The sequence below is a fragment of the Bradyrhizobium sp. CCBAU 51627 genome (assembly GCF_028128765.1).
In the GTDB taxonomy this organism is placed as follows: domain Bacteria; phylum Pseudomonadota; class Alphaproteobacteria; order Rhizobiales; family Xanthobacteraceae; genus Bradyrhizobium.
The window spans coordinates 1-57,671 of record NZ_LBJG01000011.1; the positions used below are offsets into that span (position 1 = coordinate 1).

The 57,671-nt window shown below is 59.9% G+C and carries 41 protein-coding genes and 6 pseudogenes (1 of these 47 running past the window's edge); 19 read left to right on the forward strand and 28 right to left on the reverse strand.

All coding sequences use genetic code 11. From position 1 onward, the window contains the following. Positions 1-2,016: non-ribosomal peptide synthetase (locus XH88_RS06260; protein ID WP_271614550.1), on the reverse strand; the 2,016-nt coding region annotated here is incomplete at its 3' end. A gap of 1,188 nt (positions 2,017-3,204) precedes the next feature. Next, a pseudogene (locus tag XH88_RS39170) lies at positions 3,205-3,630 on the reverse strand (formyltransferase family protein); the annotation flags it as partial. Between the two features lie 804 nt (positions 3,631-4,434). On the opposite strand from XH88_RS39170, the gene XH88_RS06270 reads away from it, so the two are divergent. Both XH88_RS06270 and XH88_RS06275 read left to right on the forward strand, forming a co-directional pair. Then, positions 4,435-5,301: a hypothetical protein gene (locus tag XH88_RS06270; protein ID WP_271614552.1), complete on the forward strand. Its 867-nt coding sequence runs from the start codon at positions 4,435-4,437 to the stop codon at positions 5,299-5,301. Positions 5,302-5,452: 151 nt separating this feature from the next. Next, a pseudogene (locus XH88_RS06275) lies at positions 5,453-6,198 on the forward strand (IS3 family transposase); the annotation flags it as partial. A gap of 3 nt (positions 6,199-6,201) precedes the next feature. Here XH88_RS06275 and XH88_RS06280 read toward each other — a convergent pair. Further along, entirely contained in the window at positions 6,202-7,284 is a 1,083-nt protein-coding gene (locus tag XH88_RS06280; protein WP_271614629.1) for an ISAs1 family transposase, read from the reverse strand. A gap of 90 nt (positions 7,285-7,374) precedes the next feature. Between XH88_RS06280 and XH88_RS06285 the strand changes: the two are divergent. The 4 genes and pseudogenes from XH88_RS06285 to XH88_RS06300 form a co-directional block, all read left to right on the forward strand. Next, positions 7,375-7,827, forward strand: a pseudogene (locus tag XH88_RS06285) (integrase core domain-containing protein); the annotation flags it as partial. Between the two features lie 317 nt (positions 7,828-8,144). Then, the gene (locus XH88_RS06290; protein ID WP_018273965.1) at positions 8,145-8,315 is read left to right on the forward strand and encodes a hypothetical protein; all 171 of its coding nucleotides are present in this window, start codon (positions 8,145-8,147) and stop codon (positions 8,313-8,315) included. After that, the gene (locus XH88_RS06295; protein WP_271614553.1) at positions 8,305-9,009 is read left to right on the forward strand and encodes a recombinase family protein; all 705 of its coding nucleotides are present in this window, start codon (positions 8,305-8,307) and stop codon (positions 9,007-9,009) included. Before XH88_RS06290 ends, XH88_RS06295 begins: the two co-directional genes overlap by 11 nt. A gap of 18 nt (positions 9,010-9,027) precedes the next feature. Beyond that, positions 9,028-10,374, forward strand: a complete 1,347-nt coding sequence (locus XH88_RS06300; protein ID WP_271614630.1) for a recombinase family protein — start codon at positions 9,028-9,030, stop codon at positions 10,372-10,374. On the opposite strand, the pseudogene XH88_RS06305 reads toward XH88_RS06300, so the two are convergent. From XH88_RS06305 to XH88_RS06325, 5 genes and pseudogenes are all read right to left on the reverse strand, one after another. Then, positions 10,344-11,346, reverse strand: a pseudogene (locus tag XH88_RS06305) (IS3 family transposase); the annotation flags it as partial. The gene XH88_RS06300 and the pseudogene XH88_RS06305 sit on opposite strands and share 31 nt — an antisense overlap. An 860-nt stretch (positions 11,347-12,206) precedes the next feature. Beyond that, a complete protein-coding gene (locus XH88_RS06310) occupies positions 12,207-13,376 on the reverse strand; it encodes a Wadjet anti-phage system protein JetD domain-containing protein (protein ID WP_271614554.1) in 1,170 nt (389 codons plus the stop codon). Between the two features lie 2 nt (positions 13,377-13,378). Next, on the reverse strand, positions 13,379-16,813 hold the full coding sequence (locus tag XH88_RS06315) for an SbcC/MukB-like Walker B domain-containing protein (RefSeq protein ID WP_271614555.1): 3,435 nt from the start codon (positions 16,811-16,813) through the stop codon (positions 13,379-13,381). Then, positions 16,810-17,448, reverse strand: a complete 639-nt coding sequence (locus XH88_RS06320) for a DUF4194 domain-containing protein (RefSeq protein ID WP_271614556.1) — start codon at positions 17,446-17,448, stop codon at positions 16,810-16,812. The genes XH88_RS06315 and XH88_RS06320 overlap by 4 nt, the downstream gene beginning before the upstream one ends. Next, a complete protein-coding gene (locus XH88_RS06325; protein WP_271614557.1) occupies positions 17,438-18,967 on the reverse strand; it encodes a Wadjet anti-phage system protein JetA family protein in 1,530 nt (509 codons plus the stop codon). Before XH88_RS06325 ends, XH88_RS06320 begins: the two co-directional genes overlap by 11 nt. Positions 18,968-19,302: 335 nt before the next feature. Between XH88_RS06325 and XH88_RS06330 the strand changes: the two genes are divergently transcribed. From XH88_RS06330 to XH88_RS06345, 4 genes are all read left to right on the forward strand, one after another. Further along, complete coding sequence (locus tag XH88_RS06330) at positions 19,303-20,469, forward strand: nucleotidyltransferase family protein (protein WP_271614558.1); 1,167 nt, start codon at positions 19,303-19,305, stop codon at positions 20,467-20,469. Positions 20,470-20,611: 142 nt separating this feature from the next. Then, positions 20,612-20,761 (forward strand): hypothetical protein, encoded by a 150-nt coding sequence (locus XH88_RS06335; protein ID WP_271614559.1) that lies wholly within the window; start codon positions 20,612-20,614, stop codon positions 20,759-20,761. A 420-nt stretch (positions 20,762-21,181) separates the two neighbouring features. After that, positions 21,182-21,433 carry a helix-turn-helix domain-containing protein gene (locus XH88_RS06340; RefSeq protein WP_080139081.1) on the forward strand — a complete coding sequence of 84 codons (252 nt, stop codon included), beginning with the start codon at positions 21,182-21,184 and terminating at the stop codon, positions 21,431-21,433. Further along, on the forward strand, positions 21,433-22,752 hold the full coding sequence (locus tag XH88_RS06345) for a type II toxin-antitoxin system HipA family toxin (RefSeq protein WP_271614560.1): 1,320 nt from the start codon (positions 21,433-21,435) through the stop codon (positions 22,750-22,752). Before XH88_RS06340 ends, XH88_RS06345 begins: the two co-directional genes overlap by 1 nt. A 478-nt stretch (positions 22,753-23,230) precedes the next feature. On the opposite strand, the gene XH88_RS06350 is transcribed toward XH88_RS06345, so the two are convergent. The 4 genes from XH88_RS06350 to XH88_RS06365 form a co-directional block, all read right to left on the reverse strand. Then, positions 23,231-24,901 carry an ATP-binding protein gene (locus XH88_RS06350; protein ID WP_271614561.1) on the reverse strand — a complete coding sequence of 557 codons (1,671 nt, stop codon included), beginning with the start codon at positions 24,899-24,901 and terminating at the stop codon, positions 23,231-23,233. A 62-nt stretch (positions 24,902-24,963) separates the two neighbouring features. Then, positions 24,964-26,013, reverse strand: a complete 1,050-nt coding sequence (locus XH88_RS06355; RefSeq protein ID WP_271614562.1) for an SIR2 family protein — start codon at positions 26,011-26,013, stop codon at positions 24,964-24,966. Positions 26,014-26,308: 295 nt separating this feature from the next. After that, the gene (locus XH88_RS06360) at positions 26,309-29,851 is read right to left on the reverse strand and encodes a YhaN family protein (RefSeq protein ID WP_271614563.1); all 3,543 of its coding nucleotides are present in this window, start codon (positions 29,849-29,851) and stop codon (positions 26,309-26,311) included. 3 nt (positions 29,852-29,854) lie between these two features. Beyond that, positions 29,855-31,126, reverse strand: a complete 1,272-nt coding sequence (locus XH88_RS06365) for a metallophosphoesterase family protein (protein WP_271614564.1) — start codon at positions 31,124-31,126, stop codon at positions 29,855-29,857. Between the two features lie 738 nt (positions 31,127-31,864). Here XH88_RS06365 and XH88_RS06370 point away from each other — a divergent pair. After that, positions 31,865-32,160, forward strand: a pseudogene (locus tag XH88_RS06370) (transposase); the annotation flags it as partial. Positions 32,161-32,520: 360 nt separating this feature from the next. On the opposite strand, the gene XH88_RS06375 reads toward XH88_RS06370, so the two are convergent. The 5 genes and pseudogenes from XH88_RS06375 to XH88_RS06395 all read right to left on the reverse strand — a co-directional run bounded on the left by XH88_RS06375 (position 32,521) and on the right by XH88_RS06395 (position 38,550). Beyond that, positions 32,521-34,899, reverse strand: coding sequence for an NEL-type E3 ubiquitin ligase domain-containing protein (locus XH88_RS06375; protein WP_271614565.1), 2,379 nt, complete (start codon positions 34,897-34,899; stop codon positions 32,521-32,523). A 412-nt stretch (positions 34,900-35,311) separates the two neighbouring features. Further along, positions 35,312-35,674, reverse strand: a complete 363-nt coding sequence (locus XH88_RS06380) for a hypothetical protein (RefSeq protein ID WP_271614566.1) — start codon at positions 35,672-35,674, stop codon at positions 35,312-35,314. A gap of 414 nt (positions 35,675-36,088) precedes the next feature. Then, positions 36,089-36,833, reverse strand: a pseudogene (locus tag XH88_RS06385) (PLP-dependent transferase); the annotation flags it as partial. 190 nt (positions 36,834-37,023) lie between these two features. Next, complete coding sequence (locus tag XH88_RS06390) at positions 37,024-38,025, reverse strand: catalase family peroxidase (RefSeq protein WP_271614567.1); 1,002 nt, start codon at positions 38,023-38,025, stop codon at positions 37,024-37,026. Between the two features lie 132 nt (positions 38,026-38,157). Continuing rightward, positions 38,158-38,550, reverse strand: coding sequence for a tautomerase family protein (locus XH88_RS06395; RefSeq protein WP_271614568.1), 393 nt, complete (start codon positions 38,548-38,550; stop codon positions 38,158-38,160). A 447-nt stretch (positions 38,551-38,997) separates the two neighbouring features. Between XH88_RS06395 and XH88_RS06400 the strand changes: the two genes are divergently transcribed. The 5 genes from XH88_RS06400 (at position 38,998) to XH88_RS06420 (ending at position 42,484) form a co-directional block, all read left to right on the forward strand. Then, positions 38,998-39,606, forward strand: a complete 609-nt coding sequence (locus XH88_RS06400) for a glutathione S-transferase family protein (RefSeq protein ID WP_271614569.1) — start codon at positions 38,998-39,000, stop codon at positions 39,604-39,606. Positions 39,607-39,628: 22 nt separating this feature from the next. After that, a complete protein-coding gene (locus tag XH88_RS06405; RefSeq protein WP_271614570.1) occupies positions 39,629-40,603 on the forward strand; it encodes a pyridoxamine 5'-phosphate oxidase family protein in 975 nt (324 codons plus the stop codon). Positions 40,604-40,658: 55 nt separating this feature from the next. Further along, complete coding sequence (locus tag XH88_RS06410) at positions 40,659-41,309, forward strand: FMN-binding negative transcriptional regulator (protein WP_271614571.1); 651 nt, start codon at positions 40,659-40,661, stop codon at positions 41,307-41,309. 18 nt (positions 41,310-41,327) lie between these two features. Next, positions 41,328-41,954, forward strand: coding sequence for a LysE family translocator (locus XH88_RS06415; protein WP_128948044.1), 627 nt, complete (start codon positions 41,328-41,330; stop codon positions 41,952-41,954). Between the two features lie 149 nt (positions 41,955-42,103). Next, on the forward strand, positions 42,104-42,484 hold the full coding sequence (locus tag XH88_RS06420) for a RidA family protein (RefSeq protein ID WP_271614572.1): 381 nt from the start codon (positions 42,104-42,106) through the stop codon (positions 42,482-42,484). Positions 42,485-42,544: 60 nt separating this feature from the next. On the opposite strand, the gene XH88_RS06425 is transcribed toward XH88_RS06420, so the two are convergent. Then, complete coding sequence (locus XH88_RS06425; protein ID WP_333909235.1) at positions 42,545-43,774, reverse strand: YbfB/YjiJ family MFS transporter; 1,230 nt, start codon at positions 43,772-43,774, stop codon at positions 42,545-42,547. Between the two features lie 132 nt (positions 43,775-43,906). Between XH88_RS06425 and XH88_RS06430 the strand changes: the two genes are divergently transcribed. After that, positions 43,907-44,791, forward strand: coding sequence for a LysR family transcriptional regulator (locus XH88_RS06430; protein WP_271614574.1), 885 nt, complete (start codon positions 43,907-43,909; stop codon positions 44,789-44,791). A gap of 177 nt (positions 44,792-44,968) precedes the next feature. Here the strand turns inward: XH88_RS06430 and XH88_RS06435 are convergent, their stop codons facing one another. Together XH88_RS06435 and XH88_RS06440 are read right to left on the reverse strand one after the other, a co-directional pair. After that, on the reverse strand, positions 44,969-46,324 hold the full coding sequence (locus tag XH88_RS06435; protein ID WP_271614575.1) for an MFS transporter: 1,356 nt from the start codon (positions 46,322-46,324) through the stop codon (positions 44,969-44,971). 105 nt (positions 46,325-46,429) lie between these two features. Then, positions 46,430-47,419 carry an NAD(P)H-dependent flavin oxidoreductase gene (locus XH88_RS06440; protein WP_271614576.1) on the reverse strand — a complete coding sequence of 330 codons (990 nt, stop codon included), beginning with the start codon at positions 47,417-47,419 and terminating at the stop codon, positions 46,430-46,432. A 111-nt stretch (positions 47,420-47,530) separates the two neighbouring features. On the opposite strand from XH88_RS06440, the gene XH88_RS06445 reads away from it, so the two are divergent. Further along, positions 47,531-48,496: a LysR family transcriptional regulator gene (locus tag XH88_RS06445; protein WP_271614577.1), complete on the forward strand. Its 966-nt coding sequence runs from the start codon at positions 47,531-47,533 to the stop codon at positions 48,494-48,496. On the opposite strand, the gene XH88_RS06450 is transcribed toward XH88_RS06445, so the two are convergent. After that, positions 48,447-49,334, reverse strand: a complete 888-nt coding sequence (locus XH88_RS06450) for a LysR family transcriptional regulator (RefSeq protein WP_271614578.1) — start codon at positions 49,332-49,334, stop codon at positions 48,447-48,449. The two genes, XH88_RS06445 and XH88_RS06450, sit on opposite strands and share 50 nt — an antisense overlap. A gap of 106 nt (positions 49,335-49,440) precedes the next feature. On the opposite strand from XH88_RS06450, the gene XH88_RS06455 reads away from it, so the two are divergent. Continuing rightward, positions 49,441-50,940: a CoA-acylating methylmalonate-semialdehyde dehydrogenase gene (locus XH88_RS06455; protein WP_271614579.1), complete on the forward strand. Its 1,500-nt coding sequence runs from the start codon at positions 49,441-49,443 to the stop codon at positions 50,938-50,940. A gap of 113 nt (positions 50,941-51,053) precedes the next feature. On the opposite strand, the gene XH88_RS06460 is transcribed toward XH88_RS06455, so the two are convergent. The 7 genes from XH88_RS06460 to XH88_RS06490 all read right to left on the reverse strand — a co-directional run. Beyond that, positions 51,054-52,133, reverse strand: a complete 1,080-nt coding sequence (locus tag XH88_RS06460; RefSeq protein WP_271614580.1) for a carbon-nitrogen hydrolase family protein — start codon at positions 52,131-52,133, stop codon at positions 51,054-51,056. 90 nt (positions 52,134-52,223) lie between these two features. Next, positions 52,224-53,207 carry a molybdopterin-dependent oxidoreductase gene (locus XH88_RS06465; RefSeq protein ID WP_271614581.1) on the reverse strand — a complete coding sequence of 328 codons (984 nt, stop codon included), beginning with the start codon at positions 53,205-53,207 and terminating at the stop codon, positions 52,224-52,226. A gap of 86 nt (positions 53,208-53,293) precedes the next feature. Next, a complete protein-coding gene (locus XH88_RS06470) occupies positions 53,294-54,187 on the reverse strand; it encodes a LysR family transcriptional regulator (protein WP_271614582.1) in 894 nt (297 codons plus the stop codon). 167 nt (positions 54,188-54,354) lie between these two features. Then, positions 54,355-55,941 (reverse strand): sodium:solute symporter family transporter, encoded by a 1,587-nt coding sequence (locus XH88_RS06475; RefSeq protein WP_271614583.1) that lies wholly within the window; start codon positions 55,939-55,941, stop codon positions 54,355-54,357. Further along, a complete protein-coding gene (locus XH88_RS06480) occupies positions 55,941-56,231 on the reverse strand; it encodes a DUF485 domain-containing protein (protein WP_271614584.1) in 291 nt (96 codons plus the stop codon). The genes XH88_RS06475 and XH88_RS06480 overlap by 1 nt, the downstream gene beginning before the upstream one ends. A 153-nt stretch (positions 56,232-56,384) precedes the next feature. Next, a complete protein-coding gene (locus XH88_RS06485; protein WP_271614585.1) occupies positions 56,385-57,179 on the reverse strand; it encodes an ABC transporter ATP-binding protein in 795 nt (264 codons plus the stop codon). Positions 57,180-57,183: 4 nt separating this feature from the next. After that, positions 57,184-57,671 carry the 3' portion of an ABC transporter permease gene (locus XH88_RS06490; protein WP_271614586.1) on the reverse strand. The gene runs 355 nt beyond the window's last position, so 488 of the gene's 843 nt are visible here — the last part of the coding sequence; the start codon falls outside the window, past its right edge — the gene reads right to left on this strand; its stop codon occupies positions 57,184-57,186.

A 57,671-nucleotide genomic window follows, 5' to 3' on the forward strand; every position in this document is an offset into this window, starting at 1 on the left:
GATCTCGTCCTGCGTCAGCTCAATGAGCGGCAGCATCTCTGGCGTGATCGCCGTACTCTGTTCGGTGATCCGATTGGCCGGGACCGCCATCTCGTGATGGCTACTGAGGCTTGCGGCCAGATCGGCCAGCACCGGCCTGGCGAACAGCGTCTGCACCTCAACCCCCAGCGACCGCCGCCGCAGCCGCTCGATCAGCTGCACCGCCACCAGCGAGTGCCCGCCGAGCGCAAAGAAGTGGTCGTGGCGTCCGACCCGCTCAACACCCAGAAGCTCGGCCCAGATCTGTGCCAGCGTGGTCTCGATCTCGCCTTGCGGCGCCTCATAGGCGCGATGCGCATACGCCTCGTCGTCCGGCGCAGCCAGCGCCTTGCGGTCGAGCTTGCCGTTCGCCGTCAGCGGCAGCGCCGCCAGCCGGACGAACGCCGATGGCACCATGTAGTCCGGCAGGTGCGCACTTATGTGCGCGCGCAAGGCGCCGGCAAGCTCGCTTCCCTCCAGGCCGTTCGAAGCTGCTTCCGGCGCACACACCACATAGGCGACAAGACGCTGCTCGCCGCCGGGGCCCTCGTGCGCCACCACCACCGCCTCGCGCACGAACGGATGCTCGCAAAGCCGCGCCGCGATCTCGCCGGGCTCGATCCGGAAGCCGCGGATCTTCACCTGGTCGTCGTTGCGGCCCAAAAACTCAAGATTGCCGTCCGGCAGATAGCGCGCCAGATCGCCGGTGCGGTACAGCCGGTCGCCGTCCACAAAGGGACTGGCGATGAACCGCTCCGCGGTCAGCTCGGGCCGGTTCAGGTAGCCCCGCGCCACCCCCGCCCCGCCGACGTAGAGCTCCCCCACCGCGCCAAACGGAACCGGCGCACCATGACCGTCCAGCAGATAGACCACCGAATTCCGGATTGGTCGTCCCAGTGGTACCCGTTGCTGGCCATCGAAGCCAGCAGGCACCGGGTAGCAGAGACTGAAGGTGGTGTTCTCGGTCGGGCCGTAGCCATTTGAGATTCGCAGCGTCGGATGTCGCTTCTGACATGCTCTGATGGAACTGGCTGCGACCTCTTCGCCCCCGACCAGCAGTTGCTGCAGCCCACTCGTGCTCCGCCCCTCCCCGACATAGACGTCGAACAACCGCGCAGTCATCCAAGCGATAGTGATGCCTTGGTCTTGGATGATCCGGGCCAGCGTTGCCGTCGAGAGATAGCGTTCAGGATAGAGCACAATACTGGCGCCGTTCGCCAAGGCTCCCCAGACTTCGAACGTGGTCGCATCGAATGTCGGCGAGGAAGCGTTGAGAAAAACGTCCTGCGGCGAGATCTCGACGAAATCGTTCTCCGCCACCAGACGCACCACTCCGCGATGCTCGACCATGACCCCCTTGGGGGTGCCTGTTGAGCCGGAGGTGTAGATCACATAGGCGAGATGGCGTGAGGTGAGGCCAAGCGCACGCGGGTCCGGATCCGACGCCGGCAGGTTTGCCCACGCCGGCATGGCCGTCTCCAGATCGACCACGCTCACATCGGCCAGCGCATCGGCGCCCAGCGCGGATCGGCCGGCCGCATCGGCCAGCAGGAGCCGCGGCGCCGCATCGTCGAGCACCTGCCGCAGCCGCGCCGGCGGATAGGCCGGGTCCAGCGGCAGGTACGCCGCGCCCGCCTTGAGGATCCCTAAAAGCCCGACCACCATCGCCACGTTGCGCGCAACGCAGATCGCCACCGGCTGGTCCGGCCTGACCCCGAGCCCGATCAGATGATGCGCCAGGCGGTTGGCCCGCGCATTCAGCTCGCCATAGCTTAGCCGCTCCTCCTCATGGACCACCGCCACCGCGTCCGGCGCGCGGCGAACCTGTGCCTCGAACAGCCCGTGGATGCACACGTCCGACGGATAGGCCGATGCCGTCCGGTTCAGTTCCTCCAGCAGATAGGCGCGCTCGGCGGATGACAAGAGTTCAATCTGGCCCACCGGCCGCCGCGGATCTGCCTTCACAGCACATAGCAAATTCTGCAAATGCTGGGTCATAAGGTCGATATGCTTGGGCTCCAAGCGACTTGCATCAAAGTGCCATCGAAAGCTCCCATCTAGAGCGCAAACCTCAAATGTTAACGCCTCACCGGGCAGGGCTGGCTCAGAAGTCGGGCTCGAAGCCAGGTCACCAGTGGCAGACTCGCCACTTACAGTAAGCATAACGCCAACCGGCCAGGGGCGGCGCAATCGTAACCCCTCCATACCGAGCAACGTTGGGCAGCGCGCGATAAGATCTCGCGCGAAGCTATCCTGCTCCTTCAGCTGAGCGAATTCGGCCGCCACTACCGTGCGCGCCTCTGCAAAATCATTGTCGAGATCGATGGTAATTGCCATCGGCACAACAGAAGCGACAAGCACCTCGAGCGCTTTCAACCCCGCTCGCGATCCACTCGGCGCGGGAGTCCATCCCAATTGAAGCTCTAATTCTCCCGTGATGCGGGCTAGGTAGATCAGCCAAGCCGTTAGCAAGAATTCCGTGCGATTACTGGGAGACAGCTCAGCCAAAGCACCTGGAATTCGCCATGAACTCAACTGCCATTGAGGTGCAGCCAAAGCTACTGAAGACGACAAAAAGGAAAGCCGGGATGTTTTGAACTGTTCAAGGCGCCGTCGCCAAAAACTCTCACGAGGCGCCAACATTTCATGCGCAACCGTTATGCTCCGCGCCTCGTCATCGCTCAGAATCGGGAGGCGGTCGCCTACATGGGAATCAGAACGCCTCGCGAGTGCCCGCGCATCCAGAGCCTTACCATCCAAGCTGCTAAGCCAAACATCAACATCCTCTGTCCCTGTCGCCACACGCCAGTGGCTGGGGTGGATCTCAACTAAAGACCCCGCAGCAAAGCCCGAGCGCCGAGCCGTCACCTCCAAGCGCCTGACGACGACAACGTCATCGCCTACGAGAGCCTTGGACAACCCCAATGGATTGGTATGATACGGGCCAAAGTCTAAGGCGCGCGTCATCGCTTCCAGATCTTGTGCGGATCGATCCCATCGCAGACAGCCCGCAGCATCTGGGCGTCGACCTTTCGGGAAAAAGCTTCGGTCCGCTAGCGCTTGCGGACGAGCACTAAGCTCTCCATTTGTTAAGCCAGTTAGAAGATCGCGGAAGCCATCGATAGCAGCCTCATAACATTTGAGATTCAGCGTCAGCGCAGTATCGCTCGTCGCAATCAACACTCGGCGTTGGACGACCAGCTCACCCGTATCAACACCGTGATCGATACGATGCCACGTGATGCCATGTTCGGGCTCTCGGGCAAGAAGCGCCCAAGACGTCGCATGAGTTCCGGCATATCGCGGCAACGGACCGTCGTGGTAATTGAAAGCACCTTTACGCGCTTTCCCAAACACATCTGCTGGCAATATGAACGGATTGGCAACCGAAAATATCCACTCGACTGGCTCGGCGTTGAGCAGCGCAGATAGCTCTTCAAGGCTCGTCACACACAAGATATCGGCGAGAGCGGCCCAATCGCGGAATATGGCGTCGGCACACAGCGCCGCCCGGATCACGTGGCCCATCTCCATCACTAGCTGAGCACATCTAATAGCTAGCGTACCACCACCAACAAAGATGCAAGAGCCAACCGGCGTAGCAAGTTTCATCTGAACTCCGGCTACGATGAAGGCCGTAACGGATCACCCCGCATTTCAAGCAATCGACATACCAATGACGTACTGCGAGCGTTTCCTGAAGAAACAACGCGCCTCGCTCGGAATGCCGCCGTCGGACTTGAAACATCGACGTCCTGAACCAGACACAGCTCAGCACAACAATACGGACGTCATTGGCGACGATCACCGCATGGGCGTCCGCAAAGTCGTCGGAAGCTCTGCAACAGCCGCAGTCATCACCGCGCGTACAGCAGAATCTCCTTGGCGCTCACGTTAAGTAACGGACGCGCCAATGACCTTCTGCGAGCTCATTCTGAAGAAAACAATTCGCTTCTCGCCGGGCTGCCAGAATTTTGCCGTCATGCCGTCGAGCTTGGAACATTAACGCCTTGAACCGAACAGAGCTCAACACAACAGCACGCGCCGTCAACAGCGACGACCACTCAAGATGGTGCGTCCGCACCTTGCCCGAATTGCCTTTGCGAGCCAAAATGCTCGCCGCTGCTTTCTCTAGGGGGTCTGCTCGTCGAGTGAGAGAGGGTCCTGCGACAGGGATTCCGCTCGATGTTGCAAAGTTCGCCACGCATCGCGTTTTCGCAGACTGGCCGGGGCTCGGCACTAAGTAGCGTTTTCGCTTAATGCCCGCTGACGTCTGTGGCACGGCCCTTGCTCGTGACGCGACGAAAGCGACGAAGAACGGGTCCACGGCGAATGTCGCAACCACAACTGACTCCTGATCTCTCACATCGGCGCATGCTGTTGACCCTTGGGTGCAGCGGCTTGGATGTGTCTTGCGTGATCGAGGCACTCAGTCGAGACTGTGTCATTTTGATTCGTAATGTCTCACCGAGCGAGGCGGACGGCCTCGTACATCAAATTGCCGGTGAACTGGGATTGCAAAAAAAGCTAGAGCTGGAGGCCGGCTTTTCCGATTTTCTTGGTCACCGACGGCGGATCAGCAAATACTTCATGAGCGTTAATTCTCGGGATGATTATCAGTTTGTCACCCCGCATTCCGAAGGAGATAGAATATGTAATATGCAGTTGTCGTGCTTTTATTGTTTCGAGAATAGTAAAGACGGAGGAGAAACAATCCTATTGAACATCGACGACACAAGTGAGGCATGGGGACTTTTACGAGAAAAAACGACAAAAATATTACCTGGATCAAAACCATTGTCTCGGGGCATGATCACTCGTGCAAAAGCACTTTATCGTCTGAGCTCGTCGGATGACTATTTGGTACCAGATGACCAAATAGTAGCCGAGGTGAAATCCGAGATCCCGGGCCTTTTGCTGGCGATTGTTATGGCAAGGCCGAAAAGAAGCTTTTCCCGTCTCCTAGGGCGCGATGTGAATGTCCTTTGGGATAACATTGGTAGTGTTGACCAAAGCTGTCTTCACTTTTTCGTTCGGATGTTGCAGGAGCGCGAACTTCTCAAGTGCCCACCGGACGGTTTTGAGTTGCACCAACTGGACCCCCTTAATGCAGGACGGAGCTGGTGTTCAGGCGCCGATTACGAGAAACTTTTTTGTGACGAGATTATTCTCAAGCTAAAACCAGGGGACCTTGTTATTCTGAACAACCTAACTTGGGCGCATGCGGTGAACAATTGGACATCGGCACCGGGCACTCGAAGGATAGCCGTGGCATTGGCCTAACGTAGTCCCCACTTCCTGAAAGTTGAGTTGTGCTTCAAGGGTGCATGAGCAGCATCCCTGAGCGACAGCGATTAGTCTGACGAAGGAGTGACCTGCCACTGCGTATTTCCTCCAGAAGGAGTTAGAGTCCGGCCCGAAGAAGGACGGACAGATGAAGCGAGCAAGGTTCACGGAAGAGCAGATTATCGCGGTATTGAAGGAGCATGAGGCTGGGGCGAAGACAGCCGACCTGGCTCGCAAGCACGGTGTTTCCGAGGCGACGATCTACAATTGGAAGGCCAAATTCGGCGGCATGGACGTTTCCGAAGCGAAGCGGCTGAGGGCCTTGGAAGAGGAGAACGGGAAGCTGAAGAAGCTTCTGGCCGAGCAGATGCTCGATGCGGCCGCACTTCGCGAGCTCCTTTCAAAAAAATGGTAGGGCCCGCCGCCAAGCGCGCTGCGATCGCGCATCTGCAGGCCGTCATGAGCCTGTCGGAACGGCGGGCCTGCTCGATTGTGGGGGCGGATCGGAAGATGATCCGCTATCGCTCCAGCCGCCCGCCGGACGCAGTTCTGCGTGGCCGATTGCGCGACCTCGCCAACGAGCGGCGGCGTTTCGGCTATCGCCGGTTGTTCGTCTTGCTGCGGCGGGAGGGCGAGCCATCGGGGATCAACCGGATCTACCGGCTTTACCGCGAGGAAGGGCTCACCGTCCGCAAACGGCGGGCTCGCCGCAAGGCCGTGGGGACCCGTGCCCCGATCCTGGTCGAGGCGAGGCCGAACGCGCGCTGGTCGCTGGACTTCGTCCACGACCAGTTCGCCAATGGCCGACGCTTCCGCATCCTCAACATCGTCGACGACGTCACCAAGGAATGCCTGGGCGCCATTCCGGAGACGTCGATCTCGGGGCGGCGCGTAGGGCTATCGCATATGGGCGAGGGCGGAGAGAAGGAAGTCATTATTCCATCTGGCTTGGAGCATTTTATGGCTGATGCGCGCAGGACCGGGCGTTGCCTGCAGGGTATTGATGGCCAGCTTGCGAATGAGGGCGAGGTTTTCCGCGGCGTGATCCTTGCGGCTGCGGCAGGCATCTTCGTCGAACAGAACGTCGAGAACCCAGTGCAGGTTGTTCTCGATGCTCCAATGGGCTCGCGCGACCTCGAGCAGCTTTTTGGCCGACAGCAGGCGCGAGGCGAGGAAATATCGGACCGTATGCTTGGCGGTCTTGCCAGAGTTTGCGCGCCAACTGTCGATGCGACCAACGGCAGCGATAGCGGGGAAGTCGTGTTGCTGCGCCAACAGTGGCGCCGGCGCGACGATGGCCTGCCGGCGCTCGGCGCGACCGTGGGCAGTGGTCCTTCGTTGACTGGCTCGCGCGGGCTTTCGGGCTGTATCGACCAACGTCTTGGCGGCCTTGAAGAGCCGGCCACGGTTACTCTTGATGGCCAATACGTAGTGCCCCTTCCGATCACGGATGGCCTGCGCGGTGTCGGGCCGGCAATGCAAGGCGTCGGCGGTGACAAGAGCACCGTCCAGATCGAGCAGCGCGAGAACTTCGAGAGCCCCGGCAACCTCGTTGCGGTTGGGGGCCTTCCGCTGAGCCAGCGCCATGCGAGTGCCGGCCGCCCAGACATTGACCATATGCAGCGGCGTGGCCCGCCGGCCACGCGTGAAGGCTCCGCGCAGGGCCTTGCCGTCGATGCTGACCACGCCCTTGATGCCGAAGCTCTTGCTGAACTTGCGCAAAACCGCTTCCAGACCCTTCGGGTCCAGCGCACGCAAGACGTTGCTGAACGTATCGTGGCTCGGGATGCCGTGCCTGAGCTCCAGGAACCGTCGCAACAGCTCCTCGCGGCCTTGCCCAAAGAACTCGAACTCGGTGCAGGTCTTGGCGCCAGCCAGCGTGGCCGCCAATGCAATGACGAGGATCTCCACCAGATCGTGTCGAGTGTTGCTGGCGCGCGGATCCTTGAGCGGTCGAAACAGGCGCTTGAGCTTGCGCATTCAGGTCTCCCTCGGGAATCGAGAGACACCCAAAGAATCCAGTTCCAATCCCTTTGCAACACCCCTCCAGCACCATATGCGATTCCCCTAGGGCGGCGCGTGGCCCGCGAACTGACGGCAATCGTCCAGCGACGCGGCAAGCCAGGAATGATCGTGTCCGACCATGGCACCGAATTCACCTGCAACGCCATGCTCGCTTGGTGCAAGGACGCAGCCATCGATTGGCACTTCATTGCGCCGGGAAAGCCGATGCAGAACGGCTTCGTCGAGAGTTTCAATGGCCGGATGCGCGATGAGCTACTCAATGAGACCCTGTTCTTCGATCTCGATGACGCCCGCGCCAAGATCGCCAACTGGGTCGCCGACTACAATCTCCAGCGTCCCCACTCGTCGCTGAAATACCTGACCCCCGCGGCCTACGCCGCCCACCTCACCGCAACGGACGATCGGCTGCGCAACCCCGACCAGCTCCGCCGATCGTCCGTTGCTCCATCCGCGCCGCTTGGCGTACAAAACCCCGAGACTCTAACTGCCGCTGGATGAAAATGCAGGGGCAGGTCACTCTCTTGATGGATCGCAAATAGATCGTTGCTTGGAAGTTCCAGCGTGGATGTTCGACCGGACGGCATGCCTTGACGCTGAGCCTTTGACAGCTCAGCCGTTTGTCAGCATTGACGCACTTGCGGCGCTCTCTACGCTTCTCGATCTGGCGTTGAAGGATCGAACGCCATCAGCTGCCCTGCTTTCTGGCGCATCCAGAGCCTCTCACGACCAGAATCGGGGAGAGACTCATGTCACGGCAGACGGCAGTGCCAGCGAGCGGATACCGACACAATCGACAACCGCGGCCGCAGCAGCAGATGGATCTGTTCGGGAGTGGCCTGTCGAACGGCGCCATCGGCGCGCCCACATGGCTGGATCTGCCCGCAGAAGCGCGGGCAGCGCTCACGAGCCTGATGACGCAGTTGATCCTCGATCATGCAGCGATGACAGCGACGCCGCCCGCGAAGGAGGTCGATCATGATCTCTGACAAGGTCAGGCCTCATCATCTGGAGCGCAAGGCGATTCTTTACGTGCGTCAGTCTTCGGCCCATCAGGTGTTGCACAATCGCGAGAGCAGCGCGCTCCAATACGCCATGCGAGACCGGCTGACGGCACTCGGGTGGTCAGAGATTGAAGTGATCGATGATGATCTCGGTCGTTCAGCCGCCGGCGGCATACAACGCGCCGGATTCGAGCGAATGGTGGCGGAGGTCTGCCTCGGCAAGGTTGGTGCGGTTTGCGCCCGCGAGGTCTCGCGCTTCGCCCGCAACAGCCGGGATTGGCAGCAACTCATCGAGATGTGCCGCGTGGTCGATACCGTTCTGGTCGATCAAGAGACCATCTATGCGCCAAGGCACGGCAACGACCGCCTGCTGCTCGGGCTCAAGGGCAGCCTCAACGAGTACGAGCTGGATCTGTTGCGCCAGCGCTCGCTCTCGGCCCGCTACGAGAAGGCGCGCCGGGGCGAGTTGGTTGTGACAGCGCCGGTCGGCTTCGTGAAGGCCGGCGACCGTTATGAGAAGGACCCGGATCGGCGCGTCCAGGAAGCGATCAAGCTGGTGTTCGACAAGGTCGAGGAACTGGGCAGCGCGCGACAGGCGCTCTGCTGGCTCCACGAGTACAACCTCGATCTGCCGGTGAAGCAGACCAACGGCGACACGGCCTGGCGGCGACCAAACTAGTCTGCCATCCACCGGATCATTGAGAACCCGGTCTACGGCGGCGCCTATGCCTATGGTAAGACAGCTGTGGCGGCGGGATACAGCACCGCGGGCGTGAGCGTGAAGATCCGCCGCAAGGCGCGGAACGAATGGCTGACGCTGAAGCCCAACACTCACGAAGGGTATGTGAGCTGGGAGAAGTTCGAGGCGATTCGCACCATGATCAGCAGCAATGTTCCCACCAGTCGGCATCACGGCGCGCCCAAGCATGGTGACGCACTGCTGGCCGGTCTGATCCGCTGCAAGCGCTGCGGTCGCAAGCTCACACTCCGGTACTCCGGCATGGAAAACCATATCCCGCGCTACAGCTGCAGCCGCGCCTGGATGGACAATGGCGGGGCCCACTGCATCGCCTTCGGCGGACTGCGCGTCGATGACGCCATCGAGGAAGCACTGCTTGGAGTCGTCGGTCCGGGCGCTGTCGCTGCCGCAACCGCTGCCGCCAAGGGAGCCAGGGAACGGCGCGATCAGGTACGCGATGCCCTCAGTCGCGACCTCGAAGCGGCGCGCTATGCCGCCGACAGGGCTTTCCGGCAATACGATGCCGCTGATCCCGCGAACCGGCTGGTGGCCAGTGAGCTGGAAGCCCGCTGGAACAGAGCGCTCGCTCACGCGGCGGAGGTTGAGGCCAAGATCGCCATGCATGATGCGGCGATGCCCGCACCCCTTGCTGATCCAGCCTCGCTCGGCGTTCTGGCCTCGAACCTCAAAACGGTCTGGGATGCGCCGACGACGGATGCTCGCCTCAAGAAGCGCATTGTGCGCACCCTCATCCATGAGGTCGTGGCCGATATCGACGACCCGGCCTCGGAGATCGTTCTCGTGGTCCATTGGGTGGGGGGCGCCCACAGCGAGTTGCGCTTGCCGAAGCGCCGGCGCGGACAGCGCAACAGCACCTCTGCCGATATCGTCCAGGCCGTGCGTCAACTGGTGCTGATCGCCAGCGACGATCTGATTGCCGGCCTCCTCAATCGCAACGGCCTCAAGACCGGTAACGGCAATCGCTGGACCCGCGAGCGCGTCACATCAATGCGCTCGAACTACCACATCCCGGTGTTCAAGCCCGCCGAGGACGGGATCGAGCCATGGCTCAACCTTGGCAACGCCGCAAAGCTCCTGAAGATCGCGCCCAAGACGCTCCGACTGGCCGCTGAAGCCGGCGAGATCGAATCCATCCATCCTCTGCCGGATGGTCCTTGGATCCTCGCCCGCACCTGGCTGATAACAACTGCTGCTCAATCTATCGCCGAACGAGCGCGACAGAACCCAAAATACCCCGCGGGATCGCATCCCGCTCAACAAAATCTCTTCTCTTCAATCACATAGCCAGATGGGTGTTCTGATGCGCAGTTGTAGTATCTGCGCCAAGTCTCCACTTTTTGCTGGGCGTCCGCAAGAGACAGGAACCAGTGGGCGTTGAGGCATTCGGCCCTGAAGCGGCCGTTGAAGGCCTCAATGAACGCGTTGTCGGTTGGCTTACCGGGCCGCGAGAAGTCCAGGGTGACACCGCGCTGGTAGGCCCAGAGGTCAAGATCGCGGGACACGAACTCGCTGCCTTGATCGACGCGGATCGTTGCCGGGAATCCCACTTCCTTGCAAGCCCTTTCCAACACCTCCACGACATCGGTGCCGCGGAAGGTGAACCGTGGCGCCAGCGCCGGCGAGAAGCGGGAGAAGGTATCGATGATCGTAAGGACGCGCAGCTTGTGTCCGCTCGCCAACTGGTCATGGACGAAGTCCATCGCCCAGGTCTCGTTCGATCGCGTCGCCGGCCTGCGATCATCGCGCAGCTTGGCCTTGACCCGGCGCTTCGGCGTTTTGTTGCGTAATTGCAGGCCCAATTCGCGATAGATCCGCCGCGTCTTGTTCTGGCCATGGCGCCACCTTCACGACGCAGCAGCACGTGAACACGACGATAACCGTAGCGGATACGAACATGGCAGATCTCCTTGATCTTCTGTTCGAGGGCAGCCTGGCCGGAGCGACGGGACTTGTAGTGGTAGGTCGAGCGGTCAAATTCGAGAGCGTCACAGGCCTTGCGGATCGAGACCTGCCACTCGCTGCGAACCGCGTCGACCAGCTTGCGCTTCCAGCCAGGCTTGATAGCTTTCGGCGGATCACGTCCTGCAGCATCTCCATGTCGAGGCTGAGATCGGCGACCAGCTTCTTCAGCTTGCCGTTCTCCTCCTCGAGCTGCTTCAGCCGGCGGATCTCGGTCGGCAGCAGACCGTCATACTTCTTCTTCCAGTTGAAATAGGTCGCCTGGCTGATCCCGGCCTTGCCGCAGATCTTCGCCAGGTCCGTGACCAAACCTTGTCGCCGTCAACCTGCGCGGCGGCAGCTTTCAACGGTCCCATGATCGAGGCGGAAACGCCACGGCTGCATCCGGGTTAACAGGATTATCGACGGTTCGGGATTTGGGCGGTCGTGCGTTGCGTATTGAATTGTTTGGCGCAGAGCTGCGCTGGCGTTCATCGATCGACGATGAGACCGCTCGACACTCAAGCCTCCGCTCCAGATCCGCCAATCCTGCCTTACATTCGGCGACAACCGATTGGGCGCGAAGCAGCTTGACCTTGAGCTCGTCCTGTTGCCTGAGTATTTTCTCAAGATCATCGTTCTGCATTGACGCATTGACCATCTACAGGCACCGATGCATGCGGCTCTCAAGCTTCAAGCACGCAGGCTTCGCATGTCGCAGATGCCCACCCTGAGTCATGGGCCTAAGCGATGCCAGCGATCGTCCTGAGGACGCCTTTACGCTGGCGTTCTTTTTGAGAACCACCATTCGTTGCAAGCCCCCTTAAAAAACAATCGGCTTCTGCCCGGCAAGCCGGAGCGCGATCCGAAGATGGCAGAGTTCGCGAGGCAGGAGCACGTTGGGAAAGCGCATCGGGAGACCTCTGCCATCGCTCAAGCGGACAACTTTCATCTGAGTACTTCAACCGGATGCTGAACGAGCATCATAGTCACAGCTGGTTTCGTCACATCTTCAAGCAACCAGCATGCCAATGCCGGTTGAGCGTTTTTATGAAGAAACGATGTCGGCTTTCCCGCAGCACGCAGTTGCACGCGGTGCTGTTGTCGCGCTCGAAACAAACGACGTCTTGAGCGAGACAGCCAACCCCGCAACCACGAGCGTCCGCGCGCATTTTAGCCTAATGAAACTCTGGCAGGACTGGATCGAGTTCTTCCTGCTCGAGCGTCTTGGCTCCATCTTTCGCCAGGTAGGCTGCCAGAGCTGCGATACCGGAGTGCGGTGGACATCGAGCGGGCGCCGATTTTTTGAACGGCACTTGTCCCAAACGCTCGGCAACTTCGACGCTCATGAGGTGGGGACGGATTGGTCGATCGACGGCGCGCTCGATGGTGTGGAAGATCCAGGTGCCGTCCGGATCGATGTCCGACCAATGAAAGATCGGCGTCTGTTCGGATACCAATCCTGCGATTGTCCGCAGCGCCTGCTGGGTGGCAAGCGAGGGGTACCCGCCGACATACATGGTCGTTCCTAATCGGCCGGGGTCCGCCTCGGCAATGTGCCGGTTGAAGCTTGCGAAGTTTTCGATCGTTAGAACGTAGGCCGGCGGCTCCCGGAACCGGACGCGATCTGCTTCCTTGGGAGTGATTCCGAGATAATGCGGAGATATCCTGGAAAGATCGGCTCCGCCGAGGTCGATCTTGCCCGCGATCAGCAGGGGCGGCGCGAAGCGCTCCAGCCCGATCGCTCGCAGTGCCTCGCGGGGGCGGGCGCCAGGCGGAAAGTCCATCATGCCGCTCAAAAGTCGGACCACGGCACCCTCGATGCGCTCCAGTATCTTGCTGTGCCCCACCGTACGTCGCGAGAAAGTTTTGTAGTCGACGTCCAGATGCTTGTTATCGAGGATCGCCTGGGCGAGAACGAATGCGTGGCGCAGCGTGTCGACGTCGGACGAACCGAATCCATGCCACGTCTTACCCCGCGCCCACACCTCTGCGATTTGAGAGCCGCTGTTCTTCAGGGACTCGTGCAGCGCCACCCCGGCTACAAGCCGCACGGCGGCATGCTCCGCGATGCGTGAGGCCGGGGTGCGGCCGAGATATCGGTATAAGATCTCCGCCGAGACCAACCGCACGTGCGCCACTTGGTCTCGGTTGGCGCCGCGCCCCCAGCGAATGGAGACCGCGCCGGCACTTTCGGCTTCCCTGATCTGTTTCAGGAAGGCGTCCGCCGCGACTACTGATGGGAAGGCGGGGTAGTCCGGGTGGGCGATCGGGCTTGCGGCCCCGGCCTCGAAGCGGTTGAGCAGGTCGTTCAGCAGGCCGATCGCATCCGTGAAACGCCGAGCCATGACTACTCGGCGGCCAGACGGGTGGCGAGCTCATCTTCGGACATCAGGTCCGGATCGATGGCCATCAGCTCGCGCTTGGCCTTCTCTTTCAGTTCCACGACGGTAGCCCTGGACTGCTCGCCGATCCGGTCCACCTCCACGATGGTGTCCATGTGCTCGAGCACGGCGACCCTCTTCTCGAATGGCGCAGCAATCACGAACTGCAGGCCGAGGTTTTTGTAAAAGCTCATCATCTGCCGCTGGTTCTTGCCGTCCATCTTGGAGAAAGCCTCATCGAACATGGCGAGCGCGAAACCGGCGGGCTTGCCGGCGCGACGCTCCGCGCTGCCGTAGACGGCGGCCAGCGAAGCGCCGATGGCAACGTAGATAGGCACCTGCTGTTCGGCGCCAGACCCGGTGCCGCGCCGCTGCTCCCAGCGGGTCGAGCGGCCGGTGGCAACATCCTCCATGTGGATCTCGAAGGTGTAGAAGTTGCGGTAGTCCTCGAACTGGGTGAAATCCTTGTCGGGGTCCTCGAGCAGCGCCTCGAGTGCGACGATCGTATCCTTGTGCGGGAAATCATCGGGCACGTCGCCCCGGAACAGCATATCGAGCGCCTCCGGAGAGGTTTTGGCGATCTCGATGATCTTCAGGATGGGCTGGAATTCGACCATCTGGGTGCGATGGAATGAATATCGCTCGTTATGGAACGGATGTGCGTAGAGGCTCCGGTTCAACGATTGCAGCTCCCGCTCCATCTTTCCGATCCGGGCCGTGAGCGCGTTGATGAACTCGCCGCGCAGCAGGGTGGACGCCTTCTCCGCCGCTTCTCGCGCCTGCCGTTCGTACTGGCGCAGCTCATTGGATTCGATATCCGAGATGAGCTGTTCCATCCATGGCTTCACCTCCCGCAGCGGCTCGCTCTCCGCGCCGACTTGCGAGCTCATCCCGAACTGGTCGAAGTAATCGTAAAGGAGTTCGCGGACCCGTCGCTCGATCCGGAGGCGTTCGGCGTCCGAAGCGTCCGCATCTTTGAGCGCTCTGTCGGCGATAGCGCGGTGTTTCTCCGCGAAGCCCTTCTGGGCTGCGGCATCGAGGCGCTCGCGGTACACGATCCTGCCCTTCGCGGCGGAGTAGAGTGGGAAGGTCTTGCGATAGATCGAGCGGGCGACCCGCAGGTTGAGTTCGGAGCCGGGCACGTTTTCGCCCTCTCCGAGCCTCCTCTCCGCCGACCTGACCTCACCGTCATGCTCGCCGAACGCCTTCTGCTGGATCTTTCGTTCGTCGAGCCTCTTGACCTTTAGCGTCTGCTGCGCTCGTTTCTTGTCGCGAAGCCCGCCGTCGCCCGCGCCGTCGAGCGCTTCGAGCCTCGCCTGGGCTTCGGCGATCTCGGTCTGCGCGGCTGCGAAGGCAGCGGCGCAAGCCTTCAGATCGTCACGTCCCTCGCAGATATTCTTCAGAGCGGCAAAGGCCTGCTCTGCCGCCTGGGCCTGCTTGCTCTTTTCCGTTTGGAGCCGATCGAGTTCCTCGGCCTGATCCTGCAGGGAGCGCAGGGCATTCGCCTGAGCCGCCTTTCCAATCTTGTGCTGCGAGGCTTCGATCCAGCGATGGGTCCTTACGAGTCCATCATCGTAGAGGCCATCCTTCATGATAGCCCGGCCGGGCCTGTTGAACTGGTCGAGCGTGTCCGCGAGGCGGACCGTGCCGTAGCGGCGCATGATGAAGGCCATCGCGTCCGGATCCTGGCTCCGGAAGATCGAGGGGAAAGTGCCGCGCTCCGGCTTGGCCCTGAACTGCTCGAGCTTGTTTAGGCTCACGAGCGATGCGTGGCGAAACTCGCGGCGACCTTCCTTGAAGATTGACGTGGCGGCGCTGATATCCGCTCTGTCCACGAACACAGCTTCCCGGTCGCGGCCGAGGAGCGCCTCGGCGGCTCCCACCCACTCGGGTTCGGCGACTTCGATGATGTCGCAGAGCACGCGCGGGACCATTCCCCTCTGCCGCAGCCTGCGGCAGAGAAGTTCAGTGTCCTCGCCAAGATAGGCGCGCGCCCCTCCGGCCGCGTGCTGTCGAATGCGTTCGAGCACCTCAGCGCGCCGGCCTCGGAGCCCGGAAAGCTCCGCGATGATCGCTTGACGTGCTTCGTCGATCTTCGGCAGCCATTTGGCGCCGCTTGCCGCGAAGGACTTCTCGGCCGCGGTGACCTCGTCGGAGACGCCCCCGATGTCGGCCCCGGCGGTGGCGGTCACAAGACGCTCAAGCGCAGGAACGAAGTCCTCGAAACCGTCCGCGCACATCGCGCGTAGCGGCTCCAGGCGACGGATGTTCTCCATGCGAGCCTTGAAGTCCGCCGAGGCGCGGTGCGCCGCCTGCCCGGCCACATCGGCGGTCTGCTGCAGGGACTTTCTGCCGGTCTTGGCATCGTGCTCGGCGATCGCGGCCGTGAGACGTTCGATCTCGTTATCGATGGCCTTGACGTCGTCGTCGATGAATTCGAGTTCTTTTGCTGCCGCATCCCGGCGCGCCATCTCGGTACGCCGCTTGGTCTTGAAGTCCAGGTTTGTCGCGCGCGCCGCGAGCCAAGTCGCGCGTTTTGCGATCCACTCCTCCCTGAACTTGGTCTCGAGCGCCTCTTCAAGCTTGCCGAGGACGACCCGAAGCGCCCTCAGGGCTTCGAGCCTGAGGCGCATCTTTCGGATGGTTTCGCTGATGTTGCGGTATGTCTGGATCGACTCGCGCAGCTCCTTGATGCCGATCGGACTGTCCTCGAGGATGTAGTTCCGCACGAACTGCGTCGCCGTCTGGTTGTGGTCGAGCGTCATCGCGTTGACGATTGATTTCTGCAGGGCGCTGGCGTTCTGCTCGCCATAGGGCGAATGCGGCAGAAGATGGCGCATGTACTCACGGACGTAGTCGCTCGCCCGGTCGCGATGATTGACGAAGTTGCCTTCGCCGACCGCCGCGACGATCCGGGCGCGCACGTCCTCCCACGGCGCCGGGAATTGCGACTTTCCTCGCTGCTCGATGAAGTCCTTGGAGCTCAGAACGGTCCCGACGGCGACGAACAGTGCCAGCACGGTCTCCCTGCTGTCGGACTTGCGCGCCTCAAGCGCCATGCCGATCGTGACCGGCGGGCGGGCGCCTTCCGTGTCTTCGAAACCGAGCGCGATGTAGGTGCGCGCCTCGTCGCGCCGACGCTGATCTTCGCCGAGCGTCCCGAGGCAGTAGTCGACGACGCTGCGCTTCGAGCCGCTGCGCGATTTTCCGCTGTCGCCGGCGACTGCGTTCAGGCGCAAGAACCGCCGGCTCGCGCCGGTGAGAACGACCTGTGCCATGTCGAGGATTGTGGATTTGCCGGACCGGTTCTCGCCCAGGACCCCGACGTGTCCTGTCACGTCGATGTCGGCGACGTCGAACAGGTGCCAGTTCACCATCGTCAGGTGGCGTAGCTCCATCATGCCTCGTCTCCTGCGGGCTGCGGAAACCGCGCCTCCTCGCTACGGACGTAGCGCTCAAGCCGTTGGAGGGCATCGCCGCCACTGATCAGCTTAATCATCGGACGGATCCTGATCTCGCAGTCCTGCTGCTCGTCGTCAAAATCACCGATCTCGACCAAACTGCGTTGGGCGGCCTCGCGCAGAATGTCCCGGAAGCGGGCGGCCGAGATCGCACCTCCGCCGCCGTGTTGCGCCATCTCGCGGTAGCGGTCGAACAGGTCGTTCAAGGTGGCGACAACGACGGCCCGGTCCTCGACCGCTCCGACGTTCACCTCCTGCTGCCAATACGCCGCCAGCACCAGCATGACGATTGTTTCATCGAGCTTCATCCGGGGCAGCGGCACGTCCTCGTCCATCGCGACGATGCCGGCCCACTGCGCCTCCGGATCGCGATGGACGCGGTATCCGCAACTATCGAAGAATCCGTCGACCACGTCGCGGAAGCGGCCATCCATGATCGTGTTGTAGACTGTCCCGGTCCGGGGATCTCCCGCGAACACGAACTGCCGCCGGAGCAGGAAGTGCAGCGCTTTGCGGAGGTCGGCTGCCTTTTCCGCGCCGAGGGAGCGCTCGACGTTTTCGAACTCACTGAGCACGGGCTGCCTCTGCCTTCCGGAGGGGGCCGGATCGCCTGACAACGAAGTTCGCACACCGAAGCCATTCGCTGTCGTGGGGCGGCGTGTCTGGGCGAGGCTCCAGATCGAACCCGGCCGCGACCTGCACCGGAATCTCGCCCGTCAGCGCATATCGGCGGGCGCAATCGAAGGCGAGAAAGTCGTCCACGGTATCGATTTCCATGAAGCGGGCTTCCCTGGTCGCGAAGGGCGGCACCTGGCCCTCGAGGAATCGTCTGACATCTTCCGGGCGGGGCGCAATGCGCGCGATGTACTCGAGGCGGAGCTTCTTGCGCAGTTCGTACAGCGGGTCCGACGGCGGCTCGGCGAGCTCCCTTGCTTCGACGGGACGGCGCGGCTGCCTGGCCGGCGCCTGATGGTGCTCCGACCAGGGCGACCGCAGCGGCTCGATGCTCCACTCGGTTGTCGCGTTGTGGTGTCTGCCGTCCCGCAGTAGGGCATCCAGGCGCCGAACCAGGTCGCTGGCCCGGCCGACGAGTCCCTGGCCGCCCCGCTCGGCGTACTTAATGGTGTTGCGGACTCTGGCTTCGAGCTGCCTGCGGAAGGCCTCGATCCTATCAAACATCTCCCCGATCTGATCGAAGATGCTTTCGATGGCCAGCAGGTCGTCGGCCGCGGCCATTCGACCGTCCTCGATGTCGGCTGCCATGCTGGAAGCTGTGTACTCCTCGGCAAGGACCTGCATGGTCTCCGGGGTGTAGGAGATCCTCCGCGCGAGATCGACGATGGCGTCGCGGAAGCGGTACGGATGGTTGACGGTGAGGATGGACTCGAAATCCTTCAGCAGAAGCTGTTCGACGAACTCCTCGAAAAAGGCTTCCAGCCGGGTAGCGACTGTTTTCGTCTCCATGACGGTCCGTCGGACGCGCTTCAGGTCGGCCAGAATGGCCCGCAGGCTCTTAGTGAACTGGTCGGCCTGATTGCGCGCCTCGCGGACGGCGAGCGCGGCTTCGCGCTGTTTGCGGTCGGTGATCTCGGGCCTCAGTTTTTCGACGGCCTCCAAGTTGAGGCGGATTTGCACGATCAAACCGCCGAATCGCTGCGAGAGATCCTTGTTGAGGCTCGCGAGCCGCTGGATCACGAGCAGCGGACCCATAGCCATGTCCACGGTAACGCGAAGCCCGTATTCCTCCTCTTCAAGCCATCCCCAGGCGAGCAGCCGGGCGTACAGTTGTCGCGCAAGACCGAGCGCCTTGTCGCCCTTCTCGGAAGCGAGCGCGGCGTCGGCCTTCCGGATCCGGCGGCGTCCCGCGGAGATCATTTCCGGCAGGCTGCCTAAATCATCGCCCTCGTTCCAGAGGACGGGGTTGGCGCGCATGACGTCGTAGATGGCGTGGACCACCTGCTGCGGCGTCGGAAACGACGGCGCGCCTGAAAAGAAGCGTTCATGGAGGTCGAGCAGACAGGCCGCGTACAGGTGCTTGTGATCGCGCGAAAAGGCTAAAAAGGCGTCGTCATGCAATTGGCGAAACAAGGTCAATGACGCGGCTCCTGGGCCCGACTTTATCCTGAGTTGGCGACACTAAACGCATGATGTGCCGGACAACATTGTTATTGAGAGTGGGTCTTGAAAATACAACCGGAAGGTCTGTTCCTAGTATGTTCTAATATAGCTTGGCAGCTCGATCCCTGTCGAGGCTCCAAAGTTGGATCGGGAGGTAGATTTCGGACCCTGGAAGCGGAACAATCGGCTCAAGCCCTTGAATTCATTATTGTTACCATTATGGCGAAAGGGATACAAAGGCTTTGCTACCATTTTGGCAGGATGGATACAAAGTCATTGTTACCACTTCGCCAAAATGGTAACAAACACCTATGAAGCAGTTTTCCAACATCGACCAAGTCATGTTCTCCGACCTGGTTCAAAAGGCGACCGACGCGGATTTCGACGAGAACTTCCCGGAAAACGGGACCTTTCTCAAACAGAAGCGAGCCAACCGCGAATACTATTACTACAAGGCCTACGAGCCCTCCGGTGGCGACGGACCGACGAAGACGACCCTCAAATATGTCGGTCCGGCCGATGATCCCGAGATTGCCAAACGCGCGGAAGCTTTCCAGCGCACCAAGATTGGCTATCGCGCGCGACGCGAGCTGGCAGCGAAGTTGAGGCGGGCCGGCTACCCTGCCCCTCCCCACATGGAAGGTCTCGTCGTCAACGAACTCGCGCGCGCGGGACTTTTCCGGCTTCGCGCCACGCTCGTCGGTTCGATGGCCTATCAGACATACAGCGGCGTACTCGGCGTCAAGCTGCCCGACGAGCTCGTGACGACCGAGGATTTGGACATCGCGAAATTCTACGGCATCTCGATCTCGATCGATGAAAGCATGCCCGACATCGAAGAGATCCTGAAAAAGGTGGATCCGACATTTGCGCCCTCATTCTCTCCTGATGAAACCAAGCTGTTCAGCGGTTTTGCCAATGCCACCGGCTTCAAGGTCGAATTCCTTACACCAAACCGTGGCGACGAGGACTACTCCTCCAGACTGACGCAGATGCCTTCATTGGGGCCGTCTGTAGGGGCGCAGGTTTTGCGGTTCCTAGACTACCTGATCCATGAGCCGATCCGCTCTGTGGTCTTGCACGACGCCGGCGTGCCGGTCCTTGTACCGGCCCCGGAGCGCTACGCCGTCCACAAACTGATCATCGCGACCAAACGGAATGTGTTCTTTGCGGATAAGGCCAAAAAGGACATCAACCAGGCTGGCGCGCTCATTCAAGCATTCAATGCCGTCAAACGTAGTAGCGACCTAGGCTTTGCGTGGATGGAAGCGTGGGAACGCGGAGCCAGATGGCGACGACGGCTTGGTGTTGGCGCCCTGCGTGTTTCGGACGACACTTTCGACATGCTCGCGAAGGGCGTAGCCGAAGCGGCCAAACTCGACGGCAAGCCGGCAGAGGAGTACGGGCTTACGGGAGGCAAGGAAGGTCTTCTGGCGCGCGTTTCAATTGCGAAGCCGACGGCGTCGCCAACGCCGTGATGCCAATTCGACATGTCGATGAGGCTCTCTCGCCCATCATCGGCGATGGGCGCGCCGGTGCTGCTGCTGATCATCGGCGGCGTCGGCACGCCGACTCACGTGATTGGCTCGCTGATCATCTCTTCTGCCGATGCAGCTGACCATGCCGGTGATGGTGCCGATCATGCCGTTCGATCAGCTCGGTCTTGCCGCCGACGCGCTCGATGCTCAGCACGAAGTCGAGCTGGATCGGAACATGCTGCGCAATCGCCGCCTGTTTGATGGCCGGTCTGCTTCTCGTCCTCGACCGTGACCGGTTTTTCGACGACGAACCCGGACGGGCTTGTCGGGGCCGCTGCCATGACCTCCGCCCTGACCCGGATTGCCCCGGGGCAGCGGAAAGTCGCTTCGGCGCGGCCAGCCCCTTGACCCAGATCTCGTCCATTCTGCGCGAATATCCCAATCTCAACGAGCAAGCCGCTGCGGCGTTGGACCAGCTGATCGAGGCGACGTACGCCCGACTGGATCTCAGAAATGAGATGACCGGCAGACTCGAGCCACCAGCTCTACATCGATCATCAGCTTTTAGTAATTTAAGTAAGAAAGGCAGTGGGATCCCAGGGTTTCATACGCAATTGCGTATTAAGCACAAATATGCGCGAATACGTATAATAAAGAGATATTCGCGTTCGCGTATATTGACAAAAATATACGCAATCGCGTATGGTAGCACATGGACACGATTGCCCGCACCCCCCAACAAGTTGGCGCCGGGATCAGGCGCTACCGGCGGCAGAAGAAGCTTACCCAGGCTGGCCTCGGTGAGAAGATGCATGCGCGTCAAGCGACGGTCTCGAAGCTGGAAGCCGGTGTACCTGCAACGCAGCTGCGCATCTTGATGGATGCGCTGGCCGCGCTCGACCTCGAGTTGGTCATCCGGCCGCGCACCAAATTGACGGCTGAAGCGATTGAGGATCTGTTCTGATGGCGCGTCGTCCTGCCCGCGCGCCCCTCAACGTCTATCTCAACGCACGGCTGGTCGGGCGGCTGCGGCGCGAGAGCAGCGGCGCAATCGATTTCCAGTATGACAAGCAGTGGCTCGCGTGGGAAAATGCCATCCCCGTTTCGGTGTCGCTGCCATTGCGGGAGGATCGTTATATCGGCAATCCCGTCGTCGCTGTTTTTGACAATCTTCTGCCCGATAATGACGACATTCGCCGACGCGTCGCCGAACGCGCGCATGCTGATGGCGCCGACGCTTACAGCCTGCTCTCCGCAATCGGCCGCGATTGCATCGGCGCGCTGCAATTCCTTCCCGACGGTGCCGCGCCCGGAGCCGCCGGCGCCCTTGATGGCCGCGCCGCTAGCGATCAAGAGGTCGCCGCCATTCTCGGCAATCTTGCCAGCAATCCGCTCGGCATCGGCGCCGACCAGGACTTCCGCATTTCTCTCGCGGGCGCGCAGGAAAAGACAGCGCTGCTTTACTGGAAAGACAAGTGGTACGTTCCTCATGGCACGACCGCAACTACGCACATCATCAAGCCGCAGATCAGGAAGTTGCCGAACGGAATCGACCTGACCAGCAGCGTTGAAAACGAGCATCTGTGCCTCGAGCTGGTTGCCGCACTCGGCTTGCCGGTCGCCAAATCAAGCATCATCGATTTCGCCGGGCGCCGCGTGCTCGCAGTTGAGCGGTTCGATCGCACCTGGACGCGCGACGGCCGCCTGTTGCGGCTGCCGCAGGAAGACTGCTGCCAGGCACTATCGGTTCCGCCCACGCGAAAGTATGAATCCGACGGCGGACCTGGCATCCGCAAAATCTCGGATTTCCTCAAGGGCAGCGATACGCCTGAGGACGACCGGGCCATTTTCTTCAAGGCGCAGATCGTGTTCTGGCTGCTTGCCGCCACCGATGGCCATGCGAAGAATTTTAGCATTCATTTGGCGCCGGGCGGACGTTTTCATCTTGCCCCGCTTTACGACATCATTTCGACCCAGCCGAGCCTGGACGCTGGACAGATCAGCCAAAACCAAATGAAGCTGGCCATGGCGATCGGTAGCAACCGGCATTACGTTGTCCACACGGTTCTCGGCCGACATTTCGTGCAGACTGCGAAAAGCTGCGGTCTATCCGACAAAACAGTCAAGGCTGTCATCCAGCAGCTCGGCGATACAGCCGCAAAAGCCATAGATCAGGTGCTGAATGCGCTTCCAAAAGGATTTCCGGAGGAGATGGCCATATCGATTGCTGATGGCGCGAAGCGCCGTATGAATTCGCTGGCTGTGCTCAAGAGCAGTAAATGATCCGCGGCCAGTCGGCGCGGCGCGTAGGTCGGCTTACGAGCCGGCGTTGCGGCTAAGATCTCAGGATCATAAATCGCCTTGATAAAAGAAGTTGCTCTCCGCGTCCCATCTTCCAAGGCGGCCTTCATCGAAGGAGCCCAATCAGCCACCGCCGCACTCAATTCGTACCCGGCGCCTTCACCGCATGAAGCGCCGCTCCAACGCCTCTAGAACGGCGTTGAAAGCAAAGTCCGATCATCGTGATGCTGATGATGGCCTACATCGGAGGAATCAGGAAGCTGTACTGACTGTTGATGATGAGACAGCCAAGACCTGCCTTCGCGCCAACCATCTCGGAGGCCATCAGCACCAGCATCGCGGACGCACTGGCAAGACGAATGCATAAAGATGGTGGGAAGCAGGCAGGATCACCTTCCGGATCAGTTGCTGCAGCGTCGCGCCCAGCATCGTGATGTGCGAGAGGCTTGCCGGAAGGCAACTATTTGACAAGCGTCTGACGGCGCCAGCTCTCGACAGCCTTGTCGAGTGTCGCCGCAGCCGCTGGGTCTGCCCAACGATCCCAGAACTGGATCGTGCCGCTAAGCGGTTCGTTTATCGGTTTGGCAATGCGGATACGCGTGGGCAGTAGAATCGCATCGCCAACGACGAGTGCTTCGCCCGTGTCGAGGACCGGAAGCAGGTCGCCGAAGCCGCCGAGGCTGTCGGGCAGCAGCCGTCGCACGACAGCTTGGTCGTCACCGTTGGTTAGCCGCATCGCGATGAGATTGTTGCACTGGCTGGCCACCGTACGGTTCACTTCGGCGGGGCGCTGGCTGATCACCACCAGCCCGACGCCATATTTCCGCCCCTCCTTGGCGATGCGCTCGAAGGTAGCGATCGCATTCTCCGCGGCGCCCGAAGTCGGATCCTGTGGAATATAAAGATGCGCCTCGTCACAGAACAGGGCCACCGGATGGCGAAGCCCCTGCGTGCTCCACTGCTGCACGTGGAAGGCCATGCGCGCGACCATGCCGACGATCAGCGGCAAAATGTCGGATGGAACTTCAGAGAAGTCGATGATCTTGACGCCACCGTGGCCGCCTTTGGCCGCCCTGCCACCGAGCAGCAGCTCAACTGCGCGATCGAGCCAATCATAGCTGTCCGCCACGCCGGACGCAGGAAATAGGAAGCCGAGGCGTCGATCGGTGCGTTTGCCCTCGAGGCGCTGGATTAGACGGCTGAGCTTGCCGTGGAAATCGCCCTGCTTCTCCGTCCTGGCTCCCGGTACCATCTCGGCGTTGAGGCGGTTGAGCTCGCCTAACACGGCTTCCATCCTGAAAGGCACCGGACTGTCGATCGTGAAGTTGGCGAGCACCTCGACATGACCGCCAGCTTTCAGGAAGCCCGTCTTGGCGTCCACGACGGTACGCGACATGATCATAGCCTGGTTTGGGGCGTTCTGATCGGAGCGGTCAACAAACATCGAGACAAGCGCCTCGTAGCTCATGAGCCAATAGGGCAAATGCAGCACACCATCGTTCAGCCCGTTCCCCGCTTCGATGTCGCTTGGGCCCGCGACGCGAAGATGGACGAAACCGTCGCCAGCCATCGACGCATATTCTCCGTGCATGTCGAACACGATGGCATTGGCGCTGTCGAGCTCAGCGATTTGCTCGAGCAGGCGGGCGGTCGTCCACGACTTGCCCGAGCCGGTGCTGCCCACGATGAGCGCATGACGCTGGAACAACCGATTGCCATTGACGAACGCCTGAGCGTTGGGATCGAGCGTATAGGCGCCAAGCGACAGGCGCTGCGCGCCGCCGGTCACCTCCGAAATCACGCCCATGAATCGCGTAAGGCGCTCGCCTTCGAGAGCGAAGCAGCAGGCATCGATCTCCGGGACGGTCTCAAGCGTCCGGCGGAAGACATTGGCGCGCGGTCCGTCCCGATCGAGCAGCGTGCCGATCAACATAATCCGAACCAGATTGACTTCGGGATGCGAGGCCTCGCCTAGCTCGACATCGGCGATCTTCGCTTCACTGAGCGCGGTACGGATGATCTTTTGGATCACGCCAATCAACTTGTGGCCGGCAAGGCTGCTCTGGAGCGCAACCAGCCGGTTTACCTGCAGCGCCCGCAGCGCCTCGACATCATCGACGTGGACGATCACCGTGGTCGTGTCGACCGATTGGACGCGGCCCAGCGCTTCTCCGTCCGCAAAATCCAGAATGCTCACGCGGAAACTCCTGTCATCTCATTGAGGAAGCGGTCGAGCCGCCAGATCGGTTGATCTACGTCGAACCCTTTCGGTACGTCGTGCATATAAGCGCGCGCGCCCATCGTCCCCTCCTCGATCGCGAGATAGCGCCGGCAGCGTCCGCCGCCGAGGAAGGTCCGGGCGGACGTGGTCAGCTCTTTGGTGATCACGACAAGCGGGACGGAATCGCGATCGCAACGCTCGATCAGCTTGGTCTGAAGATGCTCGTCGTTGAAGCCATAACCAACGCAGAAATAGGCGCGGGCGTTCTCCAGCGCGGCGTCGCTGCAGCCCAAGATCGTTCGGAACGGCTCGCCATGTGTCAGCCGGTATTTATCGATGCCCGGCGTGATCATCAGCGGCGAGTATCCGGCCGGCACTTCGGGCATTCCGCGAACGCCGATGATCTGGCCAGCGGAATCCTGGAACCAGTCGAGAGAGCCATGCACTTTCCAGACGGCAACGGTACGGGTCACCTGCCGATTAACGAAAACGCGCGTGTTCGAATCGCGCGCGCGCGATTGCAAATAACCGTAGTTGAAGCCGGTGAACGTGCTTACATCGACGGCATCGGCCGCATATTCGGCAAGCCGGTCATAGTTAGGCGTGACGACATGGACGGTCTTGTGCGTGCTGTCGAAGAGATGGCGGTACAGCCGCGAAAGGGGTAGCGCGCGCCGATCCGCCACAAGCGTCTGGAGGACGCGAAGATCGTGCGGCAGCAGGACAGCGCGGGTCTCGGTGGCGATGAACTGGGTCTGGCGTTCCGTCGGGCGCACGGCCTGGAGGGCGCTTTCGAGATCATTGCCGGCCGCAAGCTGCGCGACGAACTTATCCCATTCGCTCCTCTCATCTGCTGTCCAGCTCGTGGGAGGCTTGATAGCGGAAAGCTGCAACGCCAGGCCGCCCATGCCGGGCACACCGTGTGCAGCCGAGGCGCCGCTGCCCAGAATGATCACCGGTGTGGCGCTAAGCGCCGCCTGCGCGAATTCCTGCGCCATCTCCGGCGCGCTCTTGGCCGCCATACAGTCCCTTCCCGGCCAACGCGGGCTGTATCCACTACAGCCGTCGTCATCCCCATGAGATTTAGTGAATGGAACAATTTCGGCGAGGATTGCGTCCTCGCTAAATCTGAAATTAGCCCTTAGCCGATCAGGTTACGCTTGGTGTCGCGGCGACGAAGGGCCTGCAGGACCGTGAACTTTCCGGGATTGATCTTCCCCAAAGGAAGTCCGAGAAGCATGCCGACGCAAACTCCGCATCGCGGACTGCGTTTGAACATAGCGATAATGATGTCGAGACATGCATTCTGTAATCCATCTAAGCAACATTCTTCATTTGATGTGGGCGAGGCTCAAGCGTTGCCGTCGAAACACTCCTGCCAAACGCAGTAGACGCCACATCAAGCAGGTGCTGGTGATGGGTGAAGAAAAGCACCTGCGTTTTCTCCGCAAGAAGTTGCAACACCCTGAAACCGGCCGAGGCGCGCGCATCGTCATAATTGATGAAAAGATCATCGGCGATAAATGGCACCGGCGCAGCATGCATCAGATACTCTTCAACGGCAGCAATGCGCAGCGCGAAAAAGAGCTGATCGGCGGCGCCTTCGCTGAGACCTGATACGGGCACCGCTCCACCGTCCCCGCGCACGCCCGCCAGATGTGGCACGTCTTTTTCGTCGTATTCGAGCGTAAGGCGTTGGAACGAGCCGCCGGTCAGAATAGAGAACAGCTCCCCTGCCCGTTTGAGCAATGGTGCCTGCTTTTCGCGCCTAAACCGCTCGATCGCCCACCTCAGGATGATGGTTGCGGAGCGAACGCGGGCATACTGCGCCGCCACCTCCTTCATCTCGGCCAAAGCCAGCTGACGATCACCGGCAGCTTTGGCCGCAGCGGCGTCACCGCCGACGGCTTCGAACAAACGCTCAGTATCATTGCGACTCTGAATGGCGATCAGCTGGCGTTCCCTGACATCTTTGAGTATCGCCTTTAGCGTTTGCTCCCGAGCCGTTGTTTGATCGGGATCGGCGCTGCGACATTCCTCAGCGAGTTGTTCGACACCAAGCCCATCGCCATCAGCCTCAAGCGTGGTCCGCAAGCGCGATCGCTCATCCCTAAGCGCGCGTTGTAGATCGGACTGAAGAATAGCCGCTCGCAATCTGTCGATCGAATCGACGGCTGCGGCCCTTTTGAGGCCATCTATTACGGCCTCGGCGTCCGTCCTAGACTTGTCGCATTCTTCCAATTTCTTCTGCAGGCCCCGCATCACCTCAGCTTTTTCGTCGCGGGACACGACAGTCTGCCTCGCCGCATTCAATTGCGCATGGAGTTGAAGGATTGCTTCATCTGCATTCTGTCCGGAAAACCGTGGCGCGATCGCATTTACGAGCTTTTCGACATCCTCCGTAAACGCCGTGATGTCCCGCTCGATCTTTCCAATGCGCTCGTGCTTCAAATCCGCGATCTTGGCAGACGTCTCCCGCATCTGATCGATTGCTTCAATTTGCTCTTGAACGGTCTCAAGCGGGGCTTCGGGTAACAGATTGAGACCCCTCAGGGCATCCTTCCATTGCGCGTTCCAGACATCACGCTCTTTCACAGCGTTTTCAACAGCCACGCGCCTGCGTTCGACTTCTGTTGCGACCTTCCGTTCCTCAAGCGCGAGTTCATCCCTCTTTTGTGTGTTGCCCTCCTCCGTGCGGAGGCGCGCTTCGGCAGCCCCAAGAATTCCGTTCAGCGGCAGAATATCTGCCGAGGTTGCGATTGCCGTGTCCGCCATCAAACTGGCGAGCTGTTGCTTGGCTTTTGCAATTTGCTGCTGGAGCGAGGACTGTGCATGAAGCGCGGCGTCACGCTTGGCGATTTGATCGAGCACGCCAGCCCTCGCCTTGAGCCAATCCAGCATCTCGTCTGGAGAACGCGGGTTATCGGTGACCTGTTTCCACAGGATCGCCCAAGCCTCGGCCAACGCTTTCTGCTCTTCAGCTAACGAAAAAAGCTCCTGCTTGGCGGATTCAAGGACGTCTTGCTCTTCAGCGATTTGCCGAGCCAGCACCATGGCGGCAGCCGTCGACTGCGCATTCTGAAAGCGACGGTCCGCCGCGGTGTCGGCGTCTTCGATGGCCTTCACATAGGCATTGAGCAGCGGCTCGCCGCTTGCAAAAGCGAGCTCCTCCGATTCTGGCACCGTGATCTTGTCGACATGTCTGCGCCTGATGATAGACCATCCGGCATCTCGCCGCTCGCGCAGTTTCTTCAACTCCTCAGCGCCGACAATTCTTTCATCTGACACAAGACGAGCATAAGACTTTCGATTGTTTTCGACTGTACGCGTCAGCTCACGCGTCACAGCTTGCTGGCGCTGAATACGCGCCTGAAGCTCGCGGGCAGCATCGCGATGCGCCCTTACCGCCTCTTCCGCTGGGCTTTTCAAGGCCTGCAAACTCGTTTCACTCACGATAGGCGGATTCATATCAGCCATTTGCCGCTGACATGATCTATCGGCATCCTGATGCTCTTGATGGATACTCAGGAGACGCGCATCGAGATCGCCAAAAGCACGAATGGACTCAACGACCCCAGCCAGCACCGAAAGGTCTTTCTGCGCTCCGAGCGCTTCAATCCGTGCCTGGATATCGGCGAGTTTTTCGTTGGCATCCTCTAGCGCCGCTTCAGCGCTAGCAACGGCGGCAAATCGGCTGCCACGCGATGTCAACAGTCCGCGGACTGCCGCAACCTTGGCCCGCGGCGGAATTCTCTCGACCAGGTCGGCGATGGACCCTGTCCACCCCAGTTCAATCGCCGCGCGCTTCAGGACTTCTTCCGCTGCGGCGAGTTCGGCCCGCCGCTTCGGTAAGTCCGCCCGGCCCGAGGACAGCTGTATGCTGCGCTTCGAAAGTCGTTCAATCTCCGTTTGGTGGAGCAGAACGCTATCGTCAACCACAAGTCCGGAAATTTCCGTGCCGATTGTTGCGATCTGTTCGCGGAATGCGCTTATACGCACTTCTGCAGCAGCGTTATCGCCCGAGGCCTCCTCAAATTGCCTAGCCGCGTCCGGAGGTAATTCGACCACCGCGCCGAGGTCCGCTATCTCGGTTTCAATCTCTTGAAGCCGACGCACACCGCGATATACGCGCCGGACTCGAGAAATCTTCGCAAGTTCGGAAACTTGCTCTTCTATTTCCTTCTCGATCTGATTGCAAAGGCCGCGCGCCTCTTCAAATGCGGATTTCAATTCCTGCCATTTGCTTGCGCTCACCGTGTGTTGACGCAACGCCGCATCAGCTTCTTTAAGGCGGTCTTCCGCTTGGTAGTATTTTCGGTGTCCCGCCTTGCGGCTGGCCCAGAGCCCATCCGCCTCTGCCTGCATCGCACCCAGCCGATCGCGGAGACCTGACACGCCGGCCCCGGCGGCGAACAATGCCGCGCCGATATCATCCTTGGCCTGGGTGATATCCCGCCCGCCAGCCCGCAGGCGCTCATGGTCAAGACAGAACATCCGGCAGAAAAACGCGCGGTCCATCCCGCCGAGCCAAGGAGCAAGCAGGCCATCGCCAGCCGCAAGCGGCAGATCGTCCGGACCGAGAAGCGTGTCCTTGTTGCCCTTGCGACGCCGGACCGAAAGCAGCGCGCCGTCACGTTCTAGGGCGGCGCCGATGCGCAGGGCCGCATTCTCATGCAGGAAATTACGGGATGATTGCCCGGGAATACCGAAGAGCAGATCTTCAATCGCCGACATCGTCGTCGACTTTCCAGCCTCATTCTCGCCGTACACGACATGAAAGTCTGGTTCGCCTGACGGAAAATGAAGCGTCGTGCCGGTGAAATGTCCGTAACGGACCAGGTCAAGAGAACGAATACGCACGGATCAACGCCTTTCCGCAGTCAGACGTGCGCTCAGATATTCGCCAGCCTGCTCAATCACAGCCGAGTATTGTTTCGCGATCACCGCTTCGAGAAGAAAATCGTCAATATCAAGTGCCGCGTCGTGAGGAAGCCTGCGGACAAGGTCGCCCAGATCGTTTGCGATTTCTGCCTGGAGATCAGAATCCCCCGCAGCCTGAGCTAGTAGGACTTTGAGATCGTTGATCGCGCTGCCCTCTGATTGGATAGAAACGGCCGTCGTAGGCACGGTCGCATTGATCACGCTTTCGATCCATGCAACCTCTTCACCAAGAGCCAGTGCTGCGGCCCTCGCTTCAGCCAACAATTGCGGCGCAGACGCCATCAGTTCGGCGTGAAGAGCCGTCGGGCCAGTTAGTTTGATGCGACAAGCCAGCAATCGGCCTTCTACGTTCTTGGCCGCCTCGTCGATCGAGCGTTTGATTTGATCTACAACATCCCCGAACCGCGCGCTACCACTGACCGGTACATCGACATGCATCCACCGCACGACATCCGTTTGGAGCATCTCAGCGCCTTCGATCGCTCCGTCTTGGACCGTAACGAGCTGCGCCGATTTAGGGCCGGCTTCGCGGATGTGGCGCCCCTGTAGATTGCCGCAGAACACCACGTGCGGATTTTGATGCAGTACGCCGCCCTGATGCACGTGCGCGAGCGCCCAATAGTCGTACCCCTTGTTGATCAACTCTTCGAGCGTGCAAGGGGCGTAGTTCTCGTGAGAACCACCCATTCCGCCGAGTGCAGTATGCAGCACGCCGATGTTGAAATAGCCTTTGATCGGCGCGGGATAGGCTGCTGCCAGATTTTCCGTCGTCGCCTGCAGGCGGAAGCTTTGACCGTGAAGGGCGACGCGGCAATCATCGAGCTTGAAAGTTTGAGGCTTTCGATAGCTAAACACCTCAACATTGTCGGGAAGCGTCAGCCGCTTCGTGATTTGGCTTTCGGCGTCATGATTGCCGTGCAACACGAAGGCGGGGATTTTCGCCCCCCGCAAACGACCCATCTGCCGAACGAAAAACAGGCCGGTGTGAAAATCGCGCCAATCGCCGTCGTAGAGGTCTCCGGCGATGACCACGAAAGCCGCCTGTCTATCGATTGCCTGAGTAATGAGGTCCTCAAAGGCAGTTCGGGTCGCCGTTCGAATACGCTCGGCCGCTGGCCCCTCCTGTCCGCTCAGGCCTCTCAGGGGGCTGTCCAGATGTATGTCGCCGGTATGGATAAATTGGAAAGTGCTCACAACGGGACTCGCTAATTCCAATCAGAACAAACTAGTAAATTCCTTTTATCGCAATCTTGAGCGGAGTGTTGTCACCAAGTATCCGCAGACGCGGAAAGGGATTGTCGATGAGGGCTCGAAGGGGCCGCCGAATTTGAGGGCGACGCGAAGATTCGGCGGCACGTTTAACATTCGCGTTATCCATGTTGCGGAGAGCGTGTCTTTGGTACGGTTCGGACAAGGTCGTACCTGAGCTAGCTCCTCAGTCCTGCGAGCCGCTTTCCTGAGCGACCTTGCCTCGAAATTCTGGCAAATGCGGCGATCGGCTGGGAAGACACACACCGTGCCGCGCTGACGCTTTGGAGACGACCAACACGGAACCCGATCGGAGCGAGCCGAAATGCCCGATCACTTCCAGTTGTCGCGCCTGGGAGAGACTTAAAGCCTTTGCGACGATCCCACACGTTCATCTTCTGCAACTCCGGAGTCAGAAACTCTGGTGTGCAGGATCCGGAGCATCCTCGCTGCTCGGCATCGATAGAAAGCTGCTGCCGCGTGAGCTCATTCGGCTTGAGCCTTCATCCGGACCCGGGCCCTTCGAACACCGTCCGCAACGGAAAACTTACCTCGTCATGAAGAGGAAAATTCGCCAATTTCTGCCGGGCACCGCAGATATCAAGCGAATTTTCTCATTTCGCGCTGGAGTTCATCGAAGAAATCAACCGCATTGATGTACCCATGCGGTACTATACGCCAATCTATGTCGAGAAGGTTCTCATCCCCGACCTTCCGCCAGACGCTATCGTCGTCATGGACAACCTCTCCAGCCACAAGGGACCAAGGGTCCGCCAGATGATCGAGGCTGCGGGTGCACGCCTACTCTACCTGCCTCCCTACAGCCCCGACTTCAATCCGATCGAGAACGCCTCGCCAAGCTCAAGGCGCTCTTGCGTCAGGCCGCAGAACGAAGGGCCTCTGGAGCGCGATTTGCGATTGATCGCTTGACAGCAACCAAATGCCGCAACTACTTCATCGCCGCAGGATACGCTGCATGATCGGCGGATGCTCTAGAGTTGGAATCGTACCGAGCGGCGCGTTGTCATCGTTCCGGTTGCGAGGCATCGGACTCCTAGTATAGGCGATCTGCCAGTCAATCAGTCCGCGTCACCCCGGATGGATGCCCTGATGCCAAGCAGCAATTGCGCAACAAGCAATAGTGTCGGTCAGCTGCGAAGCTGATGAATTGCATCTGGGCCGCTGCCGCGCGCCCCCGCGGTCATCTTTCGGGGAGATCGAGCGCCGCCATGCGCGTAGATCTGCCGGCCGAACGTTTTCAACAAACGACCCATTCAGGGTGCCGGCATCCGAAAACAACATGACGTAAAATTGACGCTCCTCGCAATTGGATGGCCGTTTCACAGCTCAAGCCCGCGGTCCCCAAGCATCTGGCGCATCAGAGCGCCCTTGATCTCGCGGGCGATCTCGTCGCTGATCTGGGCTCCGAATTGCACCGCGGCATCGCTATCTCCGGTTAGCTGATGGTCGGCGAGCCGTTGCTCAAGGCGGCTCGGAAACTCCTCGTCCATCGCCTGCCTGAGTCGGCCCTCCATCTGTGCATGAGCTTGTGGGGCAATCCGACTCACCACCATCTCCCAGGGTTGCCAGCGAGTTGCCAGATAGTCGGCGAACCCCGCCGCCTCCTCGTTGCGCACCTGGATCTCGGCTGCGGTGAGGTCGTCTTCAGTGACGTGGGCGACATCAAAGAATCGCATGTCCGGAGCGATAAGCTGCAGGTCCAGCCGATCACGTAGCTTGACCTGATAGGCGAGATAGACCTCGATCTCGTCGACGAATCCGAGCGAGTCGACTTTCTGACGGGCGATCGGCTCAAGCGCGTTCAAGCGGAACAGGACCCGCGCCTGCTGGATGAGTTCGCCGAGCCGATCGTCATAGGCTCCGTCTTCGACATCAGCCTTCAGACGTGCGGTCTGCATGCCGTTCCAGGTCAGGGTGACGCGATCCTGGCAGGTCTCGCTCGCCCCGTAGGCCAGCTCAAAAAACTGCCGCCGCAATTCCGGCCTGATCGCCGCCTGCCGTAGATCCTCGGCCACCGCCTCTCGGAATTCAGGATTGTCATAATTCACAGTCTTCTGCAGCTTGTCGAGGAAGAGCGCGTATTCCGGGGCCCCCTCCTCGTGGGCGAAGTTCTGCCAGACGGCGATCGTCTCCGGCTCGCCCTTCAACCAGTCCGCGACCGCATCGGCGAGCGGCCGCTCCTGGTCCACCATCGTTCTTCCCCCCATTGAAAAGAAGACCCGCGGGCCGGCATAGCTCGGCGCATTCAGGGCTGCCGCCAAATTCGTCCGCACCTGCTCGGGCAGCGCATTATCCTCCACATAAACCATGCACCCAGAACCTAGCCGGGTTAGCAGGGTCTCCGGCAGGCTGGTCAGCCGATTGTTGCGTGCCTCGATCATCTGGAGCTCGGTCGGGAGGTTCTCGGGCAAGCTCGACAGGCTGTTGCCGCTGACGTGGAGTCTCTGGAGCTCAGACGGGAGCGTCTCGGGCAGGCTGTTCAGCCGGTTATCGCGGGCGAAGAGCAACAGGAGGTCGGCCGGGAGAGTGTCGGGCAGACTGGTCAGCCGGTTGCCGTCGGCTTCGAGCTCTTTGAGTTCGGGCGGGAGAGTGTCAGGTAGAGTGGTCAACCGGTTGCTGCCGAGGGCAAGCGACTGAAGTCCGGACGGTAGGGCGTCGGGTAGGCGGGTCAACAGGTTGCCACGGACATCGAGGTCCTGGAGCCCGGCCGGCAGGTTGTCTGGCAGGCTGGTCAGCCGATTGCTGCAGACGGCGAGTGTCGAAAGGCTCTCCGGAAGCGTTTCGGGCAGCCCGGTCAGCTGGTTGCTGCTGATGACCAGAGACTGGAGAGCGGTCGGGAGGGTGTCGGGCAGGCCGGTTAACCGGTTGTTGCTGGCGCCAAGCGTCCGGAGGCTGGACGGAAGGGTGTTAGGCAGGCGCACCAGCTCGTTGTCGCTGACGTTGAGCGACTGGAGCCCGGGCGGAAGGGCGGCGGGCAGTGTCGTCAGGCCCAGATCATGCAGGTCCAGCCCTGCATAGACGTCGCCGGCCTCTGCCCAGACTCTTATTCGTCTTACGGCCTCTTGGCGGTCTTCGTCTTCCGTCTGCCCCTCCTCGGCGGCCCAGGTGTCCAAGATGTGGTCGAGCCGCGATTGCCTGAGGACGGGGTCTTCAAGGTCCGTCGTACTGCCATCGCCTGGCCGGAGCTGTCGGGCGAGGATTGATGCTCCGAGATTTTGCTGCCAAGGAATTGCCGGGGTCGTTGGCCACTCAGGCACCACATCAGCGGGCTCCGCCCACCAATGCTCCTCCTGATCGAAACCTTGCGTCGGCCAATCGGCAGCTGCATCCACGCCGTGCCGACTATCCGTCAGACTGAAACTGCCGGCTGGCAATTGGCCACCCCGATCCGCGGCCGGAAAAAGCAGATCTTGATTGACCGCTTGTCCCGAGAAGGCGGGCGAATCCGAGGGCAACCGCGAGGTGCCTTGTCCGACGCGATCCCCGTGCGGCATTCTCAAAAAATCCGCATCTCTGTTCGACACAACGTCGCGGTCGCCGAGGCTATTTGAATTCTGGGGCGGGCGCTCGTGCGGATGCAACTCGTTCAGGTGCTGCTGAAACCCCGCTTGGTAATCCTGCTGCTGTTCCAGCTCGTCGCCGTACGCCCGCTCGACATCTGGGGCCTCGAATGGGTGGAGGTGGTTGAACGCATCCATCCGATTCTCCTGACAAATCTGAGCAGCTAACGCCGAACCTGGATAAACACGATCTCGCTACGAGGCTTAGCTTTCGAGAAGCTGACGAGGGACCAGAATGATTGTAACTGCCCTGTTAGGTCTGCGTGGAGGCTTAGCGCTTGAATGCCCGCACTGCAGTTCGACATGTCGGGGCCAGACCATGTCGGAGTTTCGAGAAGCCGATTTCTGAGCCTCTCAAGAACGTCCGCGCTTGTGGGCGCCGGAAAATTCATGCTGGGAAACATCGCAATGTCGGTACCCGTCTGGTCCACTGAACGTAAGGTCATCTGTCCGCCGCTGCATGGTCCATATCTTCCGACACCGCCTTGCTAGGCTGATATCGTCGTGACGTGCGCTGACATGATCCGGAATGGGTCTTTGCGTCTCGCGGTTATGCTCGCCGACGAAGCCGCCTCTTGAAAACGAGCGGACAGAAGTCCGGCGTGCCGGTAGATTGTTGCGGACGCGGGTGCCGTGCTGAATTATGTCCGGAGCTCGCATATTTGAGCTCGGTATCGACGGCATCGACGTAGGAGACCTTGTCTGCTGCGGGGAGATTGAGCTCGCGCCCCAACAGCCATTCGTAGAGAAACCATATGCGGCGCGTGTTGAGCCCAGTCGGCTTCTGGTTCACGAGGTCCGCAATCTCATCCTCCTTCACGGTGAGGAAGAGCCGCTTCAGAATGGCAAGGTCTAGTCCTTCGTTCTTGAGCGCGAAGGTGAGATGTCCCTCAAGGCTGGCGGCCGGGCGCATGATGTGGCGTGTAGATGCGCCATCCTCCTTGCTCGATGATGCGGTGTTTTGTTCCACTGGCGGAAAGCACGTGGGGGATCGGGACAGACAGCCGGTGGCGTCAATCAGCGCTGCGTAGCCGGCGGGGTTGCGGTCTCTGGCAGCCTCCGGTCATGAAAAACGCTCACGGGACCTAAAAAATGTAGGTGCTTGGCTTAAACCCATGAAAAACGTTCTCGGCCATGAATTTCGTTGGCGATCTCGCCTTCGGATCTGACATCATGAAAAAGCTTCGCCAAAGATAAATCTTGCGAAAAATCTTCACGCCATCCAAATTGCAGCGTCCGCCCGCGGCGCCAAAGGGATAGCAAATCGAAGAGCTGCCCGCGCCCAACCGCTCAATACGCTAATTAGGCCAGAGACCTGTTGTGTTCAGCCGGAATAGGCCTCGTCAGGCTTGTTCAGCAGCGGGAATCGGTCGGCATGCGCCGCCCAGTCGAAACTGCCGCCGTCCACGATGGCGACGCCAATCGCGGTGCCGTGGCCGCCGATCTATTTGGTCGTGGAATAGACCACCACCGCGGCGCCGTGCTCGAACGGACGCGCAATCAGTGGCGAGGCCGTGTTGTCGAGAATCAGCGGCACGCCCAGCGAGCGGCCGATATCCGCGACCTCCTTGATCGGGACCCTTTCAGCTTGGGGTTCGGGAGCGGCTCGTCGAAATAGGCCCGCGTCTTTGCGTCGGTCGCGCGGCGGAAGTTTTCGGGGTCAGCGGGATCGACGAACCGGACCTCGATGCCGAACTGCTTCAGGGTCTGCGAGAGCAGCGTCCAGGTCCGCCGTAGAGATCGGTCGAGGACACGATGTTGTCGCCGGCCTGCGCGATATTGAAGATCGCGAAGGCGGAGGCAGTCTGCCCCGAGGCGACGGCAAGGGCAGCCGCCCCGCCCTCCAATGCGGCGAGCCGCGTCTCGAACGCCTCCTGAGTCGGATTGCCGATGCGGGTATAGATCGGGCCGAGTTGCTCGAGCGCGAACAGGCGCGAGGCGTGATCGGCATTCTCGAACTGGAACGACGTGGTCTGGTAGATCGGAACCGCCACTGCGCCGGTGGCGGGATCGGTGCGGTACGATCCACCGTGCAACGCCAGCGTCTCGAAATTCCGGGTTTCCAAGGCCATCTGCAATTCCCTTTCGATCTCGAAGGTGCGCGACGTGTGCGGCTCGGCATGCTTGTCGAGCGCCAGCTTGGCGAGCACCACGGGGTGATAGAGATACGGCTTGATGGCGGCGATGATCTCGATGCGCTCGGTCAACGAAGGGGGTCTAAGCGAGGCGCCTTGAATCTGGGTTAGCGGCTTCCGTCGACTGCTATTTCTGCCGGCGCACAAATGAGATGGGATATGCGGCCGATCTCGCATCGATCATGGGGTCTTGCGGCTCGATCCCAGATGGAAGCGCGTTTGGCAGGAATAGCAATGCCTGTTGTGCTGCATCATTGTTTCGTACGACCTCTCTTACCGAAACGGTCCCCAGCTCTACAATTTGGCGGGTGTCGGGCCATGCAATTGATGGATCATCGAGCTTGTCTTCCGGGGCAGGAACTTGAATCACCAACTTGAAGTCCACCGGACCCTGCTCAACTCGTGTCTGGATTTCAGCGTTCAAGTAGTCGTTGCCCTTTTTGCTCGCTTCATCGTCGCTCAGAAAATGAGCGCCGGCCATCGGGAGAAATTGATAGCGGCCAAACGTGACCAGCCCCTCGTTATTGGTAAACTTGAACGTATTGACGCCGAAGTACGGCAGCGTGCCGTAACTCACGGGTGCTGGTTTTGGCGCAGTCAAGAACGCCTTCGCGACAGGATGGCTTGTCAGATAATTATCGAGAGGTGTCGGCTTGGTTGCCTTCGCGCCACTGTTTCCCAGCGCTATCAGCAAGTCCCGGAAATCGTCCGCCGTGGGTGAGGGAAAGCCGTTGAACGAGTGGGCCACTATGTCGCTGTCGCTGCCGTCGGGCAGCTTGAATTTGATTGCCAATCCACGAGGACTAGCAAGCCCCTGATTGTCTGGAATGTCTGGAATACCGGCAAAATTCGAAAATCGAACCGTTACGGGGACCTCCGTTTGCTGCAAGTGAGGCGCCTTGCTGATGACGGACGCCGTCGAGCTAGGCTTGAAATTCCCCTCAAGCACAATGCCCTTCGCATGAACGGCGCGCGCGCCAGGATGTGAGCCGAACACCCCATTCAAGGCGTCAACGAGCTCTTCAGGCGTCGCCGCCTGCACAGCAGGTGTAGCGCACGTCTGAGCGCTGGCAGCGCCGATTGGCTCCAGAGACATCGCGAAAAGGAAGAGCAGCAACGCGCGGTGCATGGTCAAGCTCCAGGAAATAGGTCACCGTCCCACGAGCCCAGCGTGGGAGCGATCGCATTTGACGCCACCTTCGCCGACGGCGTGCACAGGAAAGGGAGGATCGGTGTATGAGTTCGAGGCCACCGTGGCCGTCTAATGCAACTCACCTGTCAAGAACTGCGCTCGTCCCAAACCAAACGACCAGTCCTCGTCGGCATTGATCACAAAGTTGATAACGAGATCCGTGGGTGCTATTCCGCACGCCGACGACAACCTCTCAGCCAGCACTCGATAGAATTCGACTTTCGATGCTCTCTCCCGTGGACGGCTGGTCAACTGCAAGATGACCAGCCTGTCAGTACGCTCGAAGCCAAGACCAGTGTCGAGCGCAACTACGCGAGACCGCGGATGAAGATGCACAACCTGGTAGCGGTCGCGGGCCGGTACGTGGAGCGTCTCAACAAGCACTTCATGCGTTATGTCCAGCAGCTTTTGGAGTTCCCCATCGCTCCAGCCCTCGATCAAATCAAACCTGAGAAATGGCATTGAGAGCCTCTTGTCCGACTGACGTTCGAGCCGCCTGGTTGGGATCTACGCTTTCTAGTCGCGGCGAGCGCGCCAGCACACTCCCGTAGATTGCAATCATGACTCTTTGATGCGCCGCCAACACCTCGCCACATGAAAACGCGCAACACCGGTTGCACGTTTCCACCAAGGCGAAGCAGAACATTAGAAATTCAGATGACCATCATCACGTCACGAGATGACCACGACTCACCACGCTTGATTCTCCGAGCAAAAGCCGCGGAAAGCATGCTGAACGCGCAGCGATCGCCGAACTAGCCGGAGCATGTTCGCAAAAAAGCGCGACAGAGCGCGCGGCCAAGCAGATCAGCAGCATCATTGCGATTTCCGCAACAATATGTTGTTGCGTGACGGCATTCCCGACTTGTCCGGCTGCAAGTATGAGGAACTGCAAAGGAGAAGAGATCAATGAACCAACCAATTCGACTCTACGGCGGGAAGTTGTCGGGTCACAGCCATCGTGTGGAGTTGTTTCTCCGGCTTCTCGATCTGCCGTTCGAGTTTGTCGCTACGCCGCCACCTGATCGCAAGACTCCGGCGTTTCTGGCAATGAATGCATTTGGTGAGATCCCGGTCATCGACGACAGTGGCGTCACCATCGCTGACTCAAATGCGATTCTTGTTTACCTCGCCACTCGTTACGACGAGTCCAGGACATGGCTTCCCGTGGAGGCGACTGAACTCGCGCAGGTTCAGCGATGGCTCTCCGTCGCGGCGGGCCCCCTCGCGTTCGGTCCAGCAACTGCGCGCCTCGGCACCGTGTTTGGACGATCGGTCGATCGTGAGCGGTCAACCGAGATAGCGGACCGGCTCTTCAGGGTGATGGACGAGCATCTGGCACAACGAAGATTCGTCGCTACAGACGTGCCCACAGTTGCTGACATCGCGTGCTACAGTTATACGCGCGCGGCACCGGAAGGCGGCGTGTCATTGGACCCTCATCCGAACATCGTTCGATGGCTCGAGCGTATCGAAGCATTGCCAAGGTTCGAGCCAATGCCGCCGGCGCCCCGATAGACGCCTGGTAGAGGGGTGCATCATGATGCCAGAACGCGGCTCGTCTCCGTTTCACCCAGGTGAGCTCGAGGTCCAGGAACGGGCGGGTGTCGGCGACGGCGTCCGGAAGCGTGCGCAGGTTGCAATACGAAAGGAGATGCCCGAGCAGCATCGGGAGTTTTTCGGGAACCTGACCTATGTCTTTGTTGGATCGGCCGATCGGGACGGCCAGCCGAGCGCATCGATCTTGGTCGGACCGAGGGGGTTCATGTCGTCGCCAGATCCGGCACGCCTGCTGGTGAGGGCCGAACGGTCTAAAGACGATCCTTTGAGTAAAAATCTCGTGGTTGGCACAAATTTGGGATTGCTAGGCCTAGACCTGACCAACCGACGGCGAAATAGGCTCAACGGACGAGTTGTAAGCGCCGACGCCGAGGGCTTTGAGCTGCTTGTGCATCAAAGCTTCGGCAATTGCCCGAAGTATATTCAGGTTCGCCAAAACATAACCGCGAATAAGCTCTGCTCTGACAAAAGACGGAGATTGGAATTCAAGCAGCTCGACGAGCCGATTAAGCGCGTCATTCAAAACGCGGACACATTTTTCGTGGCGTCCTGCACTCCCGCATACGATGGAGAGCCCGGCACCTATGACTGCGATATATCTCATCGTGGCGGCCGGCCCGGTTTCGTCCATGCCACCGATCGCGAGATCACCGTGCCAGACTTTTCTGGCAACCTCTATTACAACACGCTGGGCAACTTTTCAGTCCATCCATATGCCGCTTTGCTCTTCATCGATTTTCTGACCGGCGATTTGGTGCACATTCAGGGACGCGTTGAAATTCTTTGGAACGATCCGCCGGTTGCCTCGTACTCTGGTGCCCAGCGGGCCTGGCGCCTATGTATCGAGCATGGATACTTCGCGCAAAGTGCGTCGATTCGATCTGGGCCTGACGTCGAATTCTCGCCCTTCACGAGCATGACAGGACTTTGGGACAATGGGCAAGCTTCAGGCTAATCGATCGCCTCGGTCGCGTCATCCAATCTAAACCACGTCAGAACGGAGAACTGCGTTGTATATACCTCCCGCGTTCAGAGACGATGACCTTGACAACATCCGGGCAAACATCCGCTCCGCCCGGCTGGCCAACCTCGTCACCGCTACCGCAGATGGGCCACTCGCGACGCCGCTGCCGCTCTTTCTTGATGAGACCGAAGGCGAGCGCGGCGTTCTGTACGGGCATGTCGCAAGGGCAAACCCACAGTGGAATTCGCCCCCGATCGGCGAAGCCCTCGCAATCTTCATGGGGCCGGAAGCCTATGTGACGCCCTCCTGGTACGCCACCAAGCAAGAAACCGGCAAGGTAGTACCGACATGGAATTACATCGCCGTCCACGCCTATGGCCCGGTCGAATTCTTTCACGATCCCGGACGCTTGCTCGAGGTTGTCAAGCGCCTTACAAATATGCACGAGGCGCCGCGCGCAAAGCCCTGGACCGTTGACGAAGCTCCTGCCGATTTCGTTGCCGCACAATTGCGCGGGATCGTTGGGCTGCGCATTCCCGTCACCCGGTTCGAGGGCAAACGCAAGATGAGTCAGAACCGTCCCGAAGCTGACCGCACCCGCGTTTCCGCTGGCCTTACAGCGAGCGAGGATCCGCGTGATAGAGAAGTGGGACTGCTCATTCCGGTTCAGAGCAAAGGCGAGAGATCCTCGACCTAGCACAGTCACAGGTATACGATGTTCAGCTTTCAAAGCTCGCTTCTGTTCTTGGCAGCAGCCCTCGTTGTCGCGATCACGCCGGGGCCAGGCATCTTCTACATCGTAGCGCGAACGCTTGCCGGCGGGCGCTCGGAAGGACTGGCATCTAGCGTGGGCCTCGGTCTCGGCGGGCTCGTTCACGTTCTCGCCGGCGCTATCGGCTTATCTGCGCTCGTGATGGCAAGCACTGAGGCATTCACCTTCCTGAAGATCGCGGGAGCCCTCTATCTCATCTGGCTCGGCATCAAGACATGGCGCGAAGCCCGCATCGTGGAACCAACAGCGGTTCAAACGACAGGGGCGTATCGTGCCTTTCGCGAAGGCATCCTGGTCGAGGCGCTCAACCCGAAGACGGCGGCATTCTTTCTCGCGTTTATCCCGCAATTCGTAGATCCGACCGCGCACGTCGCCGAGCAGTTTATCGTACTTGGGCTCGTCTCGGTTGCACTGAACACAAGTGTCGACTTGGTCGTGACCTATTGGGCTGCAAAAGCGAGAGCGGGACTTGCAAAGCGACCATCATTCATTGCCAGGACACGACAAGCGTCGGGCGCCGTCATGTGCGGACTGGGAACAACGTTATTATTTGCTCGTCGTGCAACTTGAAGGCACAGTCAACAGGAAGCTAGTCGCCCTCGTTGGCGCTCAGACCGATGGGCTCCCCATCGATGCGTCATGAACTTCCGCTTCGCGACCGTACTGAGCCATTTTCAACGGGCTCTCGCTTGCGACGGACGAACAAGGAGAAGGCAACAATGAGCAGGGAAGCAATCAATGCTCCAGGCGCCGCAGCAGTCGGACCCTACTCCCATGGGGTGCTGATAAACGGCTTCGTCTATCTTTCCGGTCAGACTCCAATCGATGGCGCTACTGGCCGATTGGTCGACGGTGACATAGAGGCCCAGGTGCATCAGTGCTTCCGCAACCTTGGGGCGGCGCTGGAAGCGGCAAGTCTTTCCTTCGACAATGTCGTCAAATGCAATGTCTTCTTGACGGACATGCAAGACTTTGCCGCCATGAACTCGGTCTACGCCAAGCACTTCTCGAAGCCCTATCCGGCACGCACAACGATAGGCGTCGCCTCGCTGCCACTGGGAGCGAAGGTTGAGATCGAGATGATTGCAGCCTTGCCCTGAGTTATTGTCCGTGCCGCACGCCAAGAGCCAATTTCAAAGCGCCCCGGCACCTTGGGTGGGTTAGCCTCGTGTGGGCCCGTCGCGAGATTCTGCTCTCCGTGCGGAAGTGAAAGTTCCGACTCCGGATTCGATCATGAACGCGAGTGCGAGGGCGCAAACGGCGATGAGGAACAACAGACGATAGCTCCCTCCGCTGTTCTGAAAGACAAAAGACAACCCGAATGCCGCCAGCGCTTGCATGACAGCAAAGCTGGTGGTCGCCACGCTCCAAGCGACTTTCTGGGAGCCATGATCGTGCGGCACCAGTTCGTGAACACGTCCAAGCACCAAGATCACGATACCCGGCGTGAATGCTCCCATGACCAGGCTCGAGAACGCGAGAGAAACTGTTCCCAGATACAGCGCTGGTAATCCGACCGCAAAGGCCTGGAGAGCGTAGGCGATGAGCAACGCGCTGCGTGGCCCGATCCGGTCGGCCAGTTGGCCAGTCAGCAAAGGTCCGACGATCGCACCGGCACCGAAGAGGACCCAATAGTGTGCACCAGCCTGCACACCCTGCCCAAGGCCGCGCGCCACGAAGTCGACTAGAAACAGCATGTGGGGAACGAGCCCCACTGCGTTAAGGCCGTACTCGATATAGAGAATCCATAGGGGAAGTGCTCTTCGGGGGGCGCGGGTGCGGATTGGAAGCGTTGGTGGCGGCGCCGTGGGCCATCCGCGCCATGCCACCACGGTCAACACGAGTGCTAGAACTCCGAGGCCCATCCACGCTTGCTTTAAACCACGATCGAGCAGCAGCGGCACGAGAGTGCCAGACGCGGCAATGCCCACGCCCACGCCGGTGAAGATGATGCCGCCGGCAAGGCCACGCCGCGAGGGCGCCACGTGTGAAAGAACGGTCGGCGCCGCCAGGACCATAAGGACACCGCCCGCAAAACCCGAAGCAAGGCGCCAGGTAAAAAACCAGGCGAACGAGACCGGGAACGCGCAGGCGATGAAAGCGGCCGACGCGAGCAGCATCATCATACGTATCAAAGAAGCCGCCGAACTGAACTTGAGCATGGGATGCGCCACCAAGGCACCGGCCAGATAGCCGGCAAGGTTCGCTGCCCCGATGTAGGCAGCGGCAGAGGCGCCGAACCAATGCGCTCCGACTACGGCCGGGAGCAGTGGCGTGTAAGCGAAACGTGCGAGCCCTATTCCAACCAGCGTTGCGCATAGGCCGGCTGAAACTGCGGGCCACATCCGCGACGCTGGTGCCCATATTGACACAGTGTCCTGGCGGTCCATCGGAATGACGCGTCCTCTCAAAAACCCAGTTGCCGCAAAATACTCCTTCTCCGGAATTACAAAAAATGATTACATGAGATAGTAGCTATCTCGTCTAGAGATATGTTCCTGTCGTCGTATAGAAGGTTTCGCATGGATATTTCCGACCTCAAGGTACTCGAGGCCGTATCGCGGCTCGGAAGCATGAGCCGCGCGGCGTCTGAATTGCATACGGTCCAGTCGAACGTGACCGCCCGCATCCGCGTGCTGGAAGAAGAAATCGGCGTACCCCTGTTGCAACGCCACGCCCGCGGGGCCACACCAACCCCCGCCGGCCGCAGGATACTTCCCTACGTGGCCCGCATTGCAAAGCTTGTTGCAGACGCACAATCCGCCGCCCGAGATGACGGGGAGCCGAGCGGATCGCTGATGATCGGGAGCCTGGAGACGACGACGGCCCTGCGACTTTCTGCCGTGCTGGTGGAGTTTGCGAAGGCGTATCCTGAAGTTCGGCTGGCGATCACGACGGGTACAACGGGAAGATTGTTGAGTGACGTGCTCGAGTATCGTCTCGACGGAGCGTTCGTCGCTGGCCCGGTTAGCCATCCCGATTTGCAGCATGAAACGTTCTTTCGAGAAGAACTTGTACTGGTGACGGCGGTTTCCATCCGCTCGCCCAAGCAACTGACTGCAATCAATGATCTGAAGACGATCGTCTTTCAGATCGGCTGTTCCTACCGTCAGAAGCTCGAGTCCATTTTGGCCGAAATGGGCATTGCGGTGGCCCAGCCACTCGAGTTCGGATCTCTCGATGCGATCATCAGTTGTGTTGCCGCTGGCCTTGGCGTCACTCTGCTGCCAAGGGGCGTCATTGCTCCTGCCCTTAAGGACGGCAAAATCGCCGTGCATAAGCTGCCCCCTTCGCGGGCAATGGTAGAAACGGTATTCGTCCGTCGAGATGACGCCTACGTGTCGAGCGCCATGAAGGCGCTATTCGATCTGCTCAGATCAAAGTCGGTATCAAAGCGCGCCGCCTAAAATTGCCTCTGCCGAAAGAAAACCCCGCTGCTATGCGCAGCGGGGAATGCGTCGCAGCATGCCTGGCGACAAGTCTAGGGAGAGACGCATCGCTACCACATCAAGCCCAGATCAAGACGAGTATCTGTGCAAAGGGTATTGCACGAATGCCGGCGTCAGAGGCGCTATCCTCGTTTTTCATGCGAGATTTCGCTCCGCTGCAGGCGCTGATTCCAGTTCGACCGGCATCACGGCTGCCGCAGTTTTTGGTAGGCACAAGATGTTAACGGCCGCAGTCAAGACGGATATCCCAATCGGGTAGACCAGGCCAGAATAGATGTTACCCGTGTAGCTCACGAGAGAGAGGCTGATCAACGGAACGAAGCCTCCGAATATGCCCGTCCCGATGTGATAGGGAAGCGAGAGCGAAGTATACCGCAGACGCGCCGGAAAAAGCTCGACGAGGAAAGCGGCATTCGGCCCATAGACCAGGGCGACGAAGATGAGCTGTGCCAGGATGAGGGCTGTGACAGCAACATAGTTTTGAACTGCTGTCGCCGCGGCCATTCCCATGTAGATCGGCACATAGAGAGCAGCAGCGAGCAGTAGTCCCGTTACGATCAACGGGCGACGCCCGATGCGATCAGAAAGAGCGCCGCTCACCACGATCAATGGCGTCCCGATAGCCAGCGCCACAGCGACGCAAATGTTGGCCGTGAGAAAGTCCACCTTCAGAACGCTCTGCAAAAAGTACAGCGCGTAGAACTGCCCGGTGTACCATACGCAACCAAGCCCGGCCGTTGCGCCAAAGAGGGCGTACAGGGCGTATCGAAGCCCCTGCCCGCTGCCGAAGCTTTCGCGCACGGGCGCACGGGAGACTTTCCCGGCTTGACGCATCTGCTCGAAAACGGGTGACTCGCTGAGCTTCAAGCGAAGATAGATCGAAAGGATGACGAGAACGGCCGACAAGAGGAACGGAATGCGCCATCCCCACGCGCGAAATGCCTCTTCGCCGAGGGATAAGCGACACGCAAGCACGACGAGGATGGCTACAAAGAAGCCGACGGTCGCGGTGGTTTGTATGAAACTCGTGAAGAAACCGCGACGGTTCTCCGGAGCATGTTCCGCCACATAAACGGCTGCGCCGCCGTACTCTCCGCCGATGGCCAACCCTTGGACCAGGCGCAGCAGCACAAGGGCGACGGGAGCTGCGAATCCGATGCTTGAGTATGTCGGCAGGAATCCGACCAAGGTGGTCGAAATGCCCATCAGGACCAGGGTGAGCAGGAACGTGTGTTTCCGTCCTAGCCGGTCGCCGAGACTGCCAAAGACGATAGCGCCGAAGGGACGAATAACGAATCCCGTAGCAAAGGTCGCAACGCTGATCAGGACCGCCGCGGTCGGATCATTGGCCGGATAGAAGAGTGTCGAAAAAAAGACGGCGAGGCTGCCGTACAGATAGAAATCGTACCACTCGATAATCGTACCTGCACTTGAGGCAAGTACGACAGTCCATATTCCCGGAGCCCGGGCGTCCATTCTCGGTTCGCTCATCAACATCTCTCTTTCGATCTCTAGGGCACGCGTTCTCTCAATCGCGTGCGCCATGGCGCACGCGCTCGTTTTCGCCCGGCAACATGTAGAAGGTGCGGAAGCCGCTCAGGCCGCGATCGAAGTCCGCGCAGTGGCGTAGCGCGAAAGACAGGCGCTCGCTTCGGCCGAAATTCTCTTCACAAGCTCACCGGCGGTTGGGATGTCGTGAATGAGTCCGATGCCCTCTCCGACGGTGACATTGGCCGTGTCGTAGTCGCCAGACGTCCAGGCTTGCTCGACACGTTGCAACTCCGCTTCCTGGAGGCTACGCAGCTCATCTTCGCGACCATGCCACTTTTCGATGAAGCCGTTTTTCATCAGACGCCCGGTATATTCGGAAGGCCAGGCCTTCTTGCGCACGACGTCGTAGACCCGGGTGCGGATCGTTTCATCCCCCGTGGCGGTGACGACTTTTTCCTTGGCATTTCGATGGATGACGGCTTCCTGTGTGGCCCAGAAACGCGTTCCCATCAGCACACCGTCGGCGCCAAGCATGAGCGCCGCAGCGAGGCCGCGGCCGTCGGCAATGCCGCCGGCCGCGAGCAACAGAACTCGGGGGGCCCGCTGTGAAATCAAATCGGCAGCCGCCGGAACGAACGGCATCGTGGACCGCGCCGTTAGCCCGTGGCCGCCCGCCTCGGTGCCTTGCGCGACGATGACGTCGGCACCAACATCGATTGCCCGCTTGACATGTTCGAGGGTCTGCACTTGGCAGATCAGCGGAATACCTGCCTGCTTCACTTTCGGCGCGAAAGGCGCGGGATCCGAGAACGACAACATGAGCGCTCTGCTATGCCGTTGCAGAGCGAGGTCGAGCAGACCCGGATCGCTCGCCAGCGCCCAAGTGATGAAGCCACAGCCGACATCGGAACGGCTGACCTTGGCCGATTGCTCTTCGAACCAGGCCCTATTTGCGTAGCCTCCGCCGAGCAAACCCAGTGCGCCAGCCGCGGACACGGCCGACGCGAGTTCGCCACCAGAGGCGGGATCCATCGGTGCGAGCACGATCGGATGCTCAAGTCCAAAAAACTCCGTCAGCCTCGTCTTGATAGCCATAGTCCCTCCCTTCAGGCGATCTGCCTTTCGATGCTGGAAGGCTAGATTGGCCATTGACAACGGAAAAGTGATTATTTTTGATCTAGGTCATCACTTAGGGAGATGACCCGGATGGATAGCACCGATCTCAATTTCTTTGCCGCCGTGGCGATGGCTGGTGGAATCGGCCGGGCTGCGAACGATCTCCACACGGTGCAGTCCAACGTCACACAACGAATTCGGGCTCTCGAGGCTCAGCTTGGGGTCCAACTCTTTCACCGATCCAAGAAGGGGGTGACGCTCACCTCAATGGGAAACAGGCTGCTTCCCTATGCGAAGCGGATCAGTGAACTCCTGGCGGAGGCGCAGCGCGCAGTGAAGGACGAGGCCTCTCCCAGCGGCGAATTGCGGATCGGATCGATGGAAACGACCGCGGCCTTGCGCTTGCCGCCTTTGCTCACGCATTACGCCATCGCATATCCGGATGTCGACGTTCAGATCGAAACAGGGCCAACGGCAAGTCTCGTCGACGCCGTGTTGTCGCGGAAGCTCGATGGCGCTTTTGTCTCCGCGCCGGTGACGCATGGTGAACTGGCCTGCAAGCCGATCGTGGAGGAGGAATTGGTCCTGATCACGCCTCCGATGGTCACGTCCACGGAGCACCTTAACAAGTTTCTAGCGACGGGAAGCGGGCGCAAGGTGATCGTTTTTCGTGCAGGCTGCTCCTATCGACAGCGCTTGTCGGAATATCTTGCGCACCGTGGGTTCGTCGACCTGCGGTGGATGGAAATGGGAACGCTCGACGGCATCATCGGCTGCGTCGCAGCCTCGGTCGGCCTTTCATTGGTTCCACACGTGGTTGCCGAACCGGCAGCACGGCAGGGTCTGATTCGCATTCATCCGCTGCCGAATGCAACGGGCCGAGCCACCACGCTGTTCGTCCATCGCAAAGATGCGTTCGTTTCATCTGCATTGCGAGCATTGATCGAATGCGCGGGATCGATCTCATCGGCCAACATACCTGCAACGACCGCGGCGGTGAATGCAGCTAGTCCGCCTCGAAAGACGACCTCGCCGCTTTCACGGCCGTCGCGATGAAGCGATGAACCTCCTGAACGCGACGGGTTTCATGCGTGTCAGGATGCGACGTCAACCAGTAGTTTCGAACAAAACGGACGTCTGGCAGCAGGCGCCTCAACTCCGGATAGCGTCGAGCAGCGTAGTCGTGCAGGATCCCGACACCGTGTCCGCTCCGGACGGCCTCCATCTGAGCAACGACGCTGCCGCATTCGTAACGACGGGACATGAGCCGGCCGAGGACTGAGGCATAGTCCAGTGCACGGCTGTACACGAAATCCTCGACATGCGTGACAAACAAGCGGCCAGCTAGGTCGGCTTGATCGCGTATGGGCCCCTCGCGCGCGAGGTAACTTGCTGCCGCATAGACGCTGAGGGTGTAGTCGGTCAGCTTTGACAACACCAGGCGGCCCTGCTTCGGCCGATCGAGCGTGATCGCAATATCTGCCTCGCGCCGAGACAGGGAGAAAGTTCGCGGCAGTGGCACCAGTTGAATGACGAGACCAGGGTGCCTTGTCGCTAGGCACCCGAGTTGGTCGGCCAGGAAGTAGTTGCCCAGACCATCGGGCGCCCCCACGCGCACAGTGCCGGTGATTGTCTCGGTTTGGCCTCCGATGCTCGAGCCAACTTTGAGAAACTCGCTTTCGGCGCGCTCCGCGGCAGCGACCAGGGCCTCACCTGCCGCCGTCAACGTGCAGCCGGAGGTATGCCGTTCGAGCAGCTTGGCGTTCAGGCTGCGCTCCAATGCCGTGAGTTGGCGAGCCACCGTGGCATGATTCAAGCGCAGATGTTTTGAGGCCTTCAGAATCTGACCCGCGCGCGCGACCTCAAGGAATATCCGAACCCGCTCCCAATCCATTGACTACACTTTCTGCACAACGGTGCCGCAAAACCGGCCGTTGATGCTCGTTTTTATGCGCTTCATATCGGGTGCGATCAAGCTTCGTTTGGAGGAGAGAAGCCACATGCCTGCGACTATTCCGAATTTCATCGACGGCCAGGTGGTGCCGAGCCGGAGCGCTCGCACGTCCCCCGTCTACAATCCGGCAACCGGCGAGCAATCGGGAACGCTCGGATTGGCAACGACCCAGGAAGTCCAATCGGCAGTCGCGGCCGCGAGGAGGGCTTTTCCCGCCTGGGCAAACACGACCCCTCTCCGCCGTGCGCGCATCCTCAATCGCTTCTTGCGCATCCTCGAAGATCGGATCGACGAGCTTGCGGAGGTGATCACGGCCGAGCACGGCAAGGTGCTCTCGGATGCCAAGGGCGAAATCCAGCGCGGCATGGAAGTCGTCGAGTTCGCGACCGCTGCACCGCAGCTCCTCAAAGGAGAGATCACGGAAAACGTCGGCACCCGCGTCGACAGCCACTCACTGCGCCAGCCGCTTGGCGTCGTCGCTGGAATCACGCCGTTCAACTTCCCGGCAATGGTGCCGATGTGGATGTTCCCGGTCGCTCTCGCCTGCGGCAACACGTTCGTCCTGAAGCCCTCCGAGCGGGACCCATCCGCGTCGCTCGTCCTCGCGCGGTGGCTCAAAGAGGCCGGATTGCCCGATGGCGTCTTCAACGTCGTTCACGGCGACAAGGAGGCCGTCGATGCCATCCTGGCCGATCCCGATATCGTTGCTGTCAGCTTCGTCGGCTCGACCCCTATTGCCCGCTATATCTACGAGACCGCCACGCGGCACGGCAAGCGATGCCAGGCGCTCGGAGGCGCCAAGAACCACATGATCGTCATGCCCGACGCCGACATGGATCAGGCGGTCGACGCATTGATGGGAGCCGCTTACGGCTCTGCCGGCGAACGCTGCATGGCGATTTCGGTGGCGGTCCCGATCGGCGAGACGACTGCAGACCGGTTGATCGAAAAGCTGGCACCCAAGGTTCGTGCGCTCAACATCGGTCCGGGCACGGATCCCGAGGCTGAGATGGGTCCGCTGGTGACGAAGCAGCACCTCGACAAGGTCCGCGCTTACATTGACTCGGGCGTAGACGAAGGCGCGAAGCTGGTGGTCGACGGACGCGACTTCCGGCGTCAAGGCTACGAAAAGGGATACTTCATCGGCGGAACCCTGTTCGACCGCGTGACCACCGATATGAAGATCCATAAGGAGGAGATTTTTGGACCGGTACTCGCAGTCATGCGCGCCAAGTCTTATGAAGATGCCGCCGACGTGATCAACAAAAACGAGTTCGGCAACGGCACCGCGATCTTCACCAGGGATGGCGATGCAGCCCGCGAATTCGCCCATCAGATCCAAGTCGGCATGATCGGCATCAACGTGCCGATTCCTGTCCCCATGGCGTTCCACTCGTTTGGTGGCTGGAAGGCGTCCCTGTTCGGCGATCACCACATGCACGGACCTGAGGGCGTTCGGTTCTACACCAAGCTGAAGACGATCACGACGCGGTGGCCGACCGGCATTCGCGCCGGCGCCGAGTTCGTGATGCCGACAATGAGCTGATGGGTGTCAGCAGAGGATCGTGGACGCTCCACGATCCTCTGCATGCGGCGATTGGGCACCGGATACCGCCAGAGCTTTCGCTGAAGACGCTCTATCGGCCGCCCGAAGATGGATCAGTTGGCGGCGACCAGGCGCTCGAATTCGCTCGCTGACGGCTCCAACGTCTCGCGGCGCCTATGCTGTGCCGACCTGTCCCCCGGCTCCTGTCCCTCGACTTCGACGAAAATCGCCGGATCGCGCTGTGATCTGTCGACCGTGAGCGAGAACACGTCGAACCGGTTGTAATAGCCGACGACGTCATGAAATTGCTTCGGTTCGACGCAGCGGGCAACGTCAATGTCGGCATAAGCGATGCCTTCGCTCTCCGAAAGCACCTCGCTGATCACCTGTCCCGTTGGATCAAGAATCATCGAGACAGCATGAGGCGTCCCTTCGATCAAATCCAGCATCGCCGGATTTGCCTGGGCGAGTGCGTCCCTCATGCCGACGTCGACGCAGGCGGAGGACACAATGTTGAAGCACTTCGCCTCGAATGAATGGGCGCCAGCCCGTATTTCGATTGCTTTGCGCAGGTCATAGCCGCCCTGCTGTTTGGAAGGACGGGTGGGCCAGATCGGCGGGTAAGTCGAGATGTGCACTTGTTCGCCCTGAGCCATCAGGGAATAGCGGGCCAGCGGATTTGTGTTTTCGCCGCATATCAGCATTCCAACGCGGCCGACCTTTGTCTCGGCCACCCGTAAGCCTCGTGCGTCTCCTGCTGCCCAGACCAACTTCTCATAGAATGTTGGCACGAGCTTGCGGTGATGATTGAGGATCGATCCGTCTTCGCCGACCAGGAGGTTGGAATTCCAAATGCAGCCAAGGCTAGCGACGGTCCCTTCAGTGAAGCCGACCGAGACCACGACCCCGTGGCGCTTGGCGGCCATTCTGATCCTCGTCAGTTCAGGGCTATCGAGCAAAAGCGCCTGCGCTGATAAGGCTCCGAAGAAATCGTGGGACATGATGGGCGCCTGTAGGGCTGCCCAGACCGGAAAACCCGGAATGAAAGACTCCGGAAAGGCGACCAGAGAGGCGCCGTTGCGCGCCGCCTCCGCGATGAGATCACACGCCTTTTCAGCGGTCTTAGCGGCATCGAGAAAGACTGAAGATGTGTGGCATGCGGCGGCCTTGAAGCGCGGCAAAGTGGAAACCATTTGAGACTACCTCCCGGTGTTGGCCAATAGAGGTTAGTCCCTCACGGGATGCGCGCGAATGCGAAAATCTGCACGGCTCGTTGCACGTCTTCAAAGCACCGAGATCGGGACACGATAGATGGCGTTACGCCGTCGCGCTTCTGGCTGAAGTTCACCGGATCGGGATCTGGCTCGCGACAACAACCCGGTGCAGCCCTCGCCGACGGACCATTCGCACACGAACTTGGTCCACGACCACCCAGCTGCACGCTCCAGACGACATTCCTGCCAAGACGCCCCCTCATCAGAGCTAACCTCGACGGTCTCCAGATCCGCGTCCGCCCAAGCCCACCCCCACACCTGCACCAGATCGCCGCGGCGCAACTGGTTGTCGGGTTTCGGCCAGACGATGATCGACTGGGGTGCAATTCCCCAGACTGGTCGGGTAGACCCGTCAGGCTCGGGATCGTTGTACCACTTGGTCGTGAAGACACCGGGTGCTCGTTCCGAACGCAGCTCGATCTTGCGCAGCCACTTGACGCTGTTCGTGCCGTAGTACCCCGGAACGACAAGGCGCAGCGGATATCCATGCTCCGGGAGCAGGTCGGCGCCGTTCATCTGGTAAGCCAGCAGAACATCGCGGGCCGCCCTGGAGAGCGGCAGGTCTTTTAAATAGTGACCGCACTCGATGCCGCCGAACTCGCCAGAATCCGCGCCGTGCGACCAGACGAAGCGCGCCGTCCGTTCAACTCGGACCATTTCCAACAGGTGGTCCAGACGAACCCCGGCCCATGAAACGTTGCAGACACGCCTTGTCGGCTTGTTGGGCGCGAGCGGACTTCCTGCGCATTGATGCACTGAAACGACTTCGTGCCTTGGAAAGTTCTTGAGCTCGCGAAGTGTTAGAACGACAGGTCTCTCCACCAACCCGCCGATTTCCAGCTTCCAATCATCGGCGGCAAACGCCTCCAGAACACCGAGATGGCACAGGACGATGCAGGCCTCAACCGGCGTGATGCGGTCCGTCAGGTCATGAGGCTCGGATGGAATTCGGCCAAAAAACCCGCGACTCTTGTATGTGAATTTGTCAGGCATCACAGCGCTCCTTGGCAGCCGCGAAACTTATCCGATCTCAGGGAAGCGCTTGACCAAAATCCGCAGGACCGCTTGCGCGAACTCGATCAATCGAATTCGTTCAAGAAAGCCTTATCAGCCCTGAATATCTCATTCAGGAAACGCAGTAATGTGCGAACCCGTCCCATATATTCGATATCTTCATGCACCGAGACAAACAATGACCTCGTGACGACGACGTCCTGCATGATGCGAACAAGGCGAGGATCCTTCTTCGCCGAAAAGAACGGCAAGAGGCCGATACCGCGCCCGGCACCGATTGCATTCTGCTGAGCAGCCATACTTGTCGAGCGGAACACGACGTTTTCCGGGACCAGCACATCATGCAGCCACTGCACCGGCTGAATCGCCACGAGGTCGTCCACGTAGTCAATGAAGTCATGGCCCTTCAGTTCTTCCATCGAACCGGGGGCGCCTCTGTTTACGATGTATTTCGACGACGCGAATAGTCCGAGCTTAAACTCTCCAGCTTTCTTGACCGATAGCTTAGGACCCGCCAGCGGTACGAAACTGACGCAGACGTCGGCCTCACGCTTCGTGAGGTTGATCAGATGCCGCTCGGTAACCAGCTCAACGAGAACACCTGGATGTTTCTCATTGAACTGCACAAGTTTCTCGGCGAGGTAGAAGGCGGCAATACCTTCCATGCTCGTGAGCCGGACCCGGCCGGTGGGCTCGGTTGGCGCTGAACGGAAATCCTCTGAAACCACCAGTGCGGCAGCTTCGATCTTCTCGGCGGCCTGGTAGAGCTTGTGGCCGTCCTCAGTCAGGACGAAACCATCCGGTTTTCTATCGAATATCTTGATCGCAAGATCTCTCTCGAGCTCCGATATCCGCCGACTGACGGTCGTATGATCGACCTTGAGGCGCCGAGCGGCTGGCATCAATCGGCCCTGTCTTGCGAGCTCCAGAAAAAATTTCAGATCGTTCCAGTCGAACATTCGCTCCGCTCTGCCCCTCGAAGACTCCAGCGAATTTCGCACTAGTCTCAAGAGATTGCCAGCATCCTCAGGACGCATATGAACCATTAGCCGTAGCGGCGGGCCTGCAAGGGCAGGTGCTTATTCCAACCGGGAAATCAGCCACTTAGTTCTGAAATCATCTCCAACTATCCCTCCTCACGTGAACCAGCCCCGGCGCGCGCCGGATCGGATGGGCCCATCAAGATCCTTCGTTGCATCTCCCGAAACGTGCGGTCGGCATCCATCACAGGGGTGGCAACGGATACCGCAATGGCTACCGCAAACGAAAGCGGCATGGCGACAATTGCTGGATTCTTCAATGGGACAAACCACCAGGCTTCGGCAATGTCCGCCAGTGATTTCCCAAGCACGTCGACCTGAATGGTCGGCGACAAGCAGATCAGAACAATCGAGCCAATAGTGCCGACGAGAATGCTCGCCACCGCCCCCTGTGTGGTGAAACGCTTCCAACTGATTGCGAGTACCAGCGAAGGAAAGTTTGCTGCGCACGCTACGGAGAATGCAAGTCCCGCCATAAAGGCTACATTCTGGCCCTCGAACAGGATTCCCAAGACGACTGCGACGACAGCAATGATGATCGTAGCGACGCGCGCAACCTTCAACTGCTCGGACTCTGTCGCCTTCCCCGCTCTTATGACATTGGTCCAGAGGTCATGGCACAGGGTGGCAACCCCCGAAAGGGTCAATCCAGCAACGACTGCAAGCATGGTCGCGAACGCTACGGCGCAAATGAAGCCGAAGAAGGCGTTGCCTCCGACCGCTTGAGCCAGCAAGGGCGCAGCCATGTTGCCGCCGCCTCCGGCTTTGAGGACCGCCTGAGGTCCGACGATCACCATGGCCCCAAAGCCGATGACGAAGACCATGAGATGAAATGCTCCGATCAGGCCGGTCGCATAGAGAATGGAGAGCCGCGCCGCCTTGACGTCCTTGACCGTATAGACGCGCATGAGGATATGCGGCATCGCCGCCGTACCGAACATGAGACCCAGCCCAAGAGAAATCGCGTCCCATTGACCGGAAACGACGCGCGAACCCGGCTGAAGTACATTCGCGCCGTATCGTTCAGCTGCGGCCGCGAATAGCCGTACCGGATTCATCTGAAATTGGACAAGCACCAGGATACAGAGGAATGCCCCACCTGCCATCAGGAGCGCCGCTTTGACGACCTGAACCCAGGTCGTAGCGAGCATGCCACCAAAGAGCACGTAGATCAGCATGGCGGTCCCGACAATGATGACCGACCAGGAGTACGGGATGCCGAATAGCAGCTTGATGAGAGCCCCTGTCGCAACCATCTGCGCGATGAGATAGAACGAAATCACGGCCAGGGTTCCGATCGCGGCGGCAGAGCGAACCGGCTTTTGCGACAGACGATACGCCACCACATCGGCAAAGGTGAATTTGCCCACATTCCGGAGTGGCTCGACGATGAGAAATAGGATGATCGGCCAGCCGACCAGCCACCCGATCGAATACACCATGCCATCGAAGCCGTTGGAAGTGACAATGCCGGCGATGCCTAGAAGCGCTGCCGCAGAAAGAAAGTCTCCGGCGAGGGCCCAGCCATTTTGCCACGCGGTGATTTCACCACCTGCCGCAAAGAACGTCTCGGTCGTCTTGGTCCGCTTGGCCGCCCAATAGGTTATTGCGAGCGTCAAGGCCATGAACGCAAAGAAGAATGCGATGGAGATGTTGCTGGTCTGCGACTGCATCACGCTTGCTCCATCGTGGACTTCACGTTGCGGTCGAAGATCGTGTTTGCCCAGTACACGTAGATCAGGCAGAGAAGAAACGAGCTGATGATGACCAACGGGCCGAGCACAATGCAAAGCGACAAACCGGGGGCGAGCATCGTGCCGAGAACAGGCTTGGCGAACGCGAACAGCCCCATGAAACCGAAATAGATCGCGATCATCGCAAAGCTCAACGACGCCGCGACCGTCAATCTCGATCGCGCCAGTGCGATCATTCCCCTTTCCAGCGCCTTTGAAGATACAGTCATCTGCTACTCCTGAATTGTTTGTGACAGTTTCGTCAGACCTTGAATCATTGCCCACTGAGAATTTGCGAGAGAAGACTTGCGCATTTTCGCGATGCCCTCGCCTGATAGGTGGCCCGCGGTCACGTGATCCGAGGCTTACCTCTGCGATGGCGTCTAGCTGGCCAATTGCGGGAATGGCTCCTTCTTGTACAGGAACTCGAGAATCTCCTTTCGGTACTTGATGCCCTCGAAATCAGTTGTCAGCTTGAGTCGATCGCGCGGTCGCGATGTCTCGATTTTCCAGATCCGGCCAATTCGGGCAGCCGGTCCGTTGGAGAGTGCGACGATCCTGTCGCTGAGAAAGATCGCTTCATCGATGTCATGAGTAACCATGACGACAGTTGTTTTCGTCGTCTCGACGATCCGCATCAGTTCGTCCTGCAAGCTCGATCTCGTCAATGCGTCAAGCGCACCGAATGGTTCGTCCAGCAAGAGTACCTTCGGCTGGACGGCAAATGCCCGCGCGATCCCGACCCGTTGCTTCATGCCGCCAGATATTTCAAAGGGGTATTTTCCGATCGCGTGCTCCAAATGCACGAGCTTCAACGCCTGTTCGGCCCGATCCATCAGCTCGGACCTGGACGCTCCCCGAAACGCCTGCTTAACGGCAAGGTGCACGTTTTCGACGCAGGTCATCCAGGGAAGCAAGGCATGGCTCTGAAAGACCATCGCCCTCTCCGGGGCGGTACCACTAACCACGGCGCCAGCGCAGCGGATCGCCCCCGAGGTGGGCGTAAGCAGGCCAGCCACGATGTTGAGCAACGTACTTTTGCCACAGCCGGAGTGGCCGATCAGGCAGACGAACTCGCTATGTTCGATTGCGAGCGATATCCGATCGAGCGCGCGCAGCTCCTTGCCCGACCGGTCCACAAATGACATCGAGACGTCGTTGATATCGAGATCGGCCATCGTCCTATTCCCGGAAGCTGAGGCGCTCGCCAATTCGTTTAAGAATGACGTCAAGCGCCAGGCCGATCCCGCCAACCAGAACGATGGCAACGATCATGCTGGTGATCTGCAAGTTGTTCCATTCGTTCCAGATAAAATAGCCGATCCCGCTTTGGGCTCCGACCATTTCCGCGGCCACGATCACGAACCATGCTATGCCGATGGAAATACGCATTCCCGACAAGATCATAGGCACGCTGGCGGGAAACACGACTCGCGTGACGTGCTCGAGCCTCGGAACCCCGAATACGCATGACACGTTCAGCCACTCCGCGCGCACTGACGCTGTTCCGGTCGCGGTGCTGATCAACATCGGCCACACGGCACAGATGAAGATGATGAAGATTGTCGAGATCGTGCTGTCGCGAAACGTGTAGAGAGCAAGTGGCATCCACGCGAGTGGTGAGACCGGCCGAAGAACCTGGATGAAAGGATCAAGTGCGCGATAACAAG

Bases quoted from the DNA above. Each gene is read 5' to 3' on its own strand.
- XH88_RS06440 (WP_271614576.1), bottom strand. From the start codon at position 47,419: ATGGCTATCAAGACGAGGCTGACGGAGTTTTTTGGACTTGAGCATCCG.
- XH88_RS06400 (WP_271614569.1), top strand. From the start codon at position 38,998: ATGAACCAACCAATTCGACTCTACGGCGGGAAGTTGTCGGGTCACAGC.
- XH88_RS06445 (WP_271614577.1), top strand. From the start codon at position 47,531: ATGGATAGCACCGATCTCAATTTCTTTGCCGCCGTGGCGATGGCTGGT.
- XH88_RS06375 (WP_271614565.1), bottom strand. From the start codon at position 34,899: ATGGATGCGTTCAACCACCTCCACCCATTCGAGGCCCCAGATGTCGAG.
- XH88_RS06480 (WP_271614584.1), bottom strand. From the start codon at position 56,231: ATGACTGTATCTTCAAAGGCGCTGGAAAGGGGAATGATCGCACTGGCG.
- XH88_RS06415 (WP_128948044.1), top strand. From the start codon at position 41,328: ATGTTCAGCTTTCAAAGCTCGCTTCTGTTCTTGGCAGCAGCCCTCGTT.
- XH88_RS06455 (WP_271614579.1), top strand. From the start codon at position 49,441: ATGCCTGCGACTATTCCGAATTTCATCGACGGCCAGGTGGTGCCGAGC.
- XH88_RS06425 (WP_333909235.1), bottom strand. From the start codon at position 43,774: ATGGACCGCCAGGACACTGTGTCAATATGGGCACCAGCGTCGCGGATG.
- XH88_RS06390 (WP_271614567.1), bottom strand. From the start codon at position 38,025: ATGCACCGCGCGTTGCTGCTCTTCCTTTTCGCGATGTCTCTGGAGCCA.
- XH88_RS06460 (WP_271614580.1), bottom strand. From the start codon at position 52,133: ATGGTTTCCACTTTGCCGCGCTTCAAGGCCGCCGCATGCCACACATCT.
- XH88_RS06295 (WP_271614553.1), top strand. From the start codon at position 8,305: ATGATCTCTGACAAGGTCAGGCCTCATCATCTGGAGCGCAAGGCGATT.
- XH88_RS06450 (WP_271614578.1), bottom strand. From the start codon at position 49,334: ATGGATTGGGAGCGGGTTCGGATATTCCTTGAGGTCGCGCGCGCGGGT.
- XH88_RS06475 (WP_271614583.1), bottom strand. From the start codon at position 55,941: ATGCAGTCGCAGACCAGCAACATCTCCATCGCATTCTTCTTTGCGTTC.
- XH88_RS06335 (WP_271614559.1), top strand. From the start codon at position 20,612: ATGCCGGTGATGGTGCCGATCATGCCGTTCGATCAGCTCGGTCTTGCC.
- XH88_RS06345 (WP_271614560.1), top strand. From the start codon at position 21,433: ATGGCGCGTCGTCCTGCCCGCGCGCCCCTCAACGTCTATCTCAACGCA.
- XH88_RS06380 (WP_271614566.1), bottom strand. From the start codon at position 35,674: ATGCGCCCGGCCGCCAGCCTTGAGGGACATCTCACCTTCGCGCTCAAG.
- XH88_RS06355 (WP_271614562.1), bottom strand. From the start codon at position 26,013: ATGGCGGCCAAGAGCGCGCCGGAGATGGCGCAGGAATTCGCGCAGGCG.
- XH88_RS06315 (WP_271614555.1), bottom strand. From the start codon at position 16,813: ATGATGGAGCTACGCCACCTGACGATGGTGAACTGGCACCTGTTCGAC.
- XH88_RS06405 (WP_271614570.1), top strand. From the start codon at position 39,629: ATGATGCCAGAACGCGGCTCGTCTCCGTTTCACCCAGGTGAGCTCGAG.
- XH88_RS06470 (WP_271614582.1), bottom strand. From the start codon at position 54,187: ATGTTCGACTGGAACGATCTGAAATTTTTTCTGGAGCTCGCAAGACAG.
- XH88_RS06420 (WP_271614572.1), top strand. From the start codon at position 42,104: ATGAGCAGGGAAGCAATCAATGCTCCAGGCGCCGCAGCAGTCGGACCC.
- XH88_RS06395 (WP_271614568.1), bottom strand. From the start codon at position 38,550: ATGCCATTTCTCAGGTTTGATTTGATCGAGGGCTGGAGCGATGGGGAA.
- XH88_RS06465 (WP_271614581.1), bottom strand. From the start codon at position 53,207: ATGCCTGACAAATTCACATACAAGAGTCGCGGGTTTTTTGGCCGAATT.
- XH88_RS06340 (WP_080139081.1), top strand. From the start codon at position 21,182: ATGGACACGATTGCCCGCACCCCCCAACAAGTTGGCGCCGGGATCAGG.
- XH88_RS06280 (WP_271614629.1), bottom strand. From the start codon at position 7,284: ATGCGCAAGCTCAAGCGCCTGTTTCGACCGCTCAAGGATCCGCGCGCC.
- XH88_RS06430 (WP_271614574.1), top strand. From the start codon at position 43,907: ATGGATATTTCCGACCTCAAGGTACTCGAGGCCGTATCGCGGCTCGGA.
- XH88_RS06290 (WP_018273965.1), top strand. From the start codon at position 8,145: ATGGATCTGTTCGGGAGTGGCCTGTCGAACGGCGCCATCGGCGCGCCC.
- XH88_RS06485 (WP_271614585.1), bottom strand. From the start codon at position 57,179: ATGGCCGATCTCGATATCAACGACGTCTCGATGTCATTTGTGGACCGG.
- XH88_RS06310 (WP_271614554.1), bottom strand. From the start codon at position 13,376: ATGGCTCGGCGTTTCACGGATGCGATCGGCCTGCTGAACGACCTGCTC.
- XH88_RS06330 (WP_271614558.1), top strand. From the start codon at position 19,303: ATGAAGCAGTTTTCCAACATCGACCAAGTCATGTTCTCCGACCTGGTT.
- XH88_RS06435 (WP_271614575.1), bottom strand. From the start codon at position 46,324: ATGAGCGAACCGAGAATGGACGCCCGGGCTCCGGGAATATGGACTGTC.